Annotated in this window: 50 protein-coding genes, 1 tRNA gene and 1 pseudogene; 41 read left to right on the plus strand and 11 right to left on the minus strand. The window is 54.9% G+C overall.

Annotation, left to right across the window (positions count from 1 at the left end; all coding sequences use genetic code 11):
- The first annotated feature begins 173 nt into the window (after window positions 1-173).
- From AC2FJB_RS19895 to AC2FJB_RS20010, 24 genes and pseudogenes are all read left to right on the plus strand, one after another.
- Window positions 174-1,064: a tyrosine-type recombinase/integrase gene (locus AC2FJB_RS19895; protein WP_496720880.1), complete on the plus strand. Its 891-nt coding sequence runs from the start codon at window positions 174-176 to the stop codon at window positions 1,062-1,064.
- A gap of 213 nt (window positions 1,065-1,277) precedes the next feature.
- Window positions 1,278-1,484 (plus strand): helix-turn-helix transcriptional regulator, encoded by a 207-nt coding sequence (locus AC2FJB_RS19900; RefSeq protein WP_170780027.1) that lies wholly within the window; start codon window positions 1,278-1,280, stop codon window positions 1,482-1,484.
- A 117-nt stretch (window positions 1,485-1,601) separates the two neighbouring features.
- Window positions 1,602-2,354, plus strand: a complete 753-nt coding sequence (locus AC2FJB_RS19905) for a DUF1376 domain-containing protein (RefSeq protein WP_496720837.1) — start codon at window positions 1,602-1,604, stop codon at window positions 2,352-2,354.
- Complete coding sequence (locus tag AC2FJB_RS19910) at window positions 2,351-2,971, plus strand: hypothetical protein (RefSeq protein WP_496720839.1); 621 nt, start codon at window positions 2,351-2,353, stop codon at window positions 2,969-2,971. Before AC2FJB_RS19905 ends, AC2FJB_RS19910 begins: the two co-directional genes overlap by 4 nt.
- Window positions 2,972-3,251: 280 nt before the next feature.
- A complete protein-coding gene (locus tag AC2FJB_RS19915; RefSeq protein WP_496720841.1) occupies window positions 3,252-3,455 on the plus strand; it encodes an HGGxSTG domain-containing protein in 204 nt (67 codons plus the stop codon).
- 147 nt (window positions 3,456-3,602) lie between these two features.
- Window positions 3,603-4,694, plus strand: a complete 1,092-nt coding sequence (locus AC2FJB_RS19920; RefSeq protein ID WP_496720843.1) for an MrcB family domain-containing protein — start codon at window positions 3,603-3,605, stop codon at window positions 4,692-4,694.
- Between the two features lie 217 nt (window positions 4,695-4,911).
- On the plus strand, window positions 4,912-7,167 hold the full coding sequence (locus AC2FJB_RS19925; RefSeq protein WP_496720845.1) for an AAA family ATPase: 2,256 nt from the start codon (window positions 4,912-4,914) through the stop codon (window positions 7,165-7,167).
- The gene (locus AC2FJB_RS19930; protein ID WP_496720847.1) at window positions 7,164-8,456 is read left to right on the plus strand and encodes an McrC family protein; all 1,293 of its coding nucleotides are present in this window, start codon (window positions 7,164-7,166) and stop codon (window positions 8,454-8,456) included. The genes AC2FJB_RS19925 and AC2FJB_RS19930 overlap by 4 nt, the downstream gene beginning before the upstream one ends.
- A 349-nt stretch (window positions 8,457-8,805) precedes the next feature.
- Entirely contained in the window at window positions 8,806-9,777 is a 972-nt protein-coding gene (locus tag AC2FJB_RS19935) for a helix-turn-helix transcriptional regulator (protein WP_496720848.1), read from the plus strand.
- Window positions 9,778-10,059: 282 nt separating this feature from the next.
- On the plus strand, window positions 10,060-10,593 hold the full coding sequence (locus AC2FJB_RS19940; protein WP_496818941.1) for a hypothetical protein: 534 nt from the start codon (window positions 10,060-10,062) through the stop codon (window positions 10,591-10,593).
- Window positions 10,594-10,612: 19 nt separating this feature from the next.
- Window positions 10,613-11,404 (plus strand): hypothetical protein, encoded by a 792-nt coding sequence (locus AC2FJB_RS19945; RefSeq protein ID WP_496720852.1) that lies wholly within the window; start codon window positions 10,613-10,615, stop codon window positions 11,402-11,404.
- A 573-nt stretch (window positions 11,405-11,977) separates the two neighbouring features.
- Window positions 11,978-15,703, plus strand: coding sequence for an ATP-binding protein (locus tag AC2FJB_RS19950; RefSeq protein ID WP_496720854.1), 3,726 nt, complete (start codon window positions 11,978-11,980; stop codon window positions 15,701-15,703).
- A gap of 3 nt (window positions 15,704-15,706) precedes the next feature.
- Window positions 15,707-16,336 (plus strand): condensin complex protein MksE, encoded by a 630-nt coding sequence (locus AC2FJB_RS19955; RefSeq protein WP_496720856.1) that lies wholly within the window; start codon window positions 15,707-15,709, stop codon window positions 16,334-16,336.
- Entirely contained in the window at window positions 16,333-17,541 is a 1,209-nt protein-coding gene (locus AC2FJB_RS19960; RefSeq protein ID WP_496720858.1) for a hypothetical protein, read from the plus strand. Before AC2FJB_RS19955 ends, AC2FJB_RS19960 begins: the two co-directional genes overlap by 4 nt.
- On the plus strand, window positions 17,526-18,365 hold the full coding sequence (locus AC2FJB_RS19965) for a DUF7281 domain-containing protein (RefSeq protein WP_496720860.1): 840 nt from the start codon (window positions 17,526-17,528) through the stop codon (window positions 18,363-18,365). Before AC2FJB_RS19960 ends, AC2FJB_RS19965 begins: the two co-directional genes overlap by 16 nt.
- A gap of 418 nt (window positions 18,366-18,783) precedes the next feature.
- A pseudogene (locus AC2FJB_RS19970) lies at window positions 18,784-18,987 on the plus strand (integrase); the annotation flags it as partial.
- A gap of 559 nt (window positions 18,988-19,546) precedes the next feature.
- Window positions 19,547-20,770, plus strand: coding sequence for a tyrosine-type recombinase/integrase (locus AC2FJB_RS19975; RefSeq protein WP_496720861.1), 1,224 nt, complete (start codon window positions 19,547-19,549; stop codon window positions 20,768-20,770).
- Between the two features lie 221 nt (window positions 20,771-20,991).
- Window positions 20,992-21,267, plus strand: a complete 276-nt coding sequence (locus AC2FJB_RS19980) for a hypothetical protein (RefSeq protein WP_496720863.1) — start codon at window positions 20,992-20,994, stop codon at window positions 21,265-21,267.
- Window positions 21,268-21,547: 280 nt separating this feature from the next.
- Complete coding sequence (locus tag AC2FJB_RS19985) at window positions 21,548-21,922, plus strand: hypothetical protein (RefSeq protein ID WP_496720865.1); 375 nt, start codon at window positions 21,548-21,550, stop codon at window positions 21,920-21,922.
- The gene (locus AC2FJB_RS19990) at window positions 21,919-22,083 is read left to right on the plus strand and encodes a hypothetical protein (protein WP_496720867.1); all 165 of its coding nucleotides are present in this window, start codon (window positions 21,919-21,921) and stop codon (window positions 22,081-22,083) included. Before AC2FJB_RS19985 ends, AC2FJB_RS19990 begins: the two co-directional genes overlap by 4 nt.
- Complete coding sequence (locus AC2FJB_RS19995) at window positions 22,080-22,910, plus strand: DUF7146 domain-containing protein (RefSeq protein ID WP_496720869.1); 831 nt, start codon at window positions 22,080-22,082, stop codon at window positions 22,908-22,910. Before AC2FJB_RS19990 ends, AC2FJB_RS19995 begins: the two co-directional genes overlap by 4 nt.
- Window positions 22,911-22,934: 24 nt before the next feature.
- Entirely contained in the window at window positions 22,935-24,428 is a 1,494-nt protein-coding gene (locus tag AC2FJB_RS20000; protein WP_496720871.1) for a YfjI family protein, read from the plus strand.
- Window positions 24,429-24,431: 3 nt separating this feature from the next.
- Window positions 24,432-24,920 carry a hypothetical protein gene (locus tag AC2FJB_RS20005; RefSeq protein WP_496720873.1) on the plus strand — a complete coding sequence of 163 codons (489 nt, stop codon included), beginning with the start codon at window positions 24,432-24,434 and terminating at the stop codon, window positions 24,918-24,920.
- Entirely contained in the window at window positions 24,910-25,500 is a 591-nt protein-coding gene (locus AC2FJB_RS20010) for a hypothetical protein (RefSeq protein ID WP_496720875.1), read from the plus strand. The genes AC2FJB_RS20005 and AC2FJB_RS20010 overlap by 11 nt, the downstream gene beginning before the upstream one ends.
- A 291-nt stretch (window positions 25,501-25,791) precedes the next feature.
- Here the strand turns inward: AC2FJB_RS20010 and AC2FJB_RS20015 are convergent, their stop codons facing one another.
- Together AC2FJB_RS20015 and AC2FJB_RS20020 are read right to left on the minus strand one after the other, a co-directional pair.
- The gene (locus AC2FJB_RS20015; protein WP_496720877.1) at window positions 25,792-26,910 is read right to left on the minus strand and encodes a hypothetical protein; all 1,119 of its coding nucleotides are present in this window, start codon (window positions 26,908-26,910) and stop codon (window positions 25,792-25,794) included.
- Between the two features lie 70 nt (window positions 26,911-26,980).
- Window positions 26,981-27,235: a hypothetical protein gene (locus tag AC2FJB_RS20020; RefSeq protein WP_496720879.1), complete on the minus strand. Its 255-nt coding sequence runs from the start codon at window positions 27,233-27,235 to the stop codon at window positions 26,981-26,983.
- Window positions 27,236-28,132: 897 nt separating this feature from the next.
- Between AC2FJB_RS20020 and AC2FJB_RS20025 the strand changes: the two genes are divergently transcribed.
- Window positions 28,133-28,807 (plus strand): SOS response-associated peptidase, encoded by a 675-nt coding sequence (locus AC2FJB_RS20025; protein WP_496720829.1) that lies wholly within the window; start codon window positions 28,133-28,135, stop codon window positions 28,805-28,807.
- An 85-nt stretch (window positions 28,808-28,892) separates the two neighbouring features.
- On the opposite strand, the gene AC2FJB_RS20030 is transcribed toward AC2FJB_RS20025, so the two are convergent.
- From AC2FJB_RS20030 to radC, 3 genes are all read right to left on the minus strand, one after another.
- Window positions 28,893-30,167, minus strand: coding sequence for a hypothetical protein (locus tag AC2FJB_RS20030; protein WP_496720827.1), 1,275 nt, complete (start codon window positions 30,165-30,167; stop codon window positions 28,893-28,895).
- A gap of 165 nt (window positions 30,168-30,332) precedes the next feature.
- On the minus strand, window positions 30,333-30,728 hold the full coding sequence (locus AC2FJB_RS20035; RefSeq protein WP_496720825.1) for a thermonuclease family protein: 396 nt from the start codon (window positions 30,726-30,728) through the stop codon (window positions 30,333-30,335).
- Window positions 30,729-30,777: 49 nt separating this feature from the next.
- Entirely contained in the window at window positions 30,778-31,590 is an 813-nt protein-coding gene (gene radC / locus AC2FJB_RS20040; RefSeq protein ID WP_496720835.1) for a RadC family protein, read from the minus strand.
- A gap of 48 nt (window positions 31,591-31,638) precedes the next feature.
- Here radC and AC2FJB_RS20045 point away from each other — a divergent pair, with 48 nt between their 5' ends.
- The gene (locus AC2FJB_RS20045; protein WP_496720823.1) at window positions 31,639-32,139 is read left to right on the plus strand and encodes a hypothetical protein; all 501 of its coding nucleotides are present in this window, start codon (window positions 31,639-31,641) and stop codon (window positions 32,137-32,139) included.
- A 183-nt stretch (window positions 32,140-32,322) separates the two neighbouring features.
- Window positions 32,323-32,544: an HGGxSTG domain-containing protein gene (locus tag AC2FJB_RS20050; RefSeq protein WP_496720821.1), complete on the plus strand. Its 222-nt coding sequence runs from the start codon at window positions 32,323-32,325 to the stop codon at window positions 32,542-32,544.
- Between the two features lie 1,278 nt (window positions 32,545-33,822).
- On the opposite strand, the gene AC2FJB_RS20055 is transcribed toward AC2FJB_RS20050, so the two are convergent.
- Window positions 33,823-33,909 (minus strand) — tRNA-Leu (locus AC2FJB_RS20055).
- A 201-nt stretch (window positions 33,910-34,110) separates the two neighbouring features.
- On the opposite strand from AC2FJB_RS20055, the gene AC2FJB_RS20060 reads away from it, so the two are divergent.
- Complete coding sequence (locus AC2FJB_RS20060) at window positions 34,111-35,094, plus strand: complex I NDUFA9 subunit family protein (protein WP_496720819.1); 984 nt, start codon at window positions 34,111-34,113, stop codon at window positions 35,092-35,094.
- Here AC2FJB_RS20060 and AC2FJB_RS20065 read toward each other — a convergent pair whose 3' ends face one another.
- Window positions 35,095-35,898 (minus strand): undecaprenyl-diphosphate phosphatase, encoded by an 804-nt coding sequence (locus tag AC2FJB_RS20065; RefSeq protein WP_117871152.1) that lies wholly within the window; start codon window positions 35,896-35,898, stop codon window positions 35,095-35,097.
- A 230-nt stretch (window positions 35,899-36,128) separates the two neighbouring features.
- On the opposite strand from AC2FJB_RS20065, the gene AC2FJB_RS20070 reads away from it, so the two are divergent.
- From AC2FJB_RS20070 to AC2FJB_RS20105, 8 genes are all read left to right on the plus strand, one after another.
- A complete protein-coding gene (locus AC2FJB_RS20070) occupies window positions 36,129-37,562 on the plus strand; it encodes an NAD(P)-dependent oxidoreductase (protein WP_496720817.1) in 1,434 nt (477 codons plus the stop codon).
- A gap of 24 nt (window positions 37,563-37,586) precedes the next feature.
- Complete coding sequence (locus AC2FJB_RS20075) at window positions 37,587-38,024, plus strand: GFA family protein (protein ID WP_496720815.1); 438 nt, start codon at window positions 37,587-37,589, stop codon at window positions 38,022-38,024.
- Window positions 38,021-42,553, plus strand: coding sequence for a glutamate synthase large subunit (gene gltB / locus AC2FJB_RS20080; protein ID WP_496720813.1), 4,533 nt, complete (start codon window positions 38,021-38,023; stop codon window positions 42,551-42,553). Before AC2FJB_RS20075 ends, gltB begins: the two co-directional genes overlap by 4 nt.
- Window positions 42,554-42,733: 180 nt before the next feature.
- Window positions 42,734-43,648 carry a Hint domain-containing protein gene (locus tag AC2FJB_RS20085; RefSeq protein WP_496720811.1) on the plus strand — a complete coding sequence of 305 codons (915 nt, stop codon included), beginning with the start codon at window positions 42,734-42,736 and terminating at the stop codon, window positions 43,646-43,648.
- Window positions 43,649-43,687: 39 nt separating this feature from the next.
- Window positions 43,688-44,422, plus strand: coding sequence for a monofunctional biosynthetic peptidoglycan transglycosylase (mtgA, locus tag AC2FJB_RS20090; protein ID WP_496720809.1), 735 nt, complete (start codon window positions 43,688-43,690; stop codon window positions 44,420-44,422).
- Between the two features lie 58 nt (window positions 44,423-44,480).
- Window positions 44,481-45,146 carry an FtsZ-binding protein FzlA gene (fzlA, locus tag AC2FJB_RS20095; RefSeq protein WP_117872914.1) on the plus strand — a complete coding sequence of 222 codons (666 nt, stop codon included), beginning with the start codon at window positions 44,481-44,483 and terminating at the stop codon, window positions 45,144-45,146.
- A 75-nt stretch (window positions 45,147-45,221) separates the two neighbouring features.
- Complete coding sequence (queG, locus tag AC2FJB_RS20100; RefSeq protein WP_496720833.1) at window positions 45,222-46,259, plus strand: tRNA epoxyqueuosine(34) reductase QueG; 1,038 nt, start codon at window positions 45,222-45,224, stop codon at window positions 46,257-46,259.
- Window positions 46,260-46,331: 72 nt separating this feature from the next.
- Complete coding sequence (locus tag AC2FJB_RS20105; RefSeq protein ID WP_496720807.1) at window positions 46,332-48,335, plus strand: hydantoinase/oxoprolinase N-terminal domain-containing protein; 2,004 nt, start codon at window positions 46,332-46,334, stop codon at window positions 48,333-48,335.
- 39 nt (window positions 48,336-48,374) lie between these two features.
- On the opposite strand, the gene msrA is transcribed toward AC2FJB_RS20105, so the two are convergent.
- Both msrA and msrB read right to left on the minus strand, forming a co-directional pair.
- Window positions 48,375-48,887, minus strand: coding sequence for a peptide-methionine (S)-S-oxide reductase MsrA (msrA, locus tag AC2FJB_RS20110; RefSeq protein ID WP_496720805.1), 513 nt, complete (start codon window positions 48,885-48,887; stop codon window positions 48,375-48,377).
- On the minus strand, window positions 48,887-49,333 hold the full coding sequence (msrB, locus tag AC2FJB_RS20115; RefSeq protein ID WP_496720803.1) for a peptide-methionine (R)-S-oxide reductase MsrB: 447 nt from the start codon (window positions 49,331-49,333) through the stop codon (window positions 48,887-48,889). Before msrB ends, msrA begins: the two co-directional genes overlap by 1 nt.
- 147 nt (window positions 49,334-49,480) lie before the next feature.
- Between msrB and AC2FJB_RS20120 the strand changes: the two genes are divergently transcribed.
- Window positions 49,481-50,002: a glutathione peroxidase gene (locus AC2FJB_RS20120; protein WP_496720801.1), complete on the plus strand. Its 522-nt coding sequence runs from the start codon at window positions 49,481-49,483 to the stop codon at window positions 50,000-50,002.
- Here AC2FJB_RS20120 and AC2FJB_RS20125 read toward each other — a convergent pair.
- Window positions 49,978-50,865, minus strand: a complete 888-nt coding sequence (locus tag AC2FJB_RS20125; protein ID WP_496720799.1) for a DMT family transporter — start codon at window positions 50,863-50,865, stop codon at window positions 49,978-49,980. The genes AC2FJB_RS20120 and AC2FJB_RS20125 overlap by 25 nt on opposite strands.
- A 182-nt stretch (window positions 50,866-51,047) precedes the next feature.
- Between AC2FJB_RS20125 and AC2FJB_RS20130 the strand changes: the two genes are divergently transcribed.
- The 4 genes from AC2FJB_RS20130 to AC2FJB_RS20145 all read left to right on the plus strand — a co-directional run bounded on the left by AC2FJB_RS20130 (window position 51,048) and on the right by AC2FJB_RS20145 (window position 55,529).
- Window positions 51,048-52,244 carry a BCCT family transporter gene (locus AC2FJB_RS20130; RefSeq protein ID WP_496720831.1) on the plus strand — a complete coding sequence of 399 codons (1,197 nt, stop codon included), beginning with the start codon at window positions 51,048-51,050 and terminating at the stop codon, window positions 52,242-52,244.
- 336 nt (window positions 52,245-52,580) lie between these two features.
- Window positions 52,581-54,143 (plus strand): arylsulfatase, encoded by a 1,563-nt coding sequence (locus tag AC2FJB_RS20135; RefSeq protein WP_496720797.1) that lies wholly within the window; start codon window positions 52,581-52,583, stop codon window positions 54,141-54,143.
- Window positions 54,144-54,278: 135 nt separating this feature from the next.
- Window positions 54,279-54,662: a DUF4345 domain-containing protein gene (locus AC2FJB_RS20140; protein ID WP_496720795.1), complete on the plus strand. Its 384-nt coding sequence runs from the start codon at window positions 54,279-54,281 to the stop codon at window positions 54,660-54,662.
- 9 nt (window positions 54,663-54,671) lie between these two features.
- Window positions 54,672-55,529, plus strand: coding sequence for a DUF302 domain-containing protein (locus AC2FJB_RS20145; protein ID WP_496720793.1), 858 nt, complete (start codon window positions 54,672-54,674; stop codon window positions 55,527-55,529).
- Window positions 55,530-55,625: 96 nt separating this feature from the next.
- Here the strand turns inward: AC2FJB_RS20145 and AC2FJB_RS20150 are convergent.
- On the minus strand, window positions 55,626-56,147 hold a 522-nt coding region (locus tag AC2FJB_RS20150), incomplete at its 5' end, for a hypothetical protein (protein ID WP_496818953.1).

Below are 56,147 nucleotides of genomic sequence, written 5' to 3' on the forward strand. Positions count from 1 at the left end.
TAATCAATCCAGACAGATGAGCCAGATCCTCTCTTAGATTACGCCGCCATCTGTCCCAAAATCCCTGACGACGGACACGATGGCGTACGGTCGCTGCGGAAGGCCGTGATCCGGTCAAGGAGCGTGAAGCAGAGGCACGTGCGGCGCGGCGGGAAGATGTTTCACTTGCGGTTCTGACTGCAGATGCATTCGAAGCGCGAAAGGCTGAACTCAAAGGCGATGGAAAAGCAGGGCGTTGGCTCTCACCGCTAAATGGGCATGTACTGCCCAAGCTTGGAAAGGTGCCAATAACAGACATTGACCAGCGCGACATTCGCGACACCCTGGCCCCAATCTGGCACACAAAAGCCGACACAGCGCGCAAAGCAATGAACCGGCTAAACATTGTCTTTCGCCACGCGGCCGCGCTTGGATTGGACGTTGACCTTCAGGCAACAGAAAAAGCCAAAGCGTTGTTGGGAAAGTCACGTCACAAGCCGAAACACATCCCAGCGATGCTGTGGAGCGATGTCCCTGCCTTCTACTCAAGCTTAGAGGAACCCTCGCTCACGAACCTCGCTATGAGGTTGCTCATCCTAACCGGTGTTCGCTCTAAACCTTTGCGCTTTATCAGGCTCGAACAGATTGAAGGAGACGTCTGGACTATACCCGGTGAGGCCATGAAAGGTCGAAAAGGGGCAACAAGTGATTTCCGTGTGCCGCTTTCGCAGGAAGCGCAACGAGTTATCGACCTTGCCCTACCGCATTCCAGAAATGGTTTCCTTTTTCCGAATACACGGCAGGGCGTGATCTCTGATATGACGCTCTCAAGGATGATGGAGCGTCGCAAATTGGACGCCCGCCCGCATGGCTTCCGCAGCAGTCTTCGCGACTGGCTGGCTGAAGCCACCGACGCACCTCACGAAGTAGCGGAAGCAATGCTGGGACACGTAACTGACTCTGGTGTCGTTCGAGCTTACAGACGCACAGATTTTCTTGAGCAGCGTAGGGTGTTGAGCGAGCAATGGGCGAGCTACGTGTGCGGTGGAACTAGGGAAGTCGTGTCTTGCGTCTCAACACGGTAATTAACGCTAGCCGGGACCACTCTAAATACAGTGGCTGAGCAAATCTAAACAGCTACATATTGAATTACACCAATTAGTCCGCTAACATTGGAACTGTTGCTGCGCAAGATGTGCAGCTCGTCTTCCCCGACACGGGGGCACCCATTGGTGGGACGAGCGGCCGTTTGCGATCATTCTGGCTTTCGTCCCGAGTAAGAAAGGACGACTGTCACAATGAGCACATTCACGGCGACTTCCGCAAAATACCTGACCCTAATGGAACTTCGCGAGAAGCTCGGGAACCGTTCTCGTTCATCCATTTATGCCGACCTAGCTGCAGAGCGGCTTCCCAAACCCGTCAAACTGGGTGGTCGATTGTTGTGGATCGAAGAGGAAATCGATTCCCACCTCCGCGCTCTGCGCGATGGCGACATATGCTAATCGCGCGCAGTGGAGGATCCATTATGGTCGATCGCTTCGATACATCGACAATAGCTAACATCACTTGTGACGCTGTAAGCCCAAGGGAACTTGGAAAGCTGCGGAAGGTTACTTACGATGAGTAATTTCAACGCCAAACGTGCCCGCACAAAACGTCCCTGCCCACTTTGGGTAGACGCATTCCAGCGTGATACTCAACCCCTCGCAGCCGATGAAGTTGGCGCCTACATGCTTATTCTCATGGCGATGTGGGTGCGCGAAACATGTGATTTCCCTGATGATGACCGCCGTCTAGCGGCGGTCTCCAGGGTATCTTTCCGCCTCTGGAGGTCACGCATCGGGCCTGCCATCAGGGAGTTCCTTGAAACCGACAATGGCGTCCTAATTTCCCGCCGGTTGCGAAAAGAAGCTGCTTACGTCGAACGCCATTGCAAGACTCAATCCGACCGGAAATCGGGGAAAAAAACGGGTAACCCATTGGGAAATAAAGGAACACTATCAACCGAGGGAAAATCCGAGGTTGCAACCGTGGATACCCCCACGGACAAACCTACCCAACTACCCAACAACCCAAATATTACCATTCCTGACGGAATGGACGGCAACGCCGTCGATGCGACAGATGTCGTTTGGTCGAAATGCAAAGATTGGCTGGTTTCGCAAGGTGTCGATGACCGGCAGGCCCGCAGCGTCATTGGCAAGTGGCTAAAGAGGAGTTCAGCCAGCAAGGTTCGGGCGGCCTTCATTGACGCCTACCACGCCGAAACCGGCGACCCGATCCCTTACATCACCGCAATTCTCGGCAAGCCTGCACAGCCTACTACGGCTGAACTCATGACGATGGCGAAGGAGGTAAATGCAAGACGATGACCATGTTCGACCGCAAGCGGCGGGAAACCTTCCTGACCGACAAGATCACCGGCTATCTCGACCGCAAGGCCCCGCCTCGCAGCCTCGGAGCTCAAGCCCAGGCCGACGAGATGGCCTCACTGGTTCGTTGCTTCATGCGTTTTGCACCGAAAGACGGTTACAAGGATTGGTGGCCCAACTTCGAGGATCGGCTTGACGAGGATGCCAAGACCCGCGCGTGGCCCACCACCGGAGAAATTAAAGCGGCGGCAGTGGCAATTACCGGCCCGTCCTCCCGGCGCATTGCCGAGGGCAACGAGTTTGACCCTCTGGATGTGAACGCAAAGCGTATGCATGCTGGTGAGCCGGTGTCTGATGACTATCTCTATGGGCGCCTTGCTGCCGAATTGGTGGCAAATGGGAAAGTCAGTGAAGCCCAGATGCGCCGCTATCGCGTGGCGTTTATCTTTCGGCTCAAAGAAACCTACGACGTACCTATTGCGTTGGCGAAAGTTGCCGAGTTCGAGGCCCGCCATGCCGCTGCAGAGGCCGCTGCGCATGAACTCTCTGAGCCGCGCGCCTTGCCCGAGCCGCAGCCCAAGATAATACCCAGACACAAATGGGAAGGTGCAGCATGAGCGCAATGTCAAAACTAGCCTCTATGGAAAGCAAGGGGACCGGCGGCACCCCCTTCGCCTCGCGCCCATCATGGGGTTTGCCAACTATGTTAACAAATGTTGGTGTTTTCTGATGGGGCGACCGACCAATTTTGAGAAGAAATTCCGTGCGCGCTTTCAAGGTGACCCCATTGATTGGCGTGAAATTCGATTATGTTGGCGGCCGTGCCCAGCAGAGGCGCACAAGCACCCAAACTATCGGAGGGACTGCTCACAGTGCCGCGGTGCAAACTGCAAACGGATGGCGGAGCTAGGCTTGAATGATGCCGGGGAACCACTGCCTAAACTAAAGCGCCCAACGTGCGGCGCAAAAACCCGAGCAGGGGGCCAATGTCAGGCCCGGGTAATAACTGGAAAGCGGCGTTGCAGGTTGCATGGTGGTCTTAGTACAGGCCCGAAGGGGAAGCGAAGAGTTAAAGCCAATCTTGAACCAGAGGGCGCCTGAAGAGAGGCGTTGTGATACTTCTGGAGATTAATGGTACTCGCTCGGTTATCTGCTACGGTGTAGGCGTTCGTTCCTTCAGAAACGTTTTAATGAAGAAGCTGGACCAGGATATTTCTCTAACGGTGATCTTTTGGAGTCAATTTAACGATGCGTGAGATCTTACGCCGGATTTGCGAACTACAAACCGATTATTCTTCTAAGAATACTCCGGAAATGCAGGAGCGTGGAAACCTTGTACGCCAGGTCCTAACCGGCGAGCTTCGAGAGCTTCAGATTACGCTGAGCGAAGCTCTTGGCCCATTCGGCAGCGACTTCCACGTGGATGCCTCGGATGGGATCGGCAACAAAACAGAGCTCCCATGGGTACGGTTTTGCTCCAAAGAGATGTCCCCAAAGCCGACCGATGGCTTCTATGTCGTTCTGCATTTTTCGACGGATGGCTCGGGCGTAAATATCGCAGTAGGGTGCAGTTCTTCGAAGTTTCATAACGGCTATTCGATTGTCTTGCCGCCGGAAGACCTCGCCAAGCGCACCGAGTGGGCTAGACGCATGGTCCTGGAAGATCGTGGCTCATTGGACCCGTTCACAGATTCCAACGATTTTGGCGCGCGTCTGCGACTTCCAAAATCATTTCAGGACGCAAGCGCACTCGTGAAGAAAATCGACTACAATGAGATAAACGACCGGGTGGTGACGGAGCACCTTGTCCAAGCCGCTCAAATGCTCAGGACTATATATTCTGCCCAACGTCAAGGCCGCGAGCTATCCCCTGCCGATCAGACCGAGCTTGATATTCTGAGCATCACTAGGCCGACATCCACTATAGCCAAGAGCCAGGGCTTTGGATTGACAGCCAACGAGCGCAAGGCCGTAGAGCTTCAGGCAATGGCGATGGCCGAAGACTGGCTTCGAGAGCACGGCTACAAGCCCAAAGACACCTCAGACAAAAAACCCTACGACTTCGAAGCCAAGAAGGGCGAAGACGTCATCTTTGTTGAAGTCAAAGGTACGACAAGCGATGCTGCCGAGGCGATCGCCATGACACACGGAGAAGTTGCCCTTCACCGAGACAAGAAAGGCCAGACGGCGCTAATAATCGTGACGGGCATACGCCTTGAGAAGGATGGAACGAGCCCAAAGGCATCAGGCGGCATACTTGAGCCGCTGATCGGCTGGAACATAGATGATTGGAGCCTTCAGCCAACGGCATATCGTGTTGCCCGCACAGCCAAGGCGTGAGCACTCGCGTGCCAAGCGTACGAGAAACTGGCATTATTGTAAGATACCGAAACTATTTTTCATCTCGAAAATGCTCACCCCATAACGGCGTCTTAGTCGGTCCAGCAATACTCGTCACAAGTGCCACCAATAGTCTTCCTTTCTGCCATCACCATTGCCCTACTCTTCATTTACTGGCTATGAGTCCTGAGCCTAATCTGCAGAGGAAACGTCGAATTTGTCGAAGTACAATCCCAACCACTATGTCGACCCAATCTATGACGCGGCCCGTAAGTGGAGCGAAAGATCCCTTGCGAGCGGGTTGTCAGTTCTTTCCGATAAAGAAGAGTTGTGGACCCGCGCCTTTCTAGACGAGCTGGACCAACGCTTTGTAAACAACCCCGACGTCGGGGAAGGAGACTTCCTTTCGAAGTTGAAAGCACAGCTATCCGAAGGCACCAACGGGTGCCGTCAACTGATGGCTGAGCTCCTGTGGATTATGCTTCTTTTCCCTTCCAACGTAGGGGCCGCAAAAAAACGGGAGAATGTACGTGCGATTTGGTCATGGTCTGGCGAAGACCTCAGTGCGGACAAAGCAATGCTTTCGGATCAAGTGCTCGAGGGAATTGGCTCGGGCGGGGTCGCCTTCAATACCTATCGTTGGCTCGAGATCAGCTTTTTGATCGGTGCTTTGCGAGATTTTATGCGGCGAGAAGAGTTGGAGCGTAGATCTCTTCTTAATGACCCGTGGGCGTTTTCAAGCTGGCTGAGCAGCCTTCCCGAAGCAAGGAAACGACAATTAATCCACATCCTGCCACACTTGCTGTTTCCCGACACTTTCGAGCGAATCAGCTCCGAGGGAGACAAGCGCCGGATCCTCGCCGGCTTCGGAGACACGCCAGAGAAGGAGATACGGAAGTGGAACACTGTCGAGATCGACCGTGCCTTACTCGAACTGCGCCGTCGGCTTGAAGACGAGAATGACACGAACATCGATTTCTACCAGGATGAGTTCGAGGCCCAGTGGAAGAACCAGACAAATAACTGGCTCCTCAGTTGGAACCCTTCCAGATGGAACTGGGAAACGCTCGCGATCGATCGCGCTAGAACCATCAATGGAGATAAAGCTGACAACCGTTGGCGCTGCAACTCGAGCAAGCCGCGTGAGGGCGACCGCGTCTTCCTTGTTCGTACCGGAAAGCCCCCGAAAGGCATCGTGGCAGTAGGAAAGGTCACGCGCGCGCCCTACGAAGCCGAACACTGGGAACAAGCCCGCGCCGACGCTTGCGAGACGACGCGCTTTGTTGACGTGGCGTTCGACTCCGTCCGCGATGCAACAACGGACCAGATCGTCCCTCTGGAAGAGTTGCGGAGCTGTGAACCCGGCCAGGAATGGAGCCCACAGTCTTCCGGGATCGAGGTCAAGGCAAAGGCAGCCCGGACTCTGGAGCGCCTATGGAAAGCGCTGCCACCGATCTTATCCGGCGCTACCACGTTAGGGGGTGACGCCGGAACTGGAGGCGCGTCTTCAAAGAAAGTCACGCCGCCCCTAAACCTTATTCTATACGGCCCTCCGGGTACTGGCAAAACGCATCGCCTGAAAAACGAACATCTGCCGCGATACCAGGACGGCGCTGCAGATCGCTTCGAGTTCGTGACTTTCCATCAGAGCTATGCGTACGAGGACTTCGTTGAGGGCATTCGACCCGTCACGGAGAACGGCACGGTCACCTATGAGGTACGGCCAGGGGTGTTGAAGCGGCTTTGCGATCGGGCTCGGCGCTCGCCGGACAAGCGGTTCGCGCTCTTCATCGACGAAATCAATCGCGGGAACGTCGCCAAGGTTTTCGGAGAGCTGATCACGCTTCTCGAGGTGGACAAGCGGATCGGCACTGATGCCTCGGGAAACCGATTGGCGAACTGCCGGGGCCTAGAAGTGACATTACCTTACTCGGGTCAGCGTTTTGGGGTTCCCGCGAATGTCGACGTGATTGGCACCATGAATACCGCAGACCGGTCCATCGCTCTTCTCGACAGCGCCCTGCGGCGCCGTTTCCGGTTCGAAGAGCTTACGGCGAAGCCCGAACTCCTTGAATCGATCGACGATGGCGAGGGCAGCGCGATCGATCTGCGTCAGCTTCTGCAAGCCATGAATGCCCGCCTGTCCCGCCTTCTGCATCGCGACCAGACCCTGGGCCACAGCTACTTCTACCATGTGAAATCGTTCGACGAACTGCGCCGTGTCTTAGCCCGGGAGATTCTGCCCTTCCTGCAAGAGGCTTTCTACGACGACTGGCGGCAAATCCGATACGTCCTCGCCGACCAGGCCGTAGAGGAGGAGCTACAATTGATCCGGGCGCGCACCCAGAGCGCTGCCATTCTCTTTCCCAAGGCCGACCCTGCCGAAATCGGGGACGGTGAGGCGTTCGAGGTAATTCGGGAAGACGAGATCACTCCGGACGCGATCCGCAAAATCTACGAGCCACCAGAATGAGGCCCCTGACCTTCCGAGAGAGGGAGGGCGTCAGCATCGGCCCGGCCGGCGAGATAAGTGAGCTCGAGGCAGAAGGCATAGCGAAACTCGCCGGACGTCTGCCAGCGGGCGCCCTCGCGTGGGGCCACCGCACGCTGAAGTTCGGACCGTTCTGCGGGGTCCTGCAAACCGAGCAACTGGCGATCGAGGTACTGCCCAAAATCGAGCATGGCAGCGATAGCAGCGAAGACATGCGAGGCCTTCTGGTGGCCATGCTTGCGCGTGCTGGAGAGCTCGGATCGAAGCGCGTGGGCGATGCCGGCCTCGGGCAACAGCACAGCCACCTGCTGGACGTCTTCATCGAGGATTTCTGCAGCCAGGTTAAATCCGCGCTCCGAGGCGGGGCCATTGCCCGTTATTCGGAAAGGACAGAGAACCTCAATGCCATCCGGGGACGGCTTGAGCTGACCGAGCATCTCCGCGCGAACGCGTTCGACCGTTCTCATCTGCTTTGTCGCTTCGACGAACGCAGCATCGACAACCCATACAATCAAGCGCTGAAGGGCGTACTTCGGATCCTTCTCGGATTCGCTCTGAGCCCACGGACCCGCGCGAAGGTGACGGCGTTCCTTCACCGCTTTGACGAGGTTGGCGATATTAAGGTCAGGGCTCGCGACATCGACGGTCTCCGCCTTGACCGGACCATCCGGCACTGGGAGCCAGTATTTGCGCGGGCCCGATGGCTACTGTCAGGCCTCTATCCGGATGTTCGCACCGGAGACGCTGCTGGTTCGGCGCTACTGTTCAACATGGAGAAGCTCTTCGAGGCAGTTCTCGGACTGCGCATCCGGCATGCCTATCAGACGTGGGATAGTGGTCGCCTTTCTGTGGGGCTGCAGAGCCCCGTGAAGAACCTCGCGACGGCGGGCTTCCAACTGCGCCCCGACATCACCATTCAGAGCGAAGTTGAGACTGTCGCCATTCTCGATGCCAAATGGAAGCGCCTAAATCTCGGCGACGCGAACTCCGGCGTCTCGAGCGGCGACGCGTATCAGATGAACGCCTACGCCGCCCGCTACCGGTGCAAACAATTAGCGCTCGTCTACCCCGCTTCTGGGGACTGTCCACCGGGAAAGATCAGCGAGTTCGTGCTCATAACTGAAGAGCGTCCAAAGCTTGAGGTCATCGCGGTAGATGTTCGAGAGCTCGCTTTTGGCAATGGGATGCCGCCTGGTATTGATGGAATGATCCCGATCGAGCCCCACTGGAAACAACGCTCATCACAGACAGTAATTCACACAACGATATGAAATACTGGCGGCAGGCACGTTCAGCGCGATCCAGGAACTGCTCGAGGCGGTCAGATAAACTGAACGGCACGAAAGCCGCCAGTTACGATTGATCCTAAAGAACAAAGGGTGGCCGCCCACTTTGAGCCGCCTGACACTGCGGTTTCACCAAAAGTCTCATTTTGGGAAGGGCCGCCGTAGCGCGACGTTTAGAACGTGCCTGGCACATGCTGAAGTGCAACCTTTTTGGGACATTCCAGGGCTTCATACCAAAAAACGACGCATTATTTCTGAGTAAATTTCGCCAAAGTTTCCCTGTTACTCAAAAATTGTGAGCCATATATTGAGTTCAGAAGTTTTGGAGACCCAAATGCCCATCAAACCTGAGACACTCAAGAAGCTGCGTGGCGATCTGTCCCAAGAGGCCCTTGCGGAAAAGGCAGCTGTGTCCCGCAAGACCATTAGCCGAATAGAGAACGGCGATGCCGATCCCGAGAAAACCCGGCTGGTAACTGTGGAGCGCCTGGCCAAGGCACTCGGGACTACGGCGGAAAAACTAGCGGCCGACCCAGGCGAAGAAAGCGTAAACGAAGCGCTGCTGCGCGGCTGGGGATACAGAAAAATCAACACATTTCTGCACGGCGACACTGCACTTTCACTTGCGCTAGTCGAGCAGAAATATGGAATTTCGGCCAAGAGGCAGCTCGACATGGCGCCCCTGTTTGCTGCTCTTCTTGCTGAGATGAGCTTGCGCGATCGGGGTCAGAAGCTCGAAGAACTGTCGAACGCATTTGAGGAATACTCAGCCAGCCTTCCGCCACACTTACAGCATGGTGAGGTAGCGCGCAGCGATTTCGACAATGCGTACTACGACGAGAAGGAATCCATCGCGGCAAGAGACCTCTTTGGTCAACAAATTCAGAAATCAGCCGAGAAACACAGCTATGCTGTCTGGCCGTTTGATCCAGAGGAAGGAAACCCGTTCGTAGACTTCCTCCGGGCGATGGCAAAGTCACTCGATTTGAACATCCGAGATAGCTGGGATGATAGACCTCGCATCCTTGAGGACGGCCTGCCCGAAGCGGCATGTGTCTTGCACGAGCAAGTTCAGGAAATCTGCGGCGACAACGAGTGGGCTCGTCTTGCTCTTCAGCACGGATACGCTCGCATACGCGACATCCCAAAAGACCTCAGCGCGCCCGAGCAGCTGAACGAACGAGCGGACTGGTTAGAGTCGAAATACCCAGCAGGACTTCGGCGCGAGAGAGAACAACAGATGGCTGAGCTCTTCAGCCAGGCACCTGATCTCAAACTTCCTTCTAGCGGAGGCAAAAATGCTTGATTTCTGCAGAACGTGTCACGCCGAAAGGCGACTGAACCAGAGGGGCATCCGGCCGTGCGATGTGGACTTGCTTCTAAAATCAGCAACCCAGGTTTCGCCGGATGCGTATTTCCTTACGAATAGCGACGTGGAGAGGGAGATGCTTCGCCGAAAGCAAGAAATTCAACAACTTGAGACGCTTCGCGGGATCAAGTTTGTCGTCGAGGGCGACACCTTGATCACCGCGTACCGCTCAAAACAATCTAATCAAAGACGTACCCTACGAAGTGGGAGGGAAACCAAATGAACATCGGTGAGAATTTTCTGATGGAGTTGTCGCATTCTACGGTGGCGTTACTGATGTCGCAACGGCTTCATGACGCAGAAACAGCCGACCAGGTCATCCGGCGGCACATCAAGTGCGGCAGCGAAAGCAACGGGCGAATAAAAGCGGCCCCAAAAGCTGCACACACTCATACGCCTCAAAAAACAAAGTCTATGAAGACTGGAATCTACACAGGTGAGGTACTTGGCAGAGAGATTGCGTCCGACACACTGGCATCCTTCTTTGCAGAGGTAATCGATACTATCCACGATGTTGCTCCTGAGGAAGTTGCGAACTTGGCACAAATGCGGGCGCGAACGCGGGCATATGTGGCCAGCACCGGTGCTGCCGTTCATGCCGGTCGAACTGACCTGCCCACGAAGAAGACGTCATCGGGATGGTATGTGAGTGAGAACATAGGCCGGAAAGACTTGGTTAGAGCCCTTGAGGCGCTCTGCCGGGCCGCCGGCCTGTCCTACGGCCGCGACATTCGTTTCGGTCACGAAAACTAGGGAAAGGAGACAATACGGTTTGACGAAGAAGGGTTTCTTTTCCGGCTCTGATGTTGATTCCGCCGAGATGGCCCGCCGCCTGCGCGACAGCCTATTGCCACGCGACCATGCAATGAGTCTACTCCGTCACACCTTGCTCGATCAGCAACTCGACGCCATCAAACGTACCCTGCGCAGCCATGAGGAAGCACGTGAAGCTGAGGCATACCGATTGGATGTGCTCGACACCGATCCAAGCTGGGGCGGCGATCATGACGGAGGGCTTGATAGCCTCCGAGACGAACGTTTCTGGCAGATGACCTTCCAAGCCTCGGCACACAGCATGGCCGCAGTCGGCATGCTCGCTCCCTTTATAGAGTCGCTGTTCGTCTCTATCTTTGATGGGCTGAAGGGCAAGATCGAGTTTCCAACAGATCACCCCAGGGTAAAGCTCAGAAAGCACGAGGTCTGGAATCCTCAGTTTTACCAAGGCTCTAAGGGTGCCCGGGGTGACCTGTTGCAAGGCATAGGTCAGCTGTCTGACGTCACGGGGCTCAAGCCATTCCTGCCAACACAGACACAGACCGCGCTCGAAGCGCTTTTCCGGTATCGCAATAACATGTTCCACAATGGCTTCGAGTGGCCCGATGACAAGGTTAGCACCTTCTCCGACGAATCGAAGAAATGGCCCGAGGGCTGGTTCGACCTTGCCCGCCGAGGTGACAAGCCCTGGCTCTTCTACATGACGCCTTACTTCTGCGCACATTGTGTCGACCTGATTGACGGCCTCATCGACGGCACCGGTCGGTATTTAAAGGAGCGCAGGCTGTAGTCTAGCAGTGAAAATGGTCGATGATTTTGTCTGCTGGCTGATTGGTGCCCTGGCTGCAGCACCAAACCCGGTAAACACGGTAAACCCGGCACACCCCACCCCATGAACGGCTTTTGTGTAAGTAGGTATGTGGTCCTTCGTCGCTCCTTCGTTTCCAACAGCGAGACGAAGATCCGCTCCGGGCTCGATGCCGTCGTTCGCTACACAGAGTACAAGTGACCACAGCGCGGAAGACCGGACTGTTGAACCAGTATGGCATCTATGCCGTTCATCGCCCAAACCGCATATAAATTGGCGCTTTAGCAAAAGAAATTGGCCGCAAATCAAAAGCCCGCTTCAGACTAAAGCCACACGTTACTAAGACAATGGAGGAACAGTCGCGCAGTGACTTGTTTCACTAAAGGATAGATGCAAGGCATCGAGTTAGCTTTTGCAATACCTCATTTGCCAAAGGGGCATCTGTAGCAGGGATAGATAAATCTATATAAATCAGATACTAAGTGTTATTATGACGTCGCTCATTTTACAATTCAACCAATCGAAATGCACGGGTATAAAAGAGGGTTTCTCAGAATGAACGTCTCTCTGGCGCCACAACACGATAAGCTCGAAGCTGATCCACCGGGATTTTCCCGAATGCTTTTGGTGGACACGAACATCTTTAAGGGCGTTATCGGAGAAGTGCCGCTGGACGACAACGTGTTGATCACGGGTACAAATGCGGCCGGCAAGACGTCTGTCATTCAAGCTCTTCCCTTGGGGTTCGGCCTTTCCCCACAGAAGCTTTCACGCAAGGCACAGGACAAAACTTTCTTCGGGCATTATCTGCCGCGAACGACCTCATATATCGCATTTGAATATCGCAACCGTGCTGGTTCCAAACGCGCGGTGATCATGCATCTCGCGACCACTGAGGAAAAGCTGGTCTACCGATTTGTGCGTTCTGAGCTCTATGAAAACATGTTCGTGACTAACGATGGTAAATTCGTCGAGTTTAGCGATCTCGCCAAACACTTGCGCGACCAGGGCTATCAGATCGCATCACGACAAATCACGACTCAGGTCGAGTATCAGACAATCATTCAAGGCTTGCCCATCGAAAACCCGCGTCGGAACGATGTCGTGCAATTGCAAGCAGATTACGCGTTGGCACCGCCGCGTACGCCTCTAATAAATGTGGAGAATGTCATTTTCTCTATGCTCAAAAAAGACGGCAGCCTTCGCGCACTGGAAGACATGGTGGCCGAACAGGTACTGAGAGGCGAGCGGCGCATCAAACTGGGCGGAAAACGCGAAAGCCTTGCCAGCTGGCCAAAACGCTTTCGATCCTATCGTGATGTAATGGCGAAAGAAGGCGATGTTTTGCGCCTTGTCGCCAAGAATACCGTTCTGGAAGAGGCGCTCCGGCGCCGCAAAGAGGTCCTGTCGGAAATGCGTGGGCTGCTCAACGATCTTGACGAGCAGCTTGAGACTTTGTCGAAAACCCTGTCTCGGCAAGAGCTGGCTTTCCAGGAGGCGGAAAATGCCCATGCGGCCGAACGGGAGGCCGCCCGAAAAGTGCTGTCGCAGGCAGAGGTTGAACTCAACACGGTGTCAGCTGAAGTGAAGCGCCTCACAGAAAAATATGCGCGGTTCATGGATGACAACATCGAGACCAAGGCGGCGGAATTTGCGCGCCTGTCTGAGTTCGAAGACGCGGCCCGCCAAGTCTCGGAACGCCTAACCGCACTCAAAAGCGAATTGTCAGATCTCACCAGCCGCTATGACACGCTCAAAGAGGAGCGGCGAGAGACAGCTGATAACGCCCTCAAAGAGATCGCGCTCGACCGGAGCAGGTCCGAGGAAGGACGCCGGGCCAAACGCGAGGCGATTGAAACACGTCGGCAAGAGAGTCGCAGGCGCGCGGAAGAAGATTATGCGCCGCAAATAACGGCGGCATCGGACAAACTAAAAACAGCGGCGTCGGCTGTCGGGGCGGCAGAGGAAGCCACTAAGAACCCCACTGTCGACGATGCAGTTCTAGAGCGCGTCGCCGAGGCGCAACAGGAAGTCGATACGCATCAGGCTGCCTATAACGCGGCCGTTGAACAAAAGGCGCCCCTGCAAGCCCAAGAAACTGCTGCCAAATCAGAAGTTACAAAAGTCGACCGTGAGATCGAGCGCCAATCTCAATCCAAATTGCGTCTGGAAAAAACGCGCGAAGAACTGGAGGTCTCTAAATCCCCCTCTGATGGAACGCTGCTTGCGTTCCTGCGTCGTCAGCGACCGGATTGGGGCGATACTCTCGGGCGTGTGCTGAGAGAAGATCTGCTCAGTCGGACAGATCTTAGTCCAAAGGATCTTGGGGCAGAAGAGAACGTTTTTGGGCTCGACCTTGATCTGGAAGATGTGGACCCGCTTCAGCAGGCGGATCTGAGCGTGATTGAACTCAACATCGGCCGCTGCACGGCGGATATTGGAGAGATGGAGCAGAACATTGCGACCTCCAAAAGGAAGCGCGATGAAGCCTCTACGCGTTTGAGAGAGATCCAGCGCAAATCTAGTGAACTTGATGTGAACACTAGCATTTTGGCACGCAAGCTAAAGGATGCCAGAGGACATCTGTCAAACTGTCAAGCATCGCATATGACCGCCTTGGAAACTGCTCGCGAGGCGGCCATCACTAGGTTGCAGGAAGCTCAGGAGGCACAGGCCCGGGCGGAGCGCGAAAAGGCGGACCTGGAGGCGGAGCGCGCAAAAGATCTTGCCGGATATGACCAGCGGCACCGTGAGGAATTGGAAGCGCTGGAAGAAGAAATCATGCGGACCACACAGGCGCTGTCCGAACGGGAGACGCGAATCCGCAATTCACGCGAGGCGGCTCTTAAAGAGCTCGATGAGGAACGTGCGAAAGCCCTCCGCGAGAATGGCGTGGACCCACAAACCCTGCAAGATCTCGAAAAACGTGCAAAGGTGCATCGCGACGCAGTTGCCCGCGTGCGGGCGATGGAAAAAACGGTGGTGGCATGGCGCAGTTTCCTCGCCGAAGACTGGTCCCGTGTGGATGGTTGCCGAGCGGAGGCGGAAAATCACAAGGTGACCGTCGGACGGCTGAGCCAGGCGTTGGAGCAGCTGATTGAGAGTTGGACGCGTAAACGCATGGGGCTTAAGCGCGAGATCGATCAGACCGGGAAAGACCTATCTGCCTTGCGGGAAAACAAGTCAAAGCTGGAAATCCGCCTTCAGCAAAACGCTGAAGAACGGCTGGAACCTGTACGCACGTCACGGACGGTGGATACGCTTTTGAGCGTCTTGAACGATGCCGAGCGGGAGCGCAACACGCTGACTCAGGAAATCCGAAACGGTGTAAAAGACGTGGCGCGGATCTTCATGGCCGAGCCGGGCAGCCCGCCGGAGCAGCACATCCAGCTCCGCAGGCAAGCTTTTCAGTCCTTTGCTGAGGGGCCTGAATGGTTGCCAGCGTTTGAAGATTGGTTCAACGAGCTGCATGAGCAACATCGGGACACCTTGCGCAACGACGCGCATTTCCATGCTGAAGAGTTCAAGAATAAGTATCAGATGCTCAAGCGTACCGACGAACGGATAACTGACGAGAACCGCTTGTTGCAGCGCAGCCTGAGTCAGAACATCGCGACAGACGTCGTTGAAGACATTCAAATTAAGATAGAATCCGGCATCAAGGAACTTGAGTTTCTACCTGCTCTTGAACGGATCTCCGAGCTGCATGAGGACTGGACGCGCTCCGGTGAAGACTTGCCGCCGAATCTGTTTACCGAGGCGCTGAGCGACCTCTTGGAGTATTGGAGCGTCAACGACGGCATAACCGCGGACTTGCGCCAGCAAATCCGATTGAGAGGGCATGTAGTTGAAAACGGGATAAAGCGGGACTTCCACGCTTCAACCGACCTTGCGGACATTTCCTCAAATGGCGTGTCGTACCTCATCCTTACAACGATCCTAGTTGGCTTCATCAATATTGTGCGCGGAAAAAAACCAGTTCAGATGGTCTGGGCTCTCGACGAGTTGGGAAATATCGACAGCAGAAATGTGCGTAATCTGCTGGAGATGCTGAACGACAATGGGATCAATCTTGTTTCGGCCACGCCAAACGCCGATGTGGGTGTCCGAGAGCGGTTTGCACACCGCTTGCGGATTGTTAAGGACAAGACGCTTGGTCCTCGCTTGATGGAAGTCCGCGGGGCCGCGAAACCTTCTCATACCCTGGTGTGGTCGAAGGAAAGCCAGAATGAAATGCGGACCGTTCCTTCGCTGCCGATTTCTGTTGGCGGTAAGGGATGATCCATGTTTGCTGAAGCTGTAAATGCCTTGATGGACGGCCGTGTCATTTGCCATGTCACAGAGCCTGAGCTGTTTGACCACCTCTCGGACGCAGACAAACGGGAACGCATCAACACCTATGTGCGCCAAATCGGCTGGCGCGTTGTGGCCACGCACAACAAGTCGGGGTATTTTCTGGTTCCATCAAAACCCGGTGAGGCAACAGGCGCGAGTTTATCTTCTATGCACCGGAAAATAATGGGAGACGTGCGGCCCATGATCGATTTTCTGGCGCTCTGTCTAGCCGTTGGACAGACCGACAGCGTCCTACGTCCTGGCGACCGAATATACCCAGGCCAATATGCTTCCAGGATTGAATCCAGCTCGAAACTCTTTTCGGATCTGAAAACGCTCTATCCAAAACTCAGCAGAAGTACGGGCAAAAAGGACGCCGCGGATATGCTGAAAGCGGTTTTGAAAAACCTCGAACTGCGCGGGTATATGAAAGAAACAGACTATGAGGGCGACCGGAGCTACTATGAAGCGACTGGGATGGTCGACGCCTTTCATGATCTTGTGGATTTCCTGATCGCGAACACGCCGGAGGCGCAGGAAAGCGTAGACGAATTTATCCAGCAGGAAAGCTTGTTGTGAGTATCACAAGCGACATTCAAAGGTTTCTCAGCCTTCTCTCCCGTCATGGAGAGGTTATTGAAGATGTCTACCACGCAGGAGAGGTTCTAAGAACCGAAGAGAATGGTAATGCTGTTGACGCTCTTCACAAAGAACGGGTGTTAACACCTCGCGAAGAAGGCAGATATGGCCTGACACGTTCTCTTCGCGACGTTCTGGATGACTTGACCCAACGACAGAAGCGATTTGCGATTAAAGGCAATATCGGAGAGGAAATCGATCGACTTGAAAAACTTCTAACCGAGCTTGAGGCCGCTGCAGTGGAAGGTCGACATGAAGATGTAGACCGCAACACAGAGGATCTTGTCCAAAGCCTCTACGATGTACGCGAACTGGTGGATGCAGACATTCTTCAGTTTCACCAAGTGATGGCGAGTAAGTTCTCAGACGTGTCTTCTAACGATGAGAAAATGCGCCACAACGCGCACTATCTCGAACGCGCGGACCGCTTACGCAAAGCCCTCAACCGCCTCAACCGCACCGATATGCATGATCGATTTAATCGTAAGGATATCTCGCGGGCTGGGAATGTGTACCAAAGCTCCATTTCAGGGAGGATGGGGAATTGGTCACAAAGTCTGCTTGAGATCTCTGAGGTCTTTAACAGCTACATGTTTTCGTTTCGCAAAATCGAACATCACACCAGGAAGGTTAGAGCTTTTGCTAAGTTCTTGTCAGAGGGTGGTGAAGTGGACCTAGAGCGTATCGAACAGGAAACGCCACTTTGTGACTTCCTGATGCGCAAGCCGTCCAGCGGAGATAAGGAATGGTTGGACATTTACTCAGATAGAGGTCAACGAAGCCTTGCGCATTTATGCGCAGATCTGAAACCAATTGAGGAAAAGCGCGCGCCAGAAAGAGAAGCTGGTCAACGAATGATACTAGAGCAGGAAGCCGAAACGGAGGAAGAAGATGCCGTTGAGGAACTGGCGCTCACATATCTTTTGAACAATGTCGATTGCGCAGGAGGTTGGGTATCCGTTTCGAGCTGGTGCGCGCAGAGAGAGGACATTGAGGAAAAGGTTTTCCTAGAGCACGTAGTGAGCTGGCTAACGACCGAGGACGAAAACCTGCCGTATGAAGCAAGCTATGATCTGGACGCAAGTGTATCCGCTCACATGGCGAACCAACGCTTAGAGGATATTCGTCTATGTCGCAAAACTTGATCAAAGCGGGATTGCGCGCCATATCCGAGCCAGGATCAATCCGCGCTTCGAAAGAGCTACTGTCCTATTTGCGAGACAACAACATTTTCGTAACGCACAGTGGATCAAACATTCTTATGGGGACGCAAGCACGGGAAGAGTTGGTGCGGGCTCTGGAGCGAGATTTCCAGGTTCCTCCGGGAACTAAGGTGGACGCTTGGAAAGGCAAAAGCCGCGCAGAAGCTCTTTCGCTAGGCTCAAACGAAAAAGCGTCGTCGATTTCTGTTCGGAGAAGTCGCGTGGCGCTAAAGTCATTCAGTGGCGGTTCGGTTCGAATGGGGGAAAAGAATGTCATCTTGCCTGACGGTGTAAATCTAGATGTTCCTGTCAACGCCGCCGCGGATTTCTCTGATCACGTTTTTGCAGTTTTGGTGGAGAACTGGGAAGCCTTCGAGAATATCCATCAACTCTCTTTCGAAGTTCCAGCAGATCTTCGTCATGCTTTAGTCGTCTACCGCGGGCAACCTGGCGGCTATACAATTGACGCTGCGCGAACGTTTCTACGGGTGCTGAGCAATCCCGTTTTTGTATTTCCCGATGTTGACCCAGCAGGTTTACGCATTGCGCTTGAGACGCCAGGTTTTGCGGGGGTAATGCTGCCTCCTATTGAAGAAATCGAGAGCTTATTGTCCGCAGGTCGTGGTTTGAGTGAGCGCTATACTTCACAATTGGCGGGATCGGAGCGAGTTCTTGAAGGTGAAGTTCCGACTGATGTCAGAGCGTACTGGTCTCTAATCAAGAAGTTCGGCCGTGGAGTTCCACAGGAAGAATTTATTCGGTTTTGATTTTTGACCTTCAACTTGAGCCCTTGCCCTGCGTGGAGATCGGCACGAGCGCTCAGTTTTTTTTGTTGAGGGCCAATTTCTTATTCGGAGTTTTTGGACACCCACCGTGGAGGATTGAAAGCATGGTTTCTGTCATTCTGCGACACAGAGCCCAACATGGATCTCCGGCAAATTAAGTGTCAGCTTTCGCTCAATTGATCAGTTGGCTTTGCAGCCGCAGAGAGTGCCTTTGATCCGCGATTGACGACCGATGCTGCGGACTTCGCCGAAGTCAGCTCTGGGCTCGATGCGGTCATACGCTGCGCTGCTCACGAACGTCGGGTATTCTGATGAAACCAGCCATTCGGCTCCTTGATAGATTCAGTTGGTCGACACGGTGTCGGTGCCTGGAGAGGGAGGGAAGGATGGAGGACAATTGATGTCCATTTTTCAACTTCCTGCCATCACACCGAAACGCCCGCCGTGGAATAAAGGTCGCCTTATAGGCCAAAAACGCCCGCTTCTCGCGAAGCAGGTCTGGGCCATCCGCGCCCGGCTTGAACTCTCGGAAAATCTCAGGGACTTGGCACTCTTCAATCTTGCGATCGATAGCAAGCTGCGAGGCTGCGATCTCGTTCGATTGGTGTGCGTGGGGTATAAACAAAATTGCGCCGCGTCCGAGTGAGGCCGAGGGGGTGCGACATTCCGACTCGGCAGATGCTTGGCAGGGTCTTTCAGCGGATGCTGAGCAATGCGAAATCCCATAAGGGGGCAGAGAAGGGGGCTGAGAGTATTGAGGTGCACTAACTCATTGATTTTATGAGAAAAGTGGTGGAGACGAAGGGATTCGAACTCTCGAAACGGTTTCCTGCCTGCTCCCTCAGCAAGGAATGGACTGCGAAACGGAATTAAGAATTGCGAGAACCATGGTCGCATAGGTGGTCCATGAGGTGGACAGAAACATCACTTCTGCTCTCAACAAATTGGTTTTTAATATATTTTTCGGATGATTTGGTGCCCAGGAGAGGCACTGAACACAGTAGTCTTTGCGCCTCACAATGCGTCAGGGTGAGTAATTTTATATTTAGAAACAAGCAAGTTAGCCACTTTAGCCGTCTACATGTCTCAAAATGCGTCTTGATACCGCAGAGAAAACGGGGGATAAAACAGGGGATACACGAAGCACTATCCCCGAGGAACACATGGCAGGACCCCTCTATAAGCTAAGTGCCGCAAAGGTCCGCACTGCCGGACCCGGAAAGCATAGTGACGGCGGTGGCTTGTATCTGTATCGGCTGGCCTCGGGTGACCAGTGGGTGTTTCGCTTCACCATCTCGGGCAAGCGCAAGGAAATGGGCTTAGGCGGGTTTCCCGGCGTGTCTCTGGCGCAGGCCCGAGAAATGGCAGACGCCTATCGTGGTATCGTCAAGCGCGGCGGTAATCCAATTGAGGTGCGCAACGCTGAGAAGGCACAGGCGGTGGCGGACCAGGTAGCCAACGATCCCAAAGCCCGCGAAAAGCGATTGCTTAAGAACATCGCGCCAGAAGCCTTTGAGGCCCGCAAGGCACAGTTGAAAAGTGACGGTGAGGCAGGGCGCTGGTACAGCCCGATTAAGACGCACATACTCCCCGCGCTGGGTGAAAAGCCGGTTGAGGATATAACCGGCACCGTCATAGCCGATGCTTTGCGTCCAATTTGGCACACCAAAACAGACGTTGCTAGGAAAGCAATAACCCGGCTCAAAGCCTGCCTTAGTTATGCCAGCGCTCAGAAGTATGAGATTGACCGCCATGCGATTGAGGACGCTCGTGAGCTGTTGGGTAAGCAGGTTCACAAGGCTGAGAATATCCCGTCGATGAATTGGCAAGACGTCCCAGCCTTCTATCAAAGTCTGGAGGGTGGTGGCGCTGTTCAGCTCGCATTGCAACTACTGATCCTGACTGGGCTGCGGTCTAGGCCGATCCGATTTGCACATGTGGATCAGATAAGGGGCAACATCTGGACCGTGCCCGCAGAGCTGGTGAAGGGTCCGCGCGGTAAGACAGATGAATTCCGGGCTCCCCTTTCGAAAGAGGCACTACGGATCTTGGATAGAGCTGAGGAATTTGCCCGCGATGGGTTTCTGTTCCCTGGCGCTCGCAAGGGTGTCATCAGCGACGCCAGCATGTCGCGCTATATGGAGCGGTTAGGACTAAGCGCTCGCCCTCATGGGTTTCGTGCCAGCTTCAGAACTTGGGCCGACGAAGCAACCAGCACGGATTATGAAATCAAGGAGACTGCGATAGGCCATAAGGTCGGTTCTACCGTTTCACGAGCTTATCTACGGTCCGATTACTTCGATGAGCGCCTTTTACTGGCCGAACGCTGGGCTGCACACGTCACTGGAAAAGAGGCTGATGTGATTCCGATTTGGGGTGTGAAATGACAGGCTACAGGGGAAAATCCACACTCCGCAAAGTTCCCTGTGGATAACCGAGCTCCTAGGTATTGTGCTGAGTGGGTGGCGACTCTACCATGGGTGTCGTGCTCAGCACGGGTCATGATGACTTATGAGCCTTTAGGGGCAGAGGACGCGCCTTAGTTTTTGGAAGGACCAGGCGCGCCTCTGCTGAAACCGTAACCAACTAGCAGAAGGCACGGATTAGAATGCATACGGAAAAGAACAAGGCAAACGCCCAGCTTCAAAAAGGGTTAGCTGTGTTCTTCTCCCAAGTGCTAGCAACGAATGTCATTCGTCACATTACGCATTATATGATGGTCAGTCGCGACAAACGCAATAGTAATATTTGGCACATGGCGAAAGCGCTGAATGCTGTTTGCGCAGAGGCTGACTATAAAGCTAGCAATAAGTTCTATTCCAACCTTCTGCCAACCATGGGGTATCTCACATGGCAGAATCGAGCGCTAGACCTGCAAATCTGATCCGACTTACAGACGCTATAAAGCGTTACTCGTTGAGTCGGTCCACATTCGACCGCGCAGTCAAAAAGGGTGCCATTACAAAGCACACTGTAGGCCGCGCAGCGTTTGTGGACACGCATCAGATTGATGCTTGGATCATGGGTGAAAGCCAGAGCGTATAACGAAAACCCGCGCCAATGGGGCAAACATTGGACACGGGCGAATTCGTTATATTTCGTAACGGCTTGGTATGCGCCCAGTGTACAATGTTCGACCCCTTCGCGCAAGCGGAGTAGAACACATGACTGCAGTAAGAGGCAGCGAATTTAAGAGAATCCGTCCGGGATCGGGCACTCTCTGGGTTACGGGCTGGCATTGCCTGAAATCCGAAACCGCAATCACTGAATTCCTTGTCGAGAGTGACGGCGTTGACCCACGCAAGATTTCTGTTGGCAAGAACAAGAGGCGCATTCTGGACGCACTGATTAACGCTCCGATGTACTGTGCATCGCCCGTCAGGCTATCGCATTACATCATGTTGCTGCGCGAGGAACAGGGGCTCAATATTGAAACCGAATGGTTCAGAAGCGACCCCCGAACCGGGCGTGAGCGCTACGGCATTTATGTTTTGAAAGACAAGGTGACCTGGATCGACCAGAAAGGGGGCCAGTCATGAAGCCCCTTATCTACCCCATCCCGAACTTTGATCCGATACGCGTCTCTGGGGCGCAACGCGCACCTGACAACCGCAACGTTCCACCGCACACGGTCCTGCGGGAGTTTCCTATCCTGGCGGCGCACTGGTTCGGCGTTGACCTGAAAGGGGGCGCGTCATGAACGCAGCGGACATGACATACAAACTAGGTGGTGTCTGGCGCAATGGGCGGGGGTCTGCCCCCTGTCCTGTTTGTCAGCAGGAACGCCGGAAAGACCAGAGCGCGCTTTCAATCTCGGAATCCGGGGGCAAACTGTTGCTGTACTGCTTTAAGAGCGGTTGCAGCTTCAGGAGCATTGCCGACGCGGCCAACGTTCCGGCTTGTTCGGCGCAAGTTGACCCCGAAGCACAGCGTGAAGCTGACCGGAAGCGCAAGGAATACGAGGCTCAGAAACTCAATCAGGCGTATGGAATCTGGGACGCTTCTCGCCCTATCCAGCGCACCAAGGCTGAGTCCTATTTGAGGGACCGGGGCATTACCTGCCCCCTACCCCCTTCTCTGCGTTTCGCGCCGGATATCTTTCATGGTCCGTCAACGTCCTGGTGCATGGCCATGGTTGCCAATGTCTCAACGGGCGGCATTCACCGGACATTCTTCGACAAGAAAGGCAACCGGCTGACGAAGAACGCCAAGATGATGCTAGGGCCATGCTCTGGCGGCGCCGTGGTGTTGTCAGAGGCCGTAGGAGCGTTGGTCGTCTGCGAGGGAATTGAGACAGGTTTATCCCTGCTTTCAGGCATGCTCAGCGGGCCTGCGACTGTCTGGGCTACGCTTAGCACCTCTGGGATGAAAGCTTTGCGCCTGCCAAGTGAACCAGGGTCACTGATTGTCGCAACAGATGGAGACACAGCCGGAGTAGAAGCCGGGAACGCGCTTGCGTCTCGGGCGCATTGCCTTTGGCTGGGATGTATCGACCATGCCCGCACCAGATGGGCAGGATTGGAATGACGTCCTGAAAGACGGAGCAGTGAAATGAACGGAGCACAGGCAGTACCATTTGAACCCGCAACCCAATGGCCGGACCCGGATATGAACATCGGGCAACCAAGTCGGCCTGCCGCGCCGGTTATGTCGTCGGATGATTTCAGTCACGTCTATGGACCTTGGGCAGACTGGATTACCACAGCCGCCGAAGTGAAGGGCACACCAAAGGACTACGTTGCCCTGACGCTCTTGAGCGCCGCCAGCGCGGCCATTGGCAACTCACGTTGGGCAGTGCCGTGGGAAGGTTGGAAAGAGCCCCCGGTTCTTTGGTCGATGTTGGTTGGTGACCCATCCGCAGGCAAAAGCCCTGCGCTGGATAGTGTGCTGGACCCGGTCAAAGAAATTGAACGCAGCTTATCCGAAGACTACAGGCGCGCGCGCGATGAATGGGAGAGTGACAACGAACTCGCGTCATTCGCTCTGGCACAATGGAAGGCGGATGCCAAAACCGCGGTAGCTGATGGTGCCGAGCCTCCTGCAAAGCCAGCAGAGGCAGATGCGGGTAAGCCTCCCGTTCGCGAACGCATCAGTATCACCGACATCACCACGGAAAAGGTTGCCGACCTTCTGTCGTCGACGTGGCGTGGGTTATTGCTGGCGCGTGATGAACTGTCCGGTTGGCTGTCCAGTATGGACCGCTACAACGGCGGTGGTGACCGTCCGTTCTGGCTAGAAGCATATGGCGGTCGCAGTTACACAATTGACCGCAAAAACAGCCCCGAGCCCATCATTGTTGAACACCTGAGTGTTTCGATAGTTGGTGGCACACAGCCCGACCGTCTGTTGGATCTTCTCGTCAAGGCTGACGATGACGGGCTGCTTGCCAGGTTCATGGTCGTGTTCCCTGACCCGGTTCCACTTTCCCGACCTTCACGGTGCATGAGTGACCAGAGCATGATTGACGCAATCAATCGTCTTCGGGGTTTGCAGCACTCTGTTTGCGAAGATGGAGGTAAGCGCCCCTTCTATGTCCATTTCAGCGATGGTGCAGCAGATATCCTGGACAAGTTCCGCGTTCAGTGTCGGTCATGGGAAGCGGATGCTTCAGGATTGTTCAAAAGCCATATCGGAAAAATGCCGGGGCTTGTAGTGCGTGTCGCCAACGTCTTGGCCCACCTCGACTGGGCAGCGACCAACGGGACAGATTGCCCGTCGTTGATTGAGGCGTTCCACGTAGGCCGCGCGTGTGACCTTGTCGGGGATTATCTTAGGCTCCATGCCTTCCGGGCCTATGGAGCAGTTAAGCCTGCACCTGAGGTCGAAGGAGCGCGCGTGATTGCTCGCATCATCCAAGATGAACAACCGACTGGCTTAAAGGTTCGAGACATTCAGCACCGCAACCGCTCCGGCTTGGGCACTGCCAAGCAGGTACAAGCCGCACTTTCGGTTCTGGTCGATGCGGACTGGCTTCAGGAAATCAAAATCGAAACCGGGGGCCGTCCGTCCGTGGTCTATGCCGTCAATCCGAAGTTGGGAGGTTGAATTATGGGGCGTTGGTCTGAGCTGGCACGTAAGTACGACACTGAACCTGTTACCCCTACCGACAACCGGCCAAAACCGGCAGAAAGGGTTCACAGTGCTGAAAACAATGGCTTTGGCGCGCCGGAGCCGAACCGGCAAGAACCGGCAGAAAGCCTGCGGATAAACCAAACGGTGGACTTTCTGCCACTTTCTGCCGCAACGAACGCAGAAGACGAAACCCCTGCAAATAAGGCAGTTCAGACCTTTCTGCCGGTTTCTGCCATGTGTCGGCAGGAAGATAACGGAAAGGACAATGAACCCCCTCAACAGCAGCCCCCAGAACGCAGCCCAACGCCCAACAATGTCGGCCTTGGCGGCAGGCCAGTTACTTGGACCGGCAAGGTAGTCAGTCTGGATGAATGGCGGCGTCTGACGGATTGGAAACGCCATGGGCCGAATGGCAGGCTGTGGAATGGGGAAACAAGACAATGGGAAATGGCACATGAACAGTGATGACAGCCGCAACAAAGAGGACAGAGCAATGACTGACAACACCAAAGGCGACATCACCCCCAAGAAAAGCGAGCCAAGCAAAACTGGGGTCAAATTCGAAGGCAGCAACAAAGAAGGTAACATTGTCGAGCTAACCAAGCACGACGGGCTAAGGGAAGTGTTCGGAACAGACTGCGATGAACTGGCCAGTGCCTTGATGGCTCACTGCCTAAAAGCACTGAACAACGCGGAATCTGGTAGCGCAGGTGAAGTAAACGATGAGCGGGCATTCATGATTTCCATCATCCACGACATTGCGCCACGAGATGCCGTTGAGAGAATGCTGGCTGTCCAGATGGCAGCCACGCATGTTGCAACAATTCGGTCGGCCCGGTGGCTTGGTGCCACGGCGACAATCCCTCAAGCCCAACTCCACTACACGGGATTCAACAAACTCTCGCGTACATTCGCCGCCCAGGTTGAGACGCTTCGGAAGCACCGAAACGGCGGGAAACAGACGGTAACTGTTCAGCACGTGAACGTCGAAGACGGCGGACAAGCAATCGTTGGTAACGTTGAGACGGGGGGAGGCAAAAAATGAAACATGCCTCCAACCCCATGCACAAGGCTCACGCAGCGCCTCGTTGCAATGCAACGTCAAAACGCAGTGGTCTTCCTTGCAAAAGCCCAGCGGTAAAAGGCTGGACGGTTTGCCGGATGCATGGCGCTGGCGGTGGTCACGGTCCTGGCAAGGCCAACCCCGCCTACAAGCACGGTATGCGCACCAGAGAGGCTCAGGAGATGAGGAAAGAGATCAACGAGCATGTGCGTCTGGCTCGCGAACTGGAACAACTGTTAGATAGCAGTGGTCAACGGTAACAACAGAGATGGGTCACGGAGCAGGCTGTGCAAAAACAGCTTCGGCTATATTGGGGTCGACAACCACAACGTCGACATTGGCGACCTCGTCAAACATCTCTGTGTGCAGGGTTGAACCCAAAACATTCTGCATCTTTGCCTTGTAACCGTTGATGGCGGCATTCAAAACATCGGCGTATTCTTTGGGGCCGAGATTGCCGGCCTCAAGCTCATTATATGCATCCAAAAGGTCACGGCGCACTTGCAAAACAAGCTCTTGATTGGAGTCGATATGCATCTGCATGAGGTCTGGATGCTCGTTCTTCGATACCAAAAATTCAGTTTCTTCAGAGCATCTAGGATATTTTTTCGTGAGGCATCCATTGCATATGCTGCGCCATTTCTCAGCCCCTTTCCCATCTTTAGCCAGTAAGCCCAACCTGCCATAAAGAGTGTGAGTCAAGTAGGCCCAGCCTTTAGATTTGTAGCCCTTTGCGTCGTTTACCTCGAGCCCAGCTGTACACATAATTCTGTTGGTTGCTTGATGACAGACGCCGTCAAGGCCGTATCGAATTCCCGCTAGGCCCTTTGTCACTGGATCAGTTCGCATTTGCGAAAGACAATCGCATTCGGGTTGAAAAGCCATCCCATGACCAATAGAGCGCTGGTTTTCATCGTGGTCGCCCCCGCATGGCCAAAGGTAGTTTCGCTTTCCGGCGTCATTGTATCCCGCAGCATAAGTATGGTCGGCATTTGATTTTATGGGATCAATGAATGCGCCTTGCGCAAACATCTCGACCTTGCGTTTTTTGTAGGGTCCAAAAATATCGAACTCATCATGCCACAGCCTCTGGCGTTTGTTTTTTACCGGGTGATACACTTCTGCGGCGACGTATCTTGGCCTTGCCGGATCGATACTTATCCGAACCACAACTTCGTGATTAAGAAGCGTCCATTTGTGGCTGTCTTCACTTGTCCAACGTCCCTTGGCGGGATCAAGACTAACGCGATACGTATACGGCTTACAGCCGGTCACTTTCGTGGGTATTTCAATGCTAGCCTTGGGAAATTCTACATTAACTTTGCCATGAAACGTGACTTTAAATCCAGGAGCGACGCCGAGTTCTTGCTTTGGGATTTTGTAAACTGCCATGAAACCGTCCTTTCAAATCAATATCTGAAGAGCGTACTCTCATAGCGCAAATTCGTCTGTGACCTTTTCCCTAAGGCTTCGTGTCCTTACCCATGAAGCCCAAAGCGCCTTCATTGTTCAGAATCTCAATCACAGTATCCAAGGCTTCCTGATCCGAAACAAACTTGTCGTCCCAGACATAGCTGGCATCTTCGCAGTCCACCGCTTCCAACGTCCACTGGTTTTGGTTGTCCAGACGATAGATTTCGATTTCAAACCGATACCCATCAACAAGCACGGACTTGCACTTGTCTGACATTACTAATTTAGGTTCATCGATATTCATTGGTGCTCTGTACCCGCGTTCTTATTCAGTCACTCTGATATCAAGACAGCCGGTGTTTTTTGCCAGAAAAACATGTCGGGGTTGCGACGCGCCGAACTCGTACCCCCTCATTGAAATCGCTAAACCCCATCATGACGCGCCGCATATAAGTGATATGGGAGCGAAGTGTTCTGATTGCGACCGTTCGATGAAGATTACGAAAGCGCAATGACATTTGAAAAACGCGGTTCTTGCTTCGGTCTGTTTTACGAAAAACTCGTGGGGTGGCACACCGTACTAGGTAACCCCCTCAAATCCAGTCAGAAAAACCAGAAAGTGCTAAAATAAAAGCATGCCACCCACGTCAAGAGGATCGCATTGTGGCAAAGTTGTGTCCATAGCTCGTTCGGCAACTGACTGTTTACCCTCCGGAAACGAACCTTTTTGACAGAAACAGCGCCGTTACGGGAATCCCCCAATTTCGGGCTTCGCTCATATTGAGTAGTTTGGGATCAGAATAACCACTTACCCCCTCGTGACGAAGATAGAGGCTGGCCTCGACCCCCTCAGCCAGCCTCTATAAATGTTCCGGCCATCCAGGCAGATTTCTTGGAGCAGGGACGTCATTCTGAACTAACCAATCACGCATTGCTGCCCAGTGGTCCTGTGGTCCAGCTGTATAGCGCCGTGAATGTAAGTCGGCTATCTGCCGTTCAAGAGAAGGCCACCAGTGCAACTTGATCCTTAGGCGATGGGATTTGGCCCAGGTGCGCAATGCCGCCTGCCAGTCATCAACTCGCCGGGATTCAAGTTCTTTGTGGAGGTCAAAGGGGATTCGATTAGGCCAATCCGACATGGAGAACAGATAGCGAACCTTTGGAGCTTGTCCAATCGGGTTTTGAAGCTTACCGTCGTCTCATGTGCAACCTGTACTCTAACACGATCCCTGCCGAAGCGATGCGTCAACTATTCGATGTAGCTGCGGAACGCGACAAGCTTGGGAATGCTGAGCCATTGTCCGCAATTTTTCCGAAACATATGGGGCCGGTCGTAAGGATGACGGAGGATGGAAAGCGGGAATTCGTACCGCTTAGTTGGGGGTTTCGCACAACCAAGAAGTCGACAAAGACAGGGGCGATTATCCAGCCTGCAGCGTGGAACAACGCGCGAGATGACAAGGTACGCTCAAGCGGGCTGTGGAAAGGAAGCTTCGAGCATCGGCGTTGCCTCGTGCCTGCCAGTTCGTTCTGCGAGGCCAAGGGCCGCAATCCCGCAACCTACTATTGGTTTGCTCTCAAAGGCGATGAAGGCCGCCCGCCTTTCGCGTTTGCCGGATTGTGGCAAACATCGTGCTACCAGGGCAAAGAGGGGCAGGAGGAAGTCGCAACTTACACCGTCATCACGACGACAGCGAATGAAATTGTGAAACCGGTACACCCGCAAAGAATGCCGGTGATCCTGAAGCCAGACGACTACGAGCAATGGATGACGGGAAATCCTGCAGAGGCATTTGAACTACTTCAACCCTACAATGCAGACGACATGCAAATTGTTCGCAGCGGAAAGAGTGAGAAGTCAGATCCATTGACCTGATCGTTTTACCTTTTGAGTTTTGTATTCGTCGGATTTGAGCCCAAACTTACAATGTGAAATCGCCGTCAAACTAACTGAATTCAAACTACTCATCATTTCCTGTGCTGGATCTGGTCAGCAGGCGTTCTCGGATAGCCCGCCACGAGTCTGGGACAAGAAACGCTGTTCCGTTGGGGGTTAAATTATAGATCCGATACATCAGAGCTCTGGGATTCGTCACAGATTTTCGAGCGACAATATCGAATGCAGCTGGTTCATTTAGCGACACACCTTCGTCACCAACATGAGGAACAGTCAAGAAGTTGTGCGCGATTTCGTGGGAAACCAACGTGCCGAAAGAGTCGTCCATAGGAGGACTCACATTCAGTGTAACGCCAGCGATGCTCCCGTTCGGTCCAGACTGGGCACTTCCCCCGAGTGGCATTTCGCCGGGTTGCTGGGTACGTATTGTCAGGACGTGCTCAGCTCGATCAGGCCTGCCAGCATCGGATTGCTCTTGATTAAATGCTGCGAGTCGCTGCGCTACAGGAGTGCGGTCAGGCCACGCGAAGTTAAGCGGTATTGGCTCAATCCGGAAGCGTAACCCTGCTTCCTGATCCCCATCGAGAGGAGCCACACCCGAGCGGATAGGGAAAACACGAGACAAGTCTGCCAATGCCTTAAAAAGGGTTTCCCATTTCTCTGCGGGAAAGGGAAATATCTCAACCACAATAAGAATTCGCAGGTCCTTCGTTGGATGAAACTGCTGTTGCCCAAGGTGCTTTTCGCCGACGAGAGTGCCACCACGGTACAACCGTGCAATGAAATTATGCCGTCCGGGCTTCGAGATGTCCTGGCCTCGGACATAAAAGTTTATATTGTCATCTTCAGCGAAACTTTTAGTGTCGTTTGAAAAAACACCATCACCAATATCGCCGGGAACAACTGTGGTCCCCGAAGGGCCTGAAATCTCGACTTCGGCATAATCGACTCGGGCCGGATTGAATGGCAGTGAATGGATTGGAAGTAAATCCGGATCAAATCCGAGGGCTTTCGAAGAATACTCAGAGTCTTCTTCACCCAGCAGTTCCGATGCCATAGTTACTACAGGTGGGCGGCGACCAACAAACAATCGAACCAGAGTATCTTTACCTGCGACAAGCTGGTAGCCAGGAATACCCTGAGAGACTTCAGAACCGAAATCTGACATGTCCGATGGAACTTGCGGCAATGGAGGCCCGTTCTCTTCACAAGCTTTCAGTGCCTGCCGTCTCCGTTGAAGCAGCGAAAGCGACTGCTTTCGAAATCGAATAAACGCTGACTTTTGGATTGGGTCAACAGTGCTTTGAATCTGGATGTCGAGCACTTCGATGCTCTGCACTAACGTCTCAATTTCGTCGCGGATACTTTGACAATGCGCAGACATACAGCAACCTGTAGATAGGAGTTTTAAGAAAAACTTGGTTAAATTCTAACTCTAGCACAGAATCCAAAAAAAATCGACGTTGCGAGGCAGATCCGCAGGGCGAAATTTGCCTAACAGGTATCACCTGCAATAACCGGCCCTTCTCAGCCGTGATTTGGCCGCTGCTGTCTCTAAGTGCCTGTATCGGCCACCCGAGTACCTCCGGCAGTCTAAAGCATGGCCTGCGGCGATTACAGCGGCCCCGATATCTTGGCCATCCGCATAGCAGACACCTACCCAGCGGTCATAAGTGCGCTCACCGTTCAAATCGCAGGATATCGACTTACCGCGCAGATAGTTCACCATCCAGCGCTTTGCGTTCCGACCAGACTGTGTGCCTAGTTCTGGAGCGTCTACACCGTTCAATCGCACAGGCGTTCCATCAACGACGATTGTATCAGCGTCTCGCACGTGCAGGCTGGCCGCGCTTGCGGAAGTTGCGAGGAAAAATGCTACAGCGGGCAAAATGGTATTCATTCTGACATTGGTTCCGTATCAATCGCGTTTCGCAAACTCTATTTACAGACTAAAACTTGAGTAGCAAACCACTTGAACCGAAAGAAAACTCTTCCTTTTTACCTATAATAACATGGTCATGTACGAGAATGCCCAAGGTGCTACAGGCGTCTTGGACACGTTCAGTCATTGTGATGTCTGATTTGCTCGGCGTCGGATCACCGGACGGATGATTTTGAACAAGGATGATCGAACTGGCATTCAATTCCAGAGCACGTTTGACCACCTCGCGCGGGTAAACCGGCACGTGGTCAACTGTGCCCCGCGCCTGTTCTTCATCGGCAATCAGAACATTCTTTCGGTCGAGATACAGAACGCGGAACTGCTCGATTTCACGATGTGCCATTGCAGTGCGACAGTAGGTCACCAGGTCCTCCCACGATGACATAACGTCCCGCTTCATAACTTGCGCTTGCGCCATTCTGTGCCCGAAGGCTTCAACAACACGAAGATGATAGTAGACCCAATCGTTAGCCCCCTCGACCTGTAGGACGCGATGCTTCGAAGCCGCAATCACACCGTTCAGGTCACCGAATTCCGCCAATAGACGTTTGGCCAGTGGTTTGACGTCGATCCTTGGAATTGCGTTGAACAACAGAAGTTCAAGCAACTCGTATTCGGGCATTGGCTCATGACCGCCTTTTAGGAAGCGCTGCCGCAGGCGTTCGCGGTGACCCCAATAGTGTTGACGCTTTGCACCGTCATCGCCTTTGACCAAGCCGCCCCCCGCTGCGTTCTTTGGCGATAGCCGATCCCGGTAGACGTAGGACGGTGGAGATGCTGGTTCCACAATTGCGTCAGGTGGTGGAATTCGTGCGTCCAGGTCTGCTAGGCCTTCCAGGGAGTCCTCAGAGAAGCCGTTCTGCCCGTCGTGTTTAGCCGCGCCAATATCCAGAAACTACGCCTAGTTCTCGGTGGGCCTCGTGCGGACCGGCTGCTGAATGAACTGGATCGGTCAGCGACGGCGCTGGAATTACGGGCGGCAGTTGCTCAGAACTCCAAAACGGCAATAAGACAGTCCATTCAAGAACAGGTTGCAGAAGAAACCTCTCCCGGCCTGTTGCGCCGAACGGCTGGTAACCTCGGCAATCCTCTTGATGCGGCGCGCGAGGTGTCACAGTCCATTGCCGCGATAGACACTGCCAGCATGTCTGCCCGAGAACGGGGCAAGTTTGTCGAAATCGCAAAGGCACTGACCGGGATCAAGGGAAAAGATGCACAGGCCGCGCTCAAGGCCGTCAGAGGGGCATTGAAAGGGCAACCGCTCAAAGATGTACAATCAGAGCTTATTGGCCGTGTGGTGGCCGGAGCGACCGCTCTTGGATTGTATCAGAGCGCCAAGCAGCCCCTAGCACGCACACCGTCCCGCTGAGACAGGCGATAACAAAGGGGACCATGCCGAACTGATGGTAAATCTGCATGTACCCCCAACCAACTGCGAGGACGGTAATCGGACTACAAAGCAAAATGAGGATAACGGCAATATTCACAAACAATCTACGCATAGAGACAAGATAGGGGCAGGCTGTTTGTCAGTCCAGACAGGAGGCACAACATGACCAGTGAAACCAAGATTTGCGGAGCCAAGACCAAGGGCGGTGTATGCATGGAGACGCCCGTCCCCGGCAAGACCCGCTGCCGCCTGCATGGTGGGCTATCTACGGGCGCAAAGACAGCAGAGGGGCGCAAACGTCAATCAGAGCGTGCCAAGGCTCTTTGGGCTGAGCGCAAGCGCCTATTGGCTATCGCGCGGGAAGTCGAATGCGCGACCGCCTGAGGGGCAATGAAACAGAGTTTCGCGACCAATACGCGCGCGAGGGAGTTAAACCCGAAAGCCCAATGATATCAATGCTTGTTCCCGGAAAAGGTACAGAGAAAGAAAAGGTACAGAGAAAAATGACGGATCGGGATTACTCAACAATCTGGATTGAGGAACTCGACCCGCCCTTTGTGCGCATAGTGTCAACCTCTTATCCCTGGCAGAACGCACATCGGATCTCTCAGCGGGCAAAGGCGCTGGCGCGAAACTACTCCCGAGGCTGGCATTGCGCCTACTGTGGCAATCTCATGCCCGAATGGAAGCGGATCGATGCCAAGTATTGCAAGGAAGGCTGTCGCAAGATGGCAGCTCGGAAACGGCGTGAGCGCAAAATAGGCTAATTTAGGTTACATCTAAAGTAGAGCGAAATAGATAATCCCTTTCCGCGACGCTGGAAAAGGGTAACTCAAATGACCGAAATCAATACGCTTGCCGCTCCTACAAACCCCGCCGCTGCTACTGAGCTGGCAAGCAGTATGCAAAAGATTTCCAATCCGCTGAGTTTCATTTTGTTTGCTACTCCCAGTTTGGCTCGACATAGAGCAATTTAGGTCGCTCGCAAATCGAGTGCAGATTTGGGCGCAGAAAATCGCTGTGCCAGGAGCACGAACCCGCTCAAGTAAAGCGCCTAACATCTTACCCTGTGTTTCCCGAGGACACTTGGAACTTGACCTGTAGCCAAGCTGCATCACCAGAGAGGGCTTTTGCCTTGGCAAGTTACAAAGGAGGCTTCGGCAGGTCTCTGTCCTTCTCTACAAACTCATTGTGAAACAGAGACCGTATCGCTTCTTTCTTCAGTCTGGAGCCACCCCTTTCTTCGTCCAGGCGCAGTTCGCAATCACCATGGTTGAGACGAGCATTACGGTTTTCTTTGGCTTGAACCTTCCGAAAGGCAGTTAGCCATGTGTATGTTCATGAAGAAGACAGGAGCGCGGCAATCTTCATTGTGGTGGCTGTCGCGGTAGTTTGCGTTGCTTTGGCCGCACTCACTGGTAACTGGTAATGTCGATTCCGGCATGAGCAGTTCTTTCCTACAGGCAGGAAATAAAACGGACTTTCTGCCACTTTTTGCCGGTTGTCGGTGAGAGAAAGGGCGTTCACCCTCAGCCCGAGGGCGGGTGCCGAGAACCTGACAATCAGACCGCATTCTATCAGAGAAAAAACAGGGGATAAATCAGGGGATACACGAACCGCCTGCAAATAAGCATCGTGTTTACAGCATATTAACGGGGGATTTGGTGCCCAGGAGAGGACTCGAACCTCCACGTCCATACGGACACTAGCACCTGAAGCTAGCGCGTCTACCAATTCCGCCACCTGGGCAGGTGTCGTGGAGGGGCGTTTAAGCCTAGTGGTGGGAGGCGTCAACCAGATTCGGTGAGATTTTTTGAAGTTTTTTGAATTCGGTTCCCGGCCGGTGTTTTCGGCCCATGATTTTCACGGCCGTCGCGGCGAATTAGCGCCTTGTTTGACTGGCCTGCAGGCGTTAGTTCTAGGGCGCAATTTCTCAGCAGGAGCCCTCTCATGTCAAAACTGGTGACGATTTATGGCGGATCGGGATTTGTCGGTCGCTACATCGCGCGGCGCATGGCGAGTGAGGGTTGGCGTGTCCGGGTGGCGGTGCGACGTCCGAACGAGGCCATGTTCGTGAAACCCTACGGTGCCGTGGGTCAGGTCGAGCCGGTGCTGTGCAATATCCGGGATGATGCCTCGGTGGCGCTGGCGATGCAGAGCGCCGATGCGGTTGTGAACTGCGTGGGCGTACTGAACGAACATGGCAAGAACGGTTTTGATACCGTACAGGCCGAAGGAGCTGAACGCATCGCGCGTTTGGCGGCCGAGCAGGGCATCAAGCGGATGGTTCATATCTCGGCCATCGGTGCAGATGTGAATTCAGCCAGCGCGTATTCTCGGACCAAAGCACATGGTGAAGCGGGCGTTTTGAAGCATATGCCAGACGCCGTGATCCTGCGCCCTTCGGTGATTTTTGGCACGGAAGACCAGTTCTTCAACCGCTTCGCCGGGATGACCCGCATGGGACCGTTCCTGCCTTTGGTCGGGGCCGAAACCAAGTTCCAGCCGGTTTTTGTAGACGATGTGGCGCAGGCTGCCGTCAAAGGTGTTCTGGGACAGGCAGAGCCGGGTATTTACGAACTTGGCGGCCCCGAGGTGAAAACCTTCCGCGCCCTGATGCAGCAAATGCTTGAAGTGATTCACCGTCGCCGCGTCATAATTGGTCTGCCGTTCTTTGCTGCCCGGATTATGGCGAATGTACTGGATATGGTTAAGTTTGTCAGTTTCCAGCTGTTCCCCAACAACATCTTGACCCGCGATCAGCTCAAGAACCTGCGCCATGACAATGTGGTATCCGACTGTGCCAAGTCATTTGCAGATATTGGGATTGAACCGACCACGCTGGAATCGGTTCTGCCGGAATATCTGTGGAAATTTCGCCCCTCGGGTCAGTATGACGACATTCAGAACTCGGCTAAAAACCTGCGTATCTGATCAGCTGTAGGCCATGATCAAAAGTATTACGCCAAGAATGACGCGGTAGATAACGTAGGGTGTGAAGCTGACACTGCGCAAAAGCCGCATCATCAGGCTGAGTGCCAGAAGGGCCGAAAGAAATGCAAACAGCGCCGCAATTGCCCCATCCCGGGCCAGTTGCATATCGGCCTCGCGCACAACATCCAATGCCAGCAGAGTGCCTGACGCCAGAATCGTCGGGATCGACATCAGCATGGCAATACGCGCACCGTCTTCACGGGTGTATCCCAATTGACGCGCACCTGTGATGGTAATCCCGGATCGCGACGTGCCGGGGATCAGCGCAAGAACCTGCCACAGGCCCATGATGAACGCGTCACGTATTCCCCATTCGGCGGTTTCTTTGGTTTCGGGGGCTTTCTGGTCCACCCAATACAGCAACAGACCGAAACCCAGCATTGTCCATCCGATTACTGTGATCGAGCGCATGGCCGCGCTCATCCCCGTCACGTGCAGAATGAGGCCCGCGATCACGGTGGGAACAGTTGCAATGATCAGGCCCAGAGCAAGGCGGGACTGAGGTGTATCAGTCCGTCCGGTCAGGGCGCGCGGAAATCCGGCAACGGCCTGTTTCACATCCGACCAGAAATACAGCACCACGGCACCCAGGGTTCCCACATGCACCGCGACATCAATGGCTTGACCCTGGTCCTGCAACCCCGACAGGTTGGGCAGCAGGATCAGGTGACCAGATGAGGATATGGGCAAAAACTCAGTGATTCCCTGAATGATTGCTACGAGAATCAGGTGAAACAAACTCATCTGCCCTGCCGTGCTGCTGCCACGTGTTTTATGCGGTTTATGGGTATAAGGGCGGTACAGAAAAAGAAAGCACGCATATAGGTCCGATTCGGATCTAAATTTTCTGATTATCTTTTGTTTTTTTAAGAGGCGGACGGTATTTTCTTAAAATAGGTCAGCTTATATGACTTTTCATCCAGATGCTCTTCCCTTAAAGAAGCGGGACCAAGCCAATTCATGGAGTCTGACCCGTGGCCAAGCAACCGATGCTGAAATTTGTACAGATCGACCGCGTCATGCCGGAAAAGCGTGGTGCCAATGACCGCAAGGACGACTTTGACGAGATCTATACCGAGTTCGCCGCTGAAAAAGCGGCCGAGCAGGCGAGTCGGTGCAGCCAATGCGGTGTTCCGTACTGCCAGTCGCATTGTCCGTTGCACAACAATATCCCCGACTGGTTGCGCCTGACTGCGACCGGACGTCTGGAAGAAGCCTACCATACCAGTCAGGCCACCAATACCTTCCCCGAGATCTGCGGCCGCATCTGCCCGCAGGATCGTCTTTGTGAGGGCAACTGCGTGATTGAACAGTCGGGCCATGGAACAGTTACGATTGGTACGATCGAGAAATACATCACGGATACCGCGTGGGAAAAAGGCTGGGTCAAACCGGTCGCTCCATCGACTGAACGTACTGAAAGCGTGGGTATCATTGGTGGAGGCCCCGGAGGGTTGGCCGCCGCGGACATGCTGCGCCAGGCGGGAATCCAAGTCACGGTATACGATCGTTATGACCGTGCCGGTGGTCTGCTGATGTATGGCATTCCGGGTTTCAAACTGGAAAAGGATGTTGTTCAGCGCCGCAATGACCTGCTTGCTGATGGTGGGGTTGAGTTTGTTCTGAACTGCAACGTGGACGTGGCAAAGTTCCAAGAAATCCGGGCCAAGCATGATGCCGTTATCATTGCGACTGGCGTCTACAAGTCGCGAGACTTGGCCATGCCGGGCAACGGACTGGCCGGGATTGAGAAGGCAATCGACTTCCTGACGGCCTCGAACCGAAAAAGCTTTGGCGACGAGGTTGAAGATTTTGACAACGGTCGCTTGAATGCGGACGGCAAGAAGGTTGTCGTGATTGGCGGTGGAGACACCGCGATGGATTGTGTTCGCACTTCGATCCGTCAGGGCGCGACTTCTGTCAAATGCCTGTATCGCCGGAACCGGGCCAACATGCCGGGTTCACAGCGTGAAACGCAGAACGCTGAAGAAGAAGGCGTGATCTTCGAATGGCTCAGCGCACCCAAAGGGTTCACGGGTGAAGACACTGTTTCGGGTGTGATCGTGCAAAAGATGCGCCTGGGACAGCCAGACGCGTCAGGTCGTCAGGCCCCCGAAGTCATCGAAGGCGCGGACTATGTCGAAGACGCTGATCTTGTTATCAAGGCGCTCGGCTTCGAGCCTGAAGACCTGCCCACGCTGTTCGGACAACCCGACCTGCCGGTCACCCGCTGGGGGACGATCAGGGCTGCGTTCCAAACCGGTGAGACCGAGATGGATGGAGTCTATGCAATCGGTGACATCGTGCGTGGTGCCTCGCTGGTGGTCTGGGCGATCCGGGACGGCCGTGACTGCGCTGATGCGATCATCGACCGCTTCAATGCAAAATCTGCCGTTGCAGCTGAATAATCCCAGCGATCAGGAGGGTTTGAAATGCCTGAATTGCAAGGCCAATGCATGTGTGGCGCGGTCACGGTGACGGCAACTCCAGCGCGGGATGCGCTTGGGGCGTGCCATTGCGACCAGTGCCGCCGCTGGACCAGTTCCATGCTGGTGACGTTTCAGGCCGAAGAAGGCTACGCCGCGCTTGGACCCGTCAAAACCTTTACCTCGTCCGACTGGGCCGAACGCGCCTTTTGCGCCGATTGTGGTTCGGCGCTTTGGTATCGGATCACTCTTCCGGGCGAGATGCACGGCCAGACGCAAATAGCGGCAGGTCTGTTTGATAACGCCGCAGGCAACCCGCTGAAACTTGAACTTTACATCGACAAAAAGCCCGAGGGCTACGCGTTCGCAGGCGAACGCCGGCAGATGACCAAAGCCGAGGTCGAAGCTATGTACGCCCCCTCTGACGAAGGAGACAGCCAATGACCAAATATGATGCCGATTGGGTGCGGGCCGAAGAAGCCAAGCGCAAATGGATGGCCGAAAATGGTCTCTATTCCGACGAAGAAGAGCATTCTTCCTGTGGCGTGGGTCTTGTTGTGTCCGTGGATGGGAAAGCCTCGCGCAAGGTTGTGGACGCCGGTATCAACGCGCTAAAGGCGATCTGGCATCGCGGCGCAGTTGATGCCGACGGTAAAACCGGTGATGGCGCAGGCATTCACGTTCAGATCCCGGTGTCTTTCTTCTATGATCAGATTCGCCGCACAGGCCACGAGCCCAGGTTGGATGAGCTGATCGCGGTTGGTCAGGTTTTCCTGCCGCGCACCGACTTTGGCGCACAGGAACGGTGCCGGACCATCGTGGAAACCGAAGTTCTGCGCATGGGCTATTACATCTACGGCTGGCGCCATGTGCCGGTCGATGTCACCTGTCTGGGTGAAAAAGCCAACGCCACCCGGCCCGAGATCGAGCAGATCCTGATCTCGAACTCCAAAGGTGTGGATGAAGAAACCTTCGAGCGCGAACTCTATGTCATTCGTCGTCGCATTGAAAAGGCCGCATCGGCCGCCGGTATTTCCGGGCTGTATCTGGCGTCGTTGTCCTGCCGTTCGATCATCTACAAGGGCATGATGCTGGCCGAGCAGGTTGCCGTCTTTTATCCGGATCTGATGGACGAACGCTTTGAATCCGCCTTCGCCATTTATCACCAGCGCTACTCCACCAACACCTTCCCGCAATGGTGGTTGGCCCAGCCTTTCCGCATGTTGGCTCATAATGGTGAGATCAACACGCTCAGGGGCAACATCAACTGGATGAAGAGTCATGAAATCCGCATGGCCAGTGGCACCTTTGGCGACTATGCCGAGGATATCAAGCCAATCATCGCCGGAGGATCGTCGGATTCGGCAGCATTAGACTCGGTTTTTGAGGTTCTGGTGCGCGCGGGCCGCTCGGCCCCGATGGCGAAAACCATGCTGGTTCCGGAAAGCTGGTCCAAGCAGGCGGTTGAGTTGCCGCAGGCGTGGCGCGATATGTATTCCTATTGCAACTCGGTGATGGAGCCCTGGGATGGCCCGGCTGCACTGGCCATGACCGATGGCCGCTGGGTCTGTGCCGGTCTGGACCGGAACGGTCTGCGCCCGATGCGTTACGTTGTGACTGGCGATGGTCTGGTCATTGCGGGTTCGGAAGCAGGCATGGTGCCGATTGACGAGGCCACAGTGACCGAAAAAGGCGCGCTTGGCCCCGGTCAGATGCTGGCTGTCGACATGAAAAAGGGCAAGCTCTACCGTGACACCCAGATCAAGAACAAGCTGGCTCGCGCACTGCCCTTTGGCGAGTGGGTCGGCAAGATCAACGATCTGGACGAAGCGTTGGCAGGTGTGACCGAAAAGCCGATATTCTCGGGCGAAGAACTGCGCAAGCGTCAGATCGCGGCAGGCTATTCGGTCGAGGAACTGGAGCAGATTCTCGCGCCCATGGCTGAAGATGGCAAAGAGGCGCTGGCATCCATGGGTGATGACACGCCATCGGCGGTTTTGTCCAAGCAATACCGCCCGCTAAGCCATTTCTTCCGGCAAAACTTCAGCCAGGTCACGAACCCGCCGATCGACAGCCTGCGTGAATACCGTGTGATGTCGCTGAAAACGCGGTTTGCCAACCTCAAGAACGTTCTGGATGAAGACAGCAGCCAAACCGAGATCGTAGTTTTGGAAAGCCCCTTTGTCGGCAACGCGCAATGGGACAAGCTGGTCGAGAACTTTGATGCTCCTCTGGCTGAGATTGATTGTAGTTTTGAACCCGGTCGAGGCGCTTTGAGCAACGCTTTGGCCCGTGTTAGAGCCGAAGCGGAAGAAGCAGTGCGGTCTGGTGGAGGGCATCTTGTGTTGACCGACATGCGCTCGGGCGAAGGTCGGGTCGCGATGCCGATGATCCTGGCAACAAGCGCCGTGCACTCGCATCTGACCCGTCAGGGATTGCGTACTTTCTGTTCATTGAACGTGCGGTCGGCGGAATGTGTGGATCCGCATTACTTCGCCGTACTCATCGGTTGCGGTGCGACTGTTGTGAACGCTTATCTGGCAGAGGATTCACTGGCAGATCGCATTGACCGCGGGCTGCTGGATGGCACGCTGACAGAAAACGTTGCGCGCTATCGCGAGGCCATCGACCAGGGCCTGCTGAAAATCATGGCCAAGATGGGAATTTCGGTGATCTCGTCTTATCGCGGTGGCCTGAACTTCGAGGCGGTGGGCCTGAGCCGCGCCATGGTGGCCGAGTATTTCCCGGGCATGACCAGCCGGATTTCCGGAATCGGCGTCACCGGCATTCAGGCCAAGGCCGAAGAAATCCATACCAAAGGCTGGAACAGTGGTCTGGACGTGCTGCCCATCGGTGGGTTTTACAAGGCCCGCGTGACGGGCGAGACCCACGCCTGGCAAGCGACCTCGATGCACATGCTGCAGATGGCCTGCAACAAGGCGTCCTATGAGCTGTGGAAGCAGTATTCGGCCAAGATGCAATCAAACCCGCCGATCCATCTGCGCGACCTGATGGACTTCAAACCGTTGGGCAAGCCGGTACCGATTGAAGAGGTCGAATCGATCACCTCGATCCGCAAGCGGTTCGTCACGCCGGGCATGTCGCTGGGCGCGCTGTCGCCCGAGGCGCACAAGACGCTGAACGTGGCGATGAACCGGATCGGCGCAAAATCTGACTCGGGTGAAGGTGGGGAAGATCCCGCACACTTCGTGCCTGAACCCAATGGCGACAACCCATCGGCCAAGATCAAGCAGGTGGCCTCGGGTCGGTTCGGCGTGACCGCCGAGTACCTCAACCAATGCGAAGAGCTGGAAATCAAAGTGGCTCAGGGCGCCAAGCCCGGCGAGGGCGGCCAGCTGCCCGGCATGAAAGTTACCGACCTGATCGCGCGTCTGCGGCATTCGACCAAGGGCGTGACGCTGATTTCGCCGCCGCCGCATCACGACATTTACTCGATCGAGGATCTGGCGCAGCTGATCTATGACCTCAAGCAGATCAACCCGCGCGCCAAGGTGACGGTGAAGCTGGTGGCGTCGTCAGGCGTCGGCACGATCGCCGCCGGCGTGGCCAAGGCCAAGGCCGACATCATCCTGATCTCGGGCCACAATGGCGGCACCGGGGCATCGCCCGCGACCAGCATCAAATATGCCGGTCTGCCGTGGGAGATGGGCCTGACCGAGGCGCATCAGGTTCTGGCGATGAACAACCTGCGCGACCGGGTGACCCTGCGGACCGATGGCGGTTTGCGCACCGGTCGAGACATCGTCATGGCCGCGATGATGGGGGCCGAGGAATACGGTATCGGCACCGCCGCCCTGATCGCCATGGGCTGCATCATGGTGCGCCAGTGTCAGTCGAACACCTGCCCGGTTGGGGTCTGCACGCAAGACGAATCCTTGCGCGCGAAGTTCACCGGCAATGCGGACAAGGTCGTCAACCTGATCACCTTCTACGCTCAGGAAGTGCGTGAGCTGCTGGCCAGCCTTGGCGCGCGTTCCGTGGATGAAATCATCGGTCGGGCCGATCTGCTGGCGCAGGTCAGCAGGGGTTCGGCACATTTGGACGATCTGGACCTCAACCCTTTGCTGATCACAGTCGATGGTGCCCATAATATCGTGTACAATCGTGACAGGGACCGGAATGCCGTGCCTGATACGCTGGACGCCGAGATCGTGCGCGATGCGGCCCGATTCCTGAAGGACGGCGAGAAAATGCAGCTGTCCTATGCGGTGCAGAACACGCACCGGACCGTTGGGACCCGCGTTTCCAGCCATATTGTGCAGAATTTTGGCATGCGGAACACGTTCCAGGATGACCACCTGCACGTGAAACTGCAAGGCTCGGCCGGTCAGTCTCTGGGTGCCTTTGCGGCCCCGGGCCTGAAGCTGGAAGTGTCGGGAGATGCCAACGATTATGTTGGCAAGGGTCTGTCTGGCGGTACGATCGTCGTGCGCCCGCCGCAGGTCAGTCCGCTGAAGGCGGATGCAAACACGATCATCGGCAACACGGTGCTGTACGGCGCAACTGATGGCCATCTGTTCGCAGCTGGCCGCGCGGGCGAGCGATTTGCTGTGCGCAACTCGGGCGCCAAAGTCGTGGTCGAAGGGTGCGGATCGAACGGGTGTGAGTACATGACCGGCGGTGTGGCCGTGATCCTGGGTGATATCGGTGCCAACTTCGGTGCCGGCATGACCGGTGGCATGGCTTATCTGTATGATCCCGAAGGCAAAGCCGAAGCGTTGATGAACAAGGAAACGCTTGTGACCTGTCCGGTTGCCGTCGACCATTGGGTGGAGCAATTGAAATCCATGATCATGCGCCACGCCGAGGAGACCAACAGCCGGAAGGCCGCAGATATCCTACAGCATTGGGACGTGGAAAAAGGTAACTTCCTGCAGGTTTGCCCCAAAGAGATGCTGAACAAGCTGAGCCACCCGCTGAGCGAAGAAGCTGCGGCAGTTCCGGCGGAGTAAGCCGGAATCCCATCACTAACAGGCCTCGCGTGCCATTTGCACCACGTGGGGCCTTGGTTGTCTGCGCGGTTTCGACACGATTCTTGCCCGCTCTCCCGAATTTCGCCATGCTTTTTTCACCTTGTAGTGATAGCCATGACCTGTTTCGGTTTCAAATGGTGACAGAGTAGGGGCGACAGGATGCCAACGACATATCGCGATCAGTTTTTCACCTTTGATCCCGCAAGCCCGCCACCAGGAGGAACAGCTGTCACTGTCAGCAGTTTCAACCTGACTGATGCGAATGATGACAATCTTATTGACGTGCCCAGTGGCGATACGGTCAATGGACAAGACGTAACAAATTCCTGGCCGGGGGATACTGTTACGATCAACGTGTCAGGCGTTGGGAACGTGACCTATACAGGAATCACTTTTTACCTGGCCGATGGATCGCGGGTTTTCACCCCTACAGACAATCAGGTGCTTCAGCCTGGAACGCTGGTTTCGACCACTTTTGTCAACACGCAAGGTCCTCTGAATGTCGGAAATCTGGGTCCTCCTTGTTTTACGGCCGGGACCATGATCGCCACGCCGGAAGGTAAGCGGGCGGTTGAGGATTTGAAGGCTGGTGATCTGGTCCTTACGGTGGATCACGGACCTCAACCATTGATCTGGGTCGGGTCTACAACCGTCGCAGCCGAAGGCAAACTGGCCCCAATCCGGTTCGAAGCCGGTGTTTTCGGTCTGGATCACCCCTTGCTGGTTTCACCGCAGCATCGGATGCTGGTCGAAGACTGGCAGGCGTCTTATTTGTTCGGTCTTTCCGAAGCGCTGGTTCCGGCACATACACTGGTCAACGATGACACGGTGACACGTGTTGAAGGCGGTGAGGTCGAATATTTCCACCTCTTGTTCAAGCAACATGAGATCGTCATCGCCAACGGAGCGAAAAGCGAAAGCTATTATCCCGGGCACGCGCTGTCAGCCTCGGATCGCGAGACTCAAAGCGAGGTGCTGCACTTGTTTCCCGAGTTGGCAGGTCTTGATCCGATGTCGCTGAAAACCGCTCGCCCGATCATTCATCCGCGTGAGGCGCGTGCTTTCGCGATTTAGGCCGTTTCAAACCGGAACCCTGCGTCGTATAGCTGAGGCATGGCTAAGAAAGCAGCCCGCAAATCTGGCGGGAAAAAAAGTAAGGCATCCAGAAAGAAAGTACCGGTGGCGCGGCAGGTTCGCCGCTGGGTAGCGCGCGTGACCATGGCAGTTGTGTGTCTCGTGGTTGCTCTGGTCCTGATTTATTCGGTCGTGAACCCGCCCGTGACGCATACCATCTGGTCGGAATGGCGCCGGCTGGGAAAGGTTGAACGCGAATGGGTGCCGATCGAGGACATGGCTCCGATCATGGCAAGATCAGTTGTAGCGGCTGAGGACGCAAATTTCTGTCTGCATTGGGGCTTTGACGTTGAAGCCATTCGCGATGCACTTGAGGATGGCGGAAGTCGCGGTGCGTCGACCATCACGCAACAAGTTGTGAAGAATGTGTTCCTCTGGCAGGGCCGCAGTTGGGTGCGCAAGGCTTTGGAAACCTCGATCACGCCGGTGGTTGAAATATTCTGGAGCAAGCAGCGTATTCTTGAAGTGTATCTGAATGTGGCCGAAACCGGGAACGGCGTGTTTGGGGTCGAAGCTGCTGCGCAACGCTATTTCAACACCAGCGCGTCAAAGCTGACCTCGGTTCAGGCGGCACGGATTGCTGCAATCCTGCCGTCACCACGCAACAGGTCTGTCACGGATCCAACTGCCAGAACCCGCAGAAGAGCGGCTTCAATTCTCGATGGGGCGGCCACCATCCGCGCAGATGGTCGCGCAGATTGTTTCGAGGATTGAAACCCGCTATCTGCCAAGGGTAAATCTGTCGGGTATTCACTGGTTCGATTGGAAGTCCATGGCGCGTCTGTTTCACGTTCCCCTCTCTCCGTATTGTCGCAAGGTCCGTCTGTCGCTGGCGGAGAAGAAGATCGAGGTTGAGCTGGTAGAAGAGCGATACTGGGAGCAGGATCCTGATTTCCTGCGCCGCAATCCGGCGGGAAAAGTACCCGTGTTGCGTCTGGACGGGCACATCATGTCGGAAAGCGCGGCGATCTGCGAATACATCGAAGAAACCCGCCCTGAGCCAGCTTTGATGCCGAAAAACCCCGAAGCCAGATTTGAAGTGCGGCGCCTTGTCGGGTGGTTCGACGACAAGTTTCACCACGAGGTGACATCGAAACTGTTGTATGAGCGGGTGAACAAAAAGGTGACGGGACAGGGGTATCCGGACAGCAAGCATATCAAACAGGGCGCCAGGGCGATCAAATACCATCTGGATTACATGGCATGGCTGCTGGATCATCGCCGCTGGCTTGCGGGGGATCAGATGACACTGGCTGATTTCGCGGCCGCGGCGCATCTGTCTTCGCTGGACTACATCTCGGACGTGGACTGGAATCGCAGCCAGGTGGTCAAGGACTGGTACGCAAAGATCAAGTCTCGTCCTGCGTTTCGGTCAATTCTGGCGGATCAGGTGCCTGGGTTCCGACCGCCGCCCCATTACGCTGATCTGGATTTCTGATAGGGTGCGCAAGGGGGGCTGTCTGCCCCCCATCGCGCCGTGGGCGCGATTCCCCCCGAGGATATTTTTGGCCAGATGAAGAGCGGATCGGATCTTAAGGAAAAGCTGGTGCAACAAGCCTTGGCAGAGGGGTTTGTTGCCTGTCGTGTGTGCCGGCCATGGGATGTTCCACTGGTGCCGAAACGCTTGCGGGCATATTTGGATGCCGGTTACCACGGGCAAATGGGATGGATGGCCGAGCGCACACAATGGCGTGGCGATCCTGCCGCCCTTTGGCCCGAGGCGCAGTCAGTTGTCATGTTGGCCGAAAGCTATACGCCGGAACATGACCCGACAGAGATCCTGAATCATCCGGATCGCGGTGCAATTTCGGTCTATGCGCAGAACAAGGACTATCATGATCTGGTCAAGAAACGGCTGAAACGGTTGGCGCGATGGCTGATTGCCGAAGCCGGGGGGGAAGTAAAAGTGTTTGTCGATACCGCACCGGTTCCCGAGAAGGCTTTGGGGCACGCAGCCGGATTGGGGTGGCAGGGCAAACATACCAATCTTGTAAGCCGCGAATGGGGAAATTGGGCTTTTATAGGGTCTGTTTTCTCCACACTGGACCTGGCGGCGGACAAATCAGAGATAGACCACTGCGGGTCGTGCCGCGCCTGTCTGGACAGTTGCCCGACCGATGCGTTTCCGGCGCCGTATCAGTTGGATGCACGGCGGTGCATTTCATACCTGACAATTGAACACAAAGGTCCGGTGGACCAAGAGCTGCGCAATAAGTTGGGCAATCGGATTTACGGCTGCGACGATTGCTTGGCCGCCTGTCCCTGGAACAAATTTGCCGTCGCCGCGAGCGATATGCGCTATGCCGCCCGGGACGATCTGAAAGCGCCCGGCTTGCAAGAACTGGCGGCGCTTGACGACGCAGCCTTTCGTGCGCAGTTTTCTGGCTCACCGATCAAGCGCATCGGGCGGGACCGGTTCGTGCGCAACGTTCTGTATGCCATAGGAAACTCGGGACAGCCGAAATTGAAAACAGTGGCCCAGAATCTGGTCGAAGACCCCGACGAGACGGTGGCCGACGCGGCGCGCTGGGCGGTGGAACAACTGTCATAATTGCCGCAAACAGGCTGGACGTGTCGTGCATAACCGCTACACCCATCCCCAGCGAACAGTGAGGAGGACCCGATGACGTTGTCTTTGGGGGTAGATACGGGCGGGACCTATACCGACGCGGTGTTGATCAGAGATGAGCAAGAGGTCATTGCCTCGGCCAAGTCTCTGACCACCCGGGCGGATCTGGCGATTGGTGTGGGCAGGGCGATCTCGTCTGTACTGGCAGAGGCGCAGGTCACGCCGGATCAGATCTCGATGGCGTCATTATCGACGACGCTGGCCACGAATGCTCTGGTCGAGGGGCAGGGCGGTCGTGTCGCGTTGATCTATATCGGGTTCAAGGACAGCGATCTTGAAAAACACGGGCTGAAAGAGGCGCTGAAGGGTGATCCGGTCCTGGTGATTGCGGGTGGGCATACCCATTCCGGGGGGCAGGCTGCGGCCTTGGATACCGCAGCGCTTGAGGCCTTTTTAGACTCTCATAAGGGGGTTTCCGGCTTTGCGGTTGCTGCTCAGTTCGCCACCCGCAACCCGGCGCATGAGTTGGAAGCGGCGCGCATAATCTCGGAAAGAACCGGGGCGCCGGTGACCTGTTCGCATCATTTGTCCGCCAAGCTCAATGGTCCGAAACGCGCCGTGACGGCCGTTCTGAATGCGCGGCTGATCGGGATGATCGACCGCCTGATCGGGCGTGCACAGGATCAGCTGCGTGCTTTGGGGATTTCTGCGCCGATGATGGTGGTGCGCGGCGATGGTGCATTAATGAGCGCGGAACAGGCGCGGGAACGGCCGATAGAGACAATCCTCAGCGGTCCGGCGGCTTCTATTGTCGGGGCGCGATGGCTTACCGGAGCGGACAATGCGCTGGTCTCGGATATTGGGGGAACCACGACCGATGTTGCACTTATCCGGGATGGAAAGCCCGCGATTGATCCGGCCGGGGCGCAGGTGGGTGGGTTTCGCACCATGGTTGAAGCCGTGGCGATGCGTACCCATGGTCTGGGCGGTGACAGCCAGGTGCATGTTGTGGCCGAAGGGCTACGGGGCGGTGTGTTCCTCGGCCCGCGTCGGGTGTTGCCCGTATCACTGATCGCATCAGAAGCACCAGACGTTGTGAATTCTGTGCTGGATGAACAATTGCGGGCCACGACCGTGGGCGAGCATGATACACGCTTTGCCCGCCGCGTGACCGGCATCGACACCGACGGAGTCGGTGCACGGGAAGAGATCTTGTTGGAGAGGCTGGGCGATCAGGTTCTGCCCTTAAGTGCGCTACTTCGGTCCCGGATGGAGAACGGAGCGCTGACGCGGCTGGTGGATCGCGGGATCGTTCAGGTCTCGGGCGTGACACCGTCGGATGCCAGTCATTTGCTGGGGCGGGTCAGCGCCTGGGACGTCGAGGCGGCCCGTAAGGCACTGCAGCTTATGGCACGTAAACGGGTTGGGTCAGGGGATATGCTTGCACACTCGCCCGAGGCCCTTGCGCAGATGATTGTCGATCAATTGACCAAACAGACCAGTCTGGCTTTGTTAGAGACTGCTTTTGATGAAGAAAAAGATGGATTTGGTGTGCTGCCGCATGATTTGGCGCGTCATGTTCTGACACAGCGTGGGTTGGCACAACACCGTGGGTTGCTGTCGTTGAGCGCTGCTTTGAATGTGGATGTGGTGGGCCTTGGGGCGTCGGCCCCCAGTTACTACCCTGCCGTGGGTGAGCGGTTGCATTGCCGGATGATCCTGCCGGAACATGCAGGCGTGGCAAATGCGATTGGTGCTGTCGTGGGGCGGCTGACATTGCGCCGCTCGGGCACGGTCACATCCCCGGCGGAAGGGCGGTATCGCGTGCATCTGCAGGATGGTCCGCAGGATTTTACTGCGTCAGAGGACGCTTTGGCCTTGTTGGAAAAGGTTTTGATGTCCGAAGCGGAGGGCGCAGTGCGAGAAGCCGGCGCAGAAGACATTCGCGTGATCGTGGATCGTGACATCAAAACTGCACGGGTCGAGGCAAAGGATGTCTTTGTCGAAGCCATGATCACGGTCGAGGCAAGCGGACGTCCGCGGGTGGCCGCAGACTAGCCCCCCTGAAAGATTCAGAGGGGCCGGGCAGGTGGTGCTTTATTCTGCTGCGCTTGCGCGCTTGGGCAGAACCCAATCTTGTCGTGGGAAGTGGCAGGTATAGCCGTTCGGGATCCGCTCCAGATAATCCTGATGCTCTGGCTCGGCTTCCCAGAAGTCTCCGACAGGCTCGACTTCGGTCACTACTTTTCCGGGCCACAAGCCGCTGGCATTCACGTCGGCGATAGTGTCCAAGGCCGCCTGTTTCTGCGTGTCATCCACGTAGTAGATCGCAGATCGATAGCTCATGCCGATATCGTTGCCCTGACGGTTGACCGTAGTCGGGTCATGGATCTGGAAGAAGAACTCCAGCAGGTCGCGATAGCTGATCTGAGACGGATCGAACCAGATCTCGATCCCCTCGGCGTGGGTGCCATGGTTGCGATAGGTCGCGTTGGGCACGTCGCCCCCAGTGTAACCGACACGGGTACGCGACACGCCCGGCAGTTTGCGGATCAGATCCTGCATACCCCAGAAGCAGCCCCCGGCCAGTACAGCGCGTTGTTGGGTCATCAGATATCCTCCACTTGATTCAGGTATTCGCCATAACCTTCGGCTTCCATCTCGTCCCGATGAATGAACCTTAGCGAGGCGGAGTTTATGCAGTAACGTAGCCCGCCATGTTCACGCGGACCATCCGGGAAGACATGCCCCAGATGGCTGTCGCCGTGTTTCGAACGAACCTCGGTCCGGATCATGCCATGCGTGGCATCGCGGAACTCTTCGACGTGTTCGTGGATGATCGGCTTGGTGAAACTGGGCCAACCGCACCCGGATTCGTATTTATGGGTCGAGGCAAACAGCGGTTCACCTGATACGATATCCACATAGATACCCGGTTCTTTGTTGTTCAGGTATTTCCCGGTGCCCGGACGTTCTGTACCACTGCGTTGAGTGACGTGAAACTCTTCGGGTGAAAGCGCAGCAATGGCCGTGGGGTCTTTGGTATAGCGAGTCATGGATCCTCCGGCTGAATTATATTGTTTGCGCCATTATCTGGGGGCTGCGGAGTGGAAAGCAAAGCGATATTACAAACCGCTCTCGCAGTCGTGCAAGTGATCTGAACAACAAAGACATGCGTATCAATCTAAAAGGGAGGACAAGACATGATGAGATTGCTGCTTTTGACTGCCCTGATCTTACTGGGCCGCGCCGTTCAGGCGGCGCCTCTGACCGGTGAGTTCGACTCGATCGACGGAGGCACATTGGCCATCGAAGACTGGCGCGGCCAACCTGTGCTAGTGGTCAACACCGCGTCGCATTGTGGATTCACGGGACAATACGCGGCTCTGCAAAAGGTGCATGAGACCTATTCCGGCGAAGGGCTGGTCGTTCTTGCGGTGTCGTCGGATTCATTCAATCAGGAGCTGGAATCGGCAGATGAGGTTAAACAGTTTTGTGAGATGAACTATGGGCTGACCCTGCCGATGACGGACATCACTCCGGTCAAAGGCGCAGACGCCCATCCGTTCTACAAAGCCGTTGCCGCCCGGACCGGTTTCACGCCCAAATGGAATTTCAACAAGATCCTGATCGATTCTGAAGGAGAAGTGGTTGCGACCTATGGGTCGAACGTTAAACCCGATTCCCGTAAATTGTTGTCTCAGATCGAAGCCTTGCTGCCCTGAGCGCCCTGTCGTGAAATCTGAACCGCAAGAATGCCAAGGGTCGTGACGGCAACGCCGACCGCGTCCATCCCGCCCAACTTTTCGCCCAGCAGGATCGCTGCGATCGTGACCCCGAATACAGGATTCAAAAAGTGGAAAGTGGCGGCCCGAATGGCTCCGATCCGATCCAATAGCAGGAACCAGATCAATGTGGCCAGCAATCCGGGGAAAAGGGTTGTGTAGATGAACGCCAGAGCCAGCGGAAGTGTCGGGTGAATGTAGATGGTCTCAAAGATCGGAGCGGCCAGGAACAGCGCGGCTGAGCCTACCAGCATCTGCAATCCGACGACCATCATGAAGTTACCGCCAGACGTCGCACCGCGAACCGCAAGCGTGGCAAAAGTCAAAGCAAGCGCCCCCGCACCGCATAGTGCGACCCCGAACATATCGACGCCCGCGCTGATCCGGCTGCTCATGATAAGGGCGACTCCGGCGAAACCGGCGAACAGACCCAATACACCAAGCGGGCGCAGCTTATCCCCGAACATCAGCCAACCTGCCAGTGCCACCAACAAGGGCATAGTGGAAGCGATAATGGCCGCGACCGAAGCCTCGACCGTTTGCATCGCGTAGAAGTTCAGGCCCAAATACAGGGCATTTTGGCAGATTCCGAACAGGATCGTGGCACGCCATTGATTTCGGGTCAGGTTCCAACTTTGCCCCATCGCGCGGGCAATCATGACCCCCAGAACACCGGAGATCAGAAACCGCAGTGCCAGCGAAAACAGAGGTGAGGCATCCGCCACGATGATCCGCGCCGAGGTAAAGGCAGATGACCAGATCAGGGCAAATGTCAGCCCCATGGCTATGGCGCGCAGATCCATGGAGACCCCCTGTCACGTCGCGCGGACTGTCCCTGATTTTGGGATCGGTCGCAAGCAGTGCGCGTCAAAAAAGACACATGCGTGATGCAAGAAAAGTCTTGCACATGTTTATATTGATTGACTGGCCAATTAAAGATATCGGCGGCAGGACCTGACATATCAAGGGAGGTTTGTCGGTGCTTCTGGAGTACATTCTATCTTTCGGCGTCCTGCTGGCATTGGGCCTGGTCGCTTTCTTCGTCGTGAAATGGTGGAACCTGCGCTGCGTTGGCGTGACACCGGTACATCTGTTCACGTTCATCGCGATCCTGTTCACATCCGGTCTAGATGTCGGCCTGATCATGTTCCCGCTGACCGAATTCGGTGGATATGCCGACGAGCCTGCTTACGCCTTCGCAAACCCGTTGGCGATCGAGTTCGGATTCTGGGGCTTTCTGATCTGGGCCTTTTATTTTCTGACGGCCTTCTACTTCTGCGTGATCGAACCCCGTGTGAGGTTCTTTGAGATCCCGCTGGTCAAGCTGATTAACAACGCGGTCATCATCGGCACCTGTGCTTTCACAGCCAGCCTTTTCCTGATCTACCTGCCCGGCTATCTGCCCGAGGTCGGAGACGGCGAATCCGTCGTTACTACCTTCTACATCATCGTGTTTGTCGTCATTCTGGCGGCGGCTTATTCTTCGACCGATCTGAAGTATGTTCGTATCCTGTCGGTCGGTTCTACTTTTCTGTTCCTTGCACTGATTCTGGGCATGTGGGCAGCTGCAGGCATGGGCGTGACCGGTTTCGTGGAAACCGGCAGCGATATCGGGGCCTATTTCGCCAACCTGCACAAATTTGTCCTGCCGCTGACCGACTATCACGCATTCTACCTGTTCTGGTGGTTTGCATGGTCGATCATGATCGGCCAGTTTACGTCGCGCTTCGTGGGTGGTCTGACCACGTGGCAGTTGCTTGCCGCGCTGCTGATCTTTCCGTCCATACCGCTGGGGATCTGGTTCACCGTTCTCTACTATTACCATCTGAACGGCATCAGTACCGCAGGCATCACCAACATTGCGATGGTGATCGTGGGTGTGACGTTCGTGATCAACTCGCTGGACTCGCTGATCCGACTGTACACCGACAACCTGAACCTGACCGTGGAACGGTTTGGCAAGGCGATCTATGTGGCTGGCAACGTCGCGCTGTTGTTTGCCCTGACCCTGCTGTTCCAGAGCCAGTGGCTGCAGATTCAATGGATCGGAGCCGTCGTGGTTGGCCTGTATCTGGCCTGCGTCGTCTATATCCTGATCACCAAACGCCAGGAGGTGATGAGTATCGATTCAATGCCTGAAGATCGTGATCTGGACTTCCACAAGGTTGAGACGGTTCACTGACCGACCTATCGAAGCAAATCGAAAAAGGGCGCCTCTGGCCAAGGCCCTATAGGTAAATGTTGAAGGAGGCTGAGAGTTCAGCCTCCTTCCATATGTACTCAGGTTGAGACGTTCGAAAACTGGCGCCAATTTCCGGATGTTCGATTTTGGTGCAGCAAAAGACCGCAACCAACCAAAGATAGACTTTTTTAGTTGCGCTTTATCTAGCGCATTGCACCTATACTTTCGGGTATTTTGAACGCGTTAGCATAGGTGGACAAAAAAATTTGACACTCAGATTTCAGAAGGCCTACGGTCATTTCCGGAGATAGACTACTTTTCTGAACGGACTGCCATATGAAATTTGCGTATACCTTTATTGCTGCAATTGGCCTAACGGCCAGTGCAACTTTCGCCGATACCAATGAACGCCCCAACATTCTCGTCATCATGGCGGACGATGTTGGCTGGGCCAGCCTTGGTGCGTATCACGGTGGAGTAAAGAGCATCGAGACCCCAAACTTGGATCAGTTGGCAGCCGACGGTGCAAGATTGACCGACTATTACGCCGAGCCGAGTTGTACGGCCGGTAGATCGGCATTCATTACCGGCCAAATGCCGATCCGAACCGGGATGCATACGGTCGGGCTTCCTGGCGGTCCCATCGGTCTGCACCCTGAAGACCCAACCTTGCCAATGTTCTTGAAAGAACTGGGTTATACCACGGGCCAGTTTGGAAAAAACCATCTGGGCGACCTGAACAAGTTCCTCCCAACCGTCAAAGGCTTTGATGAGTATTGGGGGTGGCTGTATCACCTAAACGCGATGGAGTACCGCGATGACCCAGATTGGCCAGATGACCCGGAATTCGACGCGCAATACGGGCCGCGCAACATCATACATTCGTTTGCGACAGACGTAGACGACGAAACCGTGGACCCACGGTTTGGTAAAGTTGGCAAACAGCGCATTGTCGATGATGGTCCGGCTCCGCCTGAACGTCAGAAAACGCTTGATGACGAAGTAACAGCTCACACCAAGGACTTCATCTCAAGAGCAGTCGAAGCGGATACACCGTTCTTTGTGTGGATGGCCCCAGCCAGAGCTCATGTGTGGACCCATCTCAGCCCAGAATATGAGGCGATGTTAGGCGACGGGCGCGGTTTGCAAGATGTCGTTATGAAAGAGTTAGATAACAATGTCGGCAAGGTACTCAACCATCTTGATGAGCTTGGCGTATCAGACAACACCATCGTAGTCTTCACCGCTGATAACGGGCCTGAAACCATAACTTGGCCGGATGGTGGAACGACGCCTTTTTATGGAGAAAAAGGAACCACCTGGGAAGGCGGTTTCAGAGTTCCGGCAATCATTCGTTGGCCTGGAAAAATTCCTGAGGGCCAAGTTTTGAACGGAATTTTCAGTGGCATGGATTGGATGCCTACGATTGTTGCAGCAGCTGGTGGGCCAGATGATCTTCCGGCCGAGTTGCTGGAAGGTTACCAAGGCTTCAATGTGCACTTGGATGGTTACAACCAACTTCCTTACCTTAGTGGCGAAACGGATGAGAGTAACCGTGACGAAATCATCTACTATGAGGGCACAGATCTGCAAGCAGTTCGGTATAGGGACTGGAAAGCGCATTTCGTTGTGCAAAACCACGGATGGGCTGGCGCTAAGGAAGAGCGTACTGCCCCACTGCTGATCAACCTGCGTCGCGATCCTTATGAGAAGGCGGCTCATGAAAGCGGCATGTATGTTCGCTGGATGGGGCAAAAAATGTGGGCCTTCGGCCCGGCGTTCAACTTGGTACGAGAACATCTTGCGACGTTTGAGGCCTATCCATCGCGTGGCGCTTCTGTCTCAAATCAAGAACATGTCGAAGAACAGACTTCGACCGAGGGCGGCCTCTCCCAGTAAAGGCACCTGTGCAACCAGTTTCGCTCACTTCAATATGCCAATGGACATCCGACCTTGAGGGTCGGGTGGTCCATTTGCCAAGTTTCAATGCACTCGGGCCGATTGGTGAAGCCATTTCTTTTGTGAGGAATTAAGATGACCGCCAGACTACTGCTTCTGCTTGCTGCTTTTGGGCTTGTTCCAATTGCTTTGTCCTACGGCGTCGTACCCAGCGCGTCTATTTCATACCTGCTTGGCTTTCCTGTCGAAGGTACTAATCAAACACACGTTTTTCGCGCGATAATGGGCCTTTACCTTGCAAATGCAGCGTTTTGGCTCATCGCAGCCAATAAACCAGAACTGCAATATGCGGCGCTGTGGGTTCTGTTCCTGTTCATGGTTGGGTTAGCGGCGGGCCGCATTTTGAGCATTCTTGTAGACGGCATGCCCAATACTGTTCTGGTGCTCTACCTTTTGGCCGAACTTGCATTTGGTGTCATGGCAGCTCTCTTGCTTTTTGGAAAATCGGACGCAGAATGAGGTGAGGCCATGCTTAGACGATCAATCTCAACAGTTTTCTCTGCCCTATTCATTTTTGTGGTGAATGCTGAAGCTGCTCTGACTCAAACCGTGCAGCAAGAGGTCGATTCAAATTTTGCGCTTGTGGCGGAGACGGTCGAAGCAGCCGGTTTGCCTGCAATAGCCTCAATTGATCATTCTCGTCTCGCACTGGCTGAAGGCGTGGAGATGCCCGCCTCCCGAGTGCTGATTTACTCGGACCCGGCGGTAAACTCTGCGATACTCTCAGAAAATGTTCGGGCAGGTTTGGACTTACCTTTCCGAGTACTCTCGTACGATGCAGGCGGGGAAGCACAAGTCTCCTTTACCGATGCTGAATTTCTGAAGGCGCGACATGGGTTAGAAGATACAAACGCTTTGGGGGCCTTTGCGGATCTTCAAGCAAGAATTTTGGATGAATTACCCGCTCAATCTGCTCCTGCCGCCGACCTAAGTTTGAACTTTGGAATTATTGAGTTTCAGTCGAAGCTGAACGTAGCAGATGCGGTTGCGAGTTTGACCAAGACCATAAAATCACAGAGTGACACAGTTTGGTTCGGCGAAATCAATTTCGCTTTGGAAGCCGCAGAGCTTGGTGTCGAAATCGAAGAAGCCGTGCTGCTTTTGTTTGGTGGCCCCGCACCTGGAGGCGTAGCGATGGCAGATTTTCCGGCCATCGGGTTAGATGCCTTCTGTCAAAAATTGCTTGTTATCTCGGATGGCAACGATGGGTCCGTCATTCTGTTTAATGACATCGCGGCATTGGCTGAGCTTCACTATGGCAAAAGTGCTAAACCGCATCACATGCTTAACGAGCGATTGACAGAAACATTCAGAAACGCGATTTAGGCGCTTTCGTCAAATGCGGGGTCAAAGGCAGCTTTGTACCGCAGAGCAGCCTTAGCGTAACGCAAAAAAGAACGGCGGGTTTTTTGCTTACCGAGTTCAAAAACTGAAGAGATCCCGATCATACACAAAGCCTTTCGCAATACCGAGCTTCATAGCTGGGCTCTTGTGTTCTTTTACCATGAGGTCGGTGTAGTTATGGGCAAACCTCAGGATATCCACCAGCTTCATGACCATGACAGGATTGTAGTACTGCTTGTAGTACCACAGGCTTTTGCGGCCCGAGGTTGACAAGCCACGCTCAAATCCCATGACCTTGGTCCGTGCCCGAGCGTGATACATGTCCACCGGATGTGTTCCCGCCCGAACTGCGAACTGGGCCATCTGGGCAAAATCTAATCGTGTTGGGTCAGTGCGGAAAATCACCCGCTTATGCGGCTCGTTGACGAAGTGGAACGGATAGTGAATGCCGGCCGTTTCAGACTGACCGGTATGATCCATTAGGAGCGCCCTGATATCGGAGCGTGCCATATTGCCAAAGGAAGCTTCCAAAAGGTACTCCATGGCGCCGTCCTGTGGTCTGGGGACAGCCTGATCACCGTCTCCAGGCAAGAACCCTGC

The sequence above is a fragment of the Ruegeria sp. CDSC085 genome, assembly GCF_059610465.1.

Bases quoted from the DNA above. Each gene is read 5' to 3' on its own strand.
- AC2FJB_RS19900 (WP_170780027.1), top strand. From the start codon at position 1,278: ATGAGCACATTCACGGCGACTTCCGCAAAATACCTGACCCTAATGGAA.
- AC2FJB_RS19905 (WP_496720837.1), top strand. From the start codon at position 1,602: ATGAGTAATTTCAACGCCAAACGTGCCCGCACAAAACGTCCCTGCCCA.
- AC2FJB_RS19910 (WP_496720839.1), top strand. From the start codon at position 2,351: ATGACCATGTTCGACCGCAAGCGGCGGGAAACCTTCCTGACCGACAAG.
- AC2FJB_RS19915 (WP_496720841.1), top strand. From the start codon at position 3,252: ATGGCGGAGCTAGGCTTGAATGATGCCGGGGAACCACTGCCTAAACTA.
- AC2FJB_RS19920 (WP_496720843.1), top strand. From the start codon at position 3,603: ATGCGTGAGATCTTACGCCGGATTTGCGAACTACAAACCGATTATTCT.
- AC2FJB_RS19930 (WP_496720847.1), top strand. From the start codon at position 7,164: ATGAGGCCCCTGACCTTCCGAGAGAGGGAGGGCGTCAGCATCGGCCCG.
- AC2FJB_RS19935 (WP_496720848.1), top strand. From the start codon at position 8,806: ATGCCCATCAAACCTGAGACACTCAAGAAGCTGCGTGGCGATCTGTCC.
- AC2FJB_RS19940 (WP_496818941.1), top strand. From the start codon at position 10,060: ATGAACATCGGTGAGAATTTTCTGATGGAGTTGTCGCATTCTACGGTG.
- AC2FJB_RS19950 (WP_496720854.1), top strand. From the start codon at position 11,978: ATGAACGTCTCTCTGGCGCCACAACACGATAAGCTCGAAGCTGATCCA.
- AC2FJB_RS19955 (WP_496720856.1), top strand. From the start codon at position 15,707: ATGTTTGCTGAAGCTGTAAATGCCTTGATGGACGGCCGTGTCATTTGC.
- AC2FJB_RS19965 (WP_496720860.1), top strand. From the start codon at position 17,526: ATGTCGCAAAACTTGATCAAAGCGGGATTGCGCGCCATATCCGAGCCA.
- AC2FJB_RS19975 (WP_496720861.1), top strand. From the start codon at position 19,547: ATGGCAGGACCCCTCTATAAGCTAAGTGCCGCAAAGGTCCGCACTGCC.
- AC2FJB_RS19980 (WP_496720863.1), top strand. From the start codon at position 20,992: ATGCATACGGAAAAGAACAAGGCAAACGCCCAGCTTCAAAAAGGGTTA.
- AC2FJB_RS19985 (WP_496720865.1), top strand. From the start codon at position 21,548: ATGACTGCAGTAAGAGGCAGCGAATTTAAGAGAATCCGTCCGGGATCG.
- AC2FJB_RS19990 (WP_496720867.1), top strand. From the start codon at position 21,919: ATGAAGCCCCTTATCTACCCCATCCCGAACTTTGATCCGATACGCGTC.
- AC2FJB_RS19995 (WP_496720869.1), top strand. From the start codon at position 22,080: ATGAACGCAGCGGACATGACATACAAACTAGGTGGTGTCTGGCGCAAT.
- AC2FJB_RS20000 (WP_496720871.1), top strand. From the start codon at position 22,935: ATGAACGGAGCACAGGCAGTACCATTTGAACCCGCAACCCAATGGCCG.
- AC2FJB_RS20005 (WP_496720873.1), top strand. From the start codon at position 24,432: ATGGGGCGTTGGTCTGAGCTGGCACGTAAGTACGACACTGAACCTGTT.
- AC2FJB_RS20010 (WP_496720875.1), top strand. From the start codon at position 24,910: ATGAACAGTGATGACAGCCGCAACAAAGAGGACAGAGCAATGACTGAC.
- AC2FJB_RS20015 (WP_496720877.1), bottom strand. From the start codon at position 26,910: ATGGCAGTTTACAAAATCCCAAAGCAAGAACTCGGCGTCGCTCCTGGA.
- AC2FJB_RS20020 (WP_496720879.1), bottom strand. From the start codon at position 27,235: ATGAATATCGATGAACCTAAATTAGTAATGTCAGACAAGTGCAAGTCC.
- AC2FJB_RS20025 (WP_496720829.1), top strand. From the start codon at position 28,133: ATGTGCAACCTGTACTCTAACACGATCCCTGCCGAAGCGATGCGTCAA.
- AC2FJB_RS20035 (WP_496720825.1), bottom strand. From the start codon at position 30,728: ATGAATACCATTTTGCCCGCTGTAGCATTTTTCCTCGCAACTTCCGCA.
- AC2FJB_RS20050 (WP_496720821.1), top strand. From the start codon at position 32,323: ATGACCAGTGAAACCAAGATTTGCGGAGCCAAGACCAAGGGCGGTGTA.
- AC2FJB_RS20060 (WP_496720819.1), top strand. From the start codon at position 34,111: ATGTCAAAACTGGTGACGATTTATGGCGGATCGGGATTTGTCGGTCGC.
- AC2FJB_RS20065 (WP_117871152.1), bottom strand. From the start codon at position 35,898: ATGAGTTTGTTTCACCTGATTCTCGTAGCAATCATTCAGGGAATCACT.
- AC2FJB_RS20075 (WP_496720815.1), top strand. From the start codon at position 37,587: ATGCCTGAATTGCAAGGCCAATGCATGTGTGGCGCGGTCACGGTGACG.
- gltB (WP_496720813.1), top strand. From the start codon at position 38,021: ATGACCAAATATGATGCCGATTGGGTGCGGGCCGAAGAAGCCAAGCGC.
- AC2FJB_RS20085 (WP_496720811.1), top strand. From the start codon at position 42,734: ATGCCAACGACATATCGCGATCAGTTTTTCACCTTTGATCCCGCAAGC.
- mtgA (WP_496720809.1), top strand. From the start codon at position 43,688: ATGGCTAAGAAAGCAGCCCGCAAATCTGGCGGGAAAAAAAGTAAGGCA.
- fzlA (WP_117872914.1), top strand. From the start codon at position 44,481: ATGGCGCGTCTGTTTCACGTTCCCCTCTCTCCGTATTGTCGCAAGGTC.
- queG (WP_496720833.1), top strand. From the start codon at position 45,222: ATGAAGAGCGGATCGGATCTTAAGGAAAAGCTGGTGCAACAAGCCTTG.
- AC2FJB_RS20105 (WP_496720807.1), top strand. From the start codon at position 46,332: ATGACGTTGTCTTTGGGGGTAGATACGGGCGGGACCTATACCGACGCG.
- msrA (WP_496720805.1), bottom strand. From the start codon at position 48,887: ATGACCCAACAACGCGCTGTACTGGCCGGGGGCTGCTTCTGGGGTATG.
- msrB (WP_496720803.1), bottom strand. From the start codon at position 49,333: ATGACTCGCTATACCAAAGACCCCACGGCCATTGCTGCGCTTTCACCC.
- AC2FJB_RS20120 (WP_496720801.1), top strand. From the start codon at position 49,481: ATGATGAGATTGCTGCTTTTGACTGCCCTGATCTTACTGGGCCGCGCC.
- AC2FJB_RS20125 (WP_496720799.1), bottom strand. From the start codon at position 50,865: ATGGATCTGCGCGCCATAGCCATGGGGCTGACATTTGCCCTGATCTGG.
- AC2FJB_RS20135 (WP_496720797.1), top strand. From the start codon at position 52,581: ATGAAATTTGCGTATACCTTTATTGCTGCAATTGGCCTAACGGCCAGT.
- AC2FJB_RS20140 (WP_496720795.1), top strand. From the start codon at position 54,279: ATGACCGCCAGACTACTGCTTCTGCTTGCTGCTTTTGGGCTTGTTCCA.
- AC2FJB_RS20145 (WP_496720793.1), top strand. From the start codon at position 54,672: ATGCTTAGACGATCAATCTCAACAGTTTTCTCTGCCCTATTCATTTTT.